This is a genomic window from Bacillus ectoiniformans, from assembly GCF_016908875.1.
Taxonomy (GTDB): Bacteria; Bacillota; Bacilli; order Bacillales; family Domibacillaceae; genus Bacillus_BX; species Bacillus_BX ectoiniformans.
Window position 1 is genome coordinate 57,672 of sequence record NZ_JAFBES010000010.1, and the last position, 57,671, is coordinate 115,342.

53 protein-coding genes, 1 riboswitch and 1 other annotated feature (1 of these 55 only partly in view) are annotated in these 57,671 nt (G+C 41.4%); of the genes, 16 read left to right on the forward strand and 37 right to left on the reverse strand.

Features of this window, described 5'->3' with window-relative positions; genetic code table 11:
- Window positions 1-133: 133 nt before the first annotated feature.
- Complete coding sequence (locus JOC78_RS12965; RefSeq protein WP_204556572.1) at window positions 134-1,762, reverse strand: putative polysaccharide biosynthesis protein; 1,629 nt, start codon at window positions 1,760-1,762, stop codon at window positions 134-136.
- Window positions 1,763-1,953: 191 nt separating this feature from the next.
- Here JOC78_RS12965 and JOC78_RS12970 point away from each other — a divergent pair, with 191 nt between their 5' ends.
- Together JOC78_RS12970 and JOC78_RS12975 are read left to right on the forward strand one after the other, a co-directional pair.
- Entirely contained in the window at window positions 1,954-2,268 is a 315-nt protein-coding gene (locus JOC78_RS12970) for a hypothetical protein (protein ID WP_204556574.1), read from the forward strand.
- 90 nt (window positions 2,269-2,358) lie between these two features.
- Complete coding sequence (locus JOC78_RS12975; RefSeq protein WP_204556576.1) at window positions 2,359-3,612, forward strand: BaiN/RdsA family NAD(P)/FAD-dependent oxidoreductase; 1,254 nt, start codon at window positions 2,359-2,361, stop codon at window positions 3,610-3,612.
- 125 nt (window positions 3,613-3,737) lie between these two features.
- Here JOC78_RS12975 and JOC78_RS12980 read toward each other — a convergent pair whose 3' ends face one another.
- The 10 genes from JOC78_RS12980 to JOC78_RS13025 form a co-directional block, all read right to left on the reverse strand.
- Window positions 3,738-4,904: a glycerate kinase family protein gene (locus tag JOC78_RS12980; protein WP_204556578.1), complete on the reverse strand. Its 1,167-nt coding sequence runs from the start codon at window positions 4,902-4,904 to the stop codon at window positions 3,738-3,740.
- Between the two features lie 458 nt (window positions 4,905-5,362).
- On the reverse strand, window positions 5,363-6,340 hold the full coding sequence (locus tag JOC78_RS12985) for a 2-hydroxyacid dehydrogenase (RefSeq protein ID WP_204556580.1): 978 nt from the start codon (window positions 6,338-6,340) through the stop codon (window positions 5,363-5,365).
- On the reverse strand, window positions 6,337-7,047 hold the full coding sequence (locus JOC78_RS12990) for an RraA family protein (RefSeq protein ID WP_204556582.1): 711 nt from the start codon (window positions 7,045-7,047) through the stop codon (window positions 6,337-6,339). Before JOC78_RS12990 ends, JOC78_RS12985 begins: the two co-directional genes overlap by 4 nt.
- Before the next feature lie 17 nt (window positions 7,048-7,064).
- Complete coding sequence (locus JOC78_RS12995; RefSeq protein ID WP_204556583.1) at window positions 7,065-7,829, reverse strand: enoyl-CoA hydratase/isomerase family protein; 765 nt, start codon at window positions 7,827-7,829, stop codon at window positions 7,065-7,067.
- Window positions 7,826-9,568: an FAD-binding protein gene (locus JOC78_RS17485; protein WP_204556584.1), complete on the reverse strand. Its 1,743-nt coding sequence runs from the start codon at window positions 9,566-9,568 to the stop codon at window positions 7,826-7,828. Before JOC78_RS17485 ends, JOC78_RS12995 begins: the two co-directional genes overlap by 4 nt.
- Before the next feature lie 4 nt (window positions 9,569-9,572).
- The gene (locus JOC78_RS13005) at window positions 9,573-11,168 is read right to left on the reverse strand and encodes an acyl CoA:acetate/3-ketoacid CoA transferase (protein ID WP_204556585.1); all 1,596 of its coding nucleotides are present in this window, start codon (window positions 11,166-11,168) and stop codon (window positions 9,573-9,575) included.
- Between the two features lie 40 nt (window positions 11,169-11,208).
- Entirely contained in the window at window positions 11,209-12,348 is a 1,140-nt protein-coding gene (locus JOC78_RS13010; protein WP_204556593.1) for an acyl-CoA dehydrogenase family protein, read from the reverse strand.
- A gap of 48 nt (window positions 12,349-12,396) precedes the next feature.
- Window positions 12,397-13,857 carry an aldehyde dehydrogenase family protein gene (locus tag JOC78_RS13015; RefSeq protein ID WP_204556594.1) on the reverse strand — a complete coding sequence of 487 codons (1,461 nt, stop codon included), beginning with the start codon at window positions 13,855-13,857 and terminating at the stop codon, window positions 12,397-12,399.
- 11 nt (window positions 13,858-13,868) lie between these two features.
- Window positions 13,869-15,038 carry an iron-containing alcohol dehydrogenase gene (locus tag JOC78_RS13020; RefSeq protein ID WP_204556595.1) on the reverse strand — a complete coding sequence of 390 codons (1,170 nt, stop codon included), beginning with the start codon at window positions 15,036-15,038 and terminating at the stop codon, window positions 13,869-13,871.
- A gap of 100 nt (window positions 15,039-15,138) precedes the next feature.
- Entirely contained in the window at window positions 15,139-16,209 is a 1,071-nt protein-coding gene (locus JOC78_RS13025; protein WP_204556596.1) for a DctP family TRAP transporter solute-binding subunit, read from the reverse strand.
- 238 nt (window positions 16,210-16,447) lie between these two features.
- Here JOC78_RS13025 and JOC78_RS13030 point away from each other — a divergent pair, with 238 nt between their 5' ends.
- Window positions 16,448-17,032 (forward strand): TRAP transporter small permease, encoded by a 585-nt coding sequence (locus JOC78_RS13030; RefSeq protein WP_204556598.1) that lies wholly within the window; start codon window positions 16,448-16,450, stop codon window positions 17,030-17,032.
- Window positions 17,029-18,309, forward strand: coding sequence for a TRAP transporter large permease (locus JOC78_RS13035; RefSeq protein WP_204556599.1), 1,281 nt, complete (start codon window positions 17,029-17,031; stop codon window positions 18,307-18,309). Before JOC78_RS13030 ends, JOC78_RS13035 begins: the two co-directional genes overlap by 4 nt.
- Window positions 18,310-18,441: 132 nt before the next feature.
- On the opposite strand, the gene JOC78_RS13040 is transcribed toward JOC78_RS13035, so the two are convergent.
- The 3 genes from JOC78_RS13040 to JOC78_RS13050 are packed head-to-tail and all read right to left on the reverse strand — an operon-like array spanning window position 18,442 to window position 22,317.
- Complete coding sequence (locus tag JOC78_RS13040; protein ID WP_204556600.1) at window positions 18,442-20,514, reverse strand: (Fe-S)-binding protein; 2,073 nt, start codon at window positions 20,512-20,514, stop codon at window positions 18,442-18,444.
- Between the two features lie 35 nt (window positions 20,515-20,549).
- Complete coding sequence (locus tag JOC78_RS13045) at window positions 20,550-21,527, reverse strand: electron transfer flavoprotein subunit alpha/FixB family protein (protein ID WP_204556601.1); 978 nt, start codon at window positions 21,525-21,527, stop codon at window positions 20,550-20,552.
- Between the two features lie 16 nt (window positions 21,528-21,543).
- Window positions 21,544-22,317 (reverse strand): electron transfer flavoprotein subunit beta/FixA family protein, encoded by a 774-nt coding sequence (locus JOC78_RS13050; protein WP_204556602.1) that lies wholly within the window; start codon window positions 22,315-22,317, stop codon window positions 21,544-21,546.
- Between the two features lie 162 nt (window positions 22,318-22,479).
- Between JOC78_RS13050 and JOC78_RS13055 the strand changes: the two genes are divergently transcribed.
- The gene (locus tag JOC78_RS13055; protein ID WP_204556603.1) at window positions 22,480-23,139 is read left to right on the forward strand and encodes a GntR family transcriptional regulator; all 660 of its coding nucleotides are present in this window, start codon (window positions 22,480-22,482) and stop codon (window positions 23,137-23,139) included.
- 110 nt (window positions 23,140-23,249) lie between these two features.
- Here the strand turns inward: JOC78_RS13055 and JOC78_RS13060 are convergent, their stop codons facing one another.
- The 4 genes from JOC78_RS13060 to JOC78_RS13075 all read right to left on the reverse strand — a co-directional run bounded on the left by JOC78_RS13060 (window position 23,250) and on the right by JOC78_RS13075 (window position 27,847).
- Window positions 23,250-23,405 (reverse strand): YpzG family protein, encoded by a 156-nt coding sequence (locus JOC78_RS13060; RefSeq protein WP_204556604.1) that lies wholly within the window; start codon window positions 23,403-23,405, stop codon window positions 23,250-23,252.
- Window positions 23,406-23,542: 137 nt separating this feature from the next.
- Complete coding sequence (locus tag JOC78_RS13065; RefSeq protein WP_204556606.1) at window positions 23,543-23,845, reverse strand: rhodanese-like domain-containing protein; 303 nt, start codon at window positions 23,843-23,845, stop codon at window positions 23,543-23,545.
- Between the two features lie 74 nt (window positions 23,846-23,919).
- The gene (gene leuS / locus JOC78_RS13070; protein ID WP_204556608.1) at window positions 23,920-26,331 is read right to left on the reverse strand and encodes a leucine--tRNA ligase; all 2,412 of its coding nucleotides are present in this window, start codon (window positions 26,329-26,331) and stop codon (window positions 23,920-23,922) included.
- 57 nt (window positions 26,332-26,388) lie between these two features.
- Window positions 26,389-26,604: a binding site (T-box leader), on the reverse strand.
- Between the two features lie 46 nt (window positions 26,605-26,650).
- Window positions 26,651-27,847: an MDR family MFS transporter gene (locus JOC78_RS13075; protein ID WP_204556610.1), complete on the reverse strand. Its 1,197-nt coding sequence runs from the start codon at window positions 27,845-27,847 to the stop codon at window positions 26,651-26,653.
- Between the two features lie 200 nt (window positions 27,848-28,047).
- Here JOC78_RS13075 and mnmL point away from each other — a divergent pair, with 200 nt between their 5' ends.
- From mnmL to JOC78_RS17490, 4 genes are all read left to right on the forward strand, one after another.
- Window positions 28,048-29,001: a tRNA modification radical SAM protein MnmL/YtqA gene (mnmL, locus tag JOC78_RS13080; protein WP_204556611.1), complete on the forward strand. Its 954-nt coding sequence runs from the start codon at window positions 28,048-28,050 to the stop codon at window positions 28,999-29,001.
- The gene (gene mnmM, locus JOC78_RS13085) at window positions 28,998-29,570 is read left to right on the forward strand and encodes a tRNA 5-(aminomethyl)-2-thiouridylate-methyltransferase MnmM (RefSeq protein ID WP_204556612.1); all 573 of its coding nucleotides are present in this window, start codon (window positions 28,998-29,000) and stop codon (window positions 29,568-29,570) included. Before mnmL ends, mnmM begins: the two co-directional genes overlap by 4 nt.
- Window positions 29,571-30,426: 856 nt before the next feature.
- Window positions 30,427-30,600, forward strand: coding sequence for a DUF3951 domain-containing protein (locus JOC78_RS13090; RefSeq protein ID WP_204556613.1), 174 nt, complete (start codon window positions 30,427-30,429; stop codon window positions 30,598-30,600).
- Window positions 30,601-31,266: 666 nt separating this feature from the next.
- On the forward strand, window positions 31,267-31,563 hold the full coding sequence (locus JOC78_RS17490; protein ID WP_239587160.1) for a hypothetical protein: 297 nt from the start codon (window positions 31,267-31,269) through the stop codon (window positions 31,561-31,563).
- A 513-nt stretch (window positions 31,564-32,076) separates the two neighbouring features.
- On the opposite strand, the gene JOC78_RS13100 is transcribed toward JOC78_RS17490, so the two are convergent.
- The 3 genes from JOC78_RS13100 to JOC78_RS13110 form a co-directional block, all read right to left on the reverse strand.
- Window positions 32,077-33,075 carry an LLM class flavin-dependent oxidoreductase gene (locus JOC78_RS13100; RefSeq protein WP_204556614.1) on the reverse strand — a complete coding sequence of 333 codons (999 nt, stop codon included), beginning with the start codon at window positions 33,073-33,075 and terminating at the stop codon, window positions 32,077-32,079.
- 177 nt (window positions 33,076-33,252) lie between these two features.
- Complete coding sequence (locus JOC78_RS13105) at window positions 33,253-34,350, reverse strand: tetraprenyl-beta-curcumene synthase family protein (protein WP_204556615.1); 1,098 nt, start codon at window positions 34,348-34,350, stop codon at window positions 33,253-33,255.
- A 12-nt stretch (window positions 34,351-34,362) separates the two neighbouring features.
- Window positions 34,363-35,169, reverse strand: coding sequence for an alpha/beta hydrolase (locus JOC78_RS13110; RefSeq protein ID WP_204556616.1), 807 nt, complete (start codon window positions 35,167-35,169; stop codon window positions 34,363-34,365).
- A gap of 291 nt (window positions 35,170-35,460) precedes the next feature.
- Between JOC78_RS13110 and JOC78_RS13115 the strand changes: the two genes are divergently transcribed.
- Window positions 35,461-35,982 carry a gamma carbonic anhydrase gene (locus tag JOC78_RS13115; RefSeq protein ID WP_204556617.1) on the forward strand — a complete coding sequence of 174 codons (522 nt, stop codon included), beginning with the start codon at window positions 35,461-35,463 and terminating at the stop codon, window positions 35,980-35,982.
- Window positions 35,983-36,106: 124 nt separating this feature from the next.
- Here the strand turns inward: JOC78_RS13115 and metK are convergent, their stop codons facing one another.
- Window positions 36,107-37,306, reverse strand: coding sequence for a methionine adenosyltransferase (gene metK / locus JOC78_RS13120; protein ID WP_204556619.1), 1,200 nt, complete (start codon window positions 37,304-37,306; stop codon window positions 36,107-36,109).
- Between the two features lie 158 nt (window positions 37,307-37,464).
- Window positions 37,465-37,570: riboswitch (SAM riboswitch) on the reverse strand.
- A 285-nt stretch (window positions 37,571-37,855) separates the two neighbouring features.
- Here metK and pckA point away from each other — a divergent pair.
- Window positions 37,856-39,442 (forward strand): phosphoenolpyruvate carboxykinase (ATP), encoded by a 1,587-nt coding sequence (pckA, locus tag JOC78_RS13125; RefSeq protein WP_204556620.1) that lies wholly within the window; start codon window positions 37,856-37,858, stop codon window positions 39,440-39,442.
- Between the two features lie 78 nt (window positions 39,443-39,520).
- Here pckA and JOC78_RS13130 read toward each other — a convergent pair whose 3' ends face one another.
- Genes JOC78_RS13130 through JOC78_RS13145 form a run of 4 tightly spaced genes read right to left on the reverse strand, consistent with a single transcriptional unit; the run spans window position 39,521 to window position 41,465 of the window.
- Window positions 39,521-39,763, reverse strand: a complete 243-nt coding sequence (locus JOC78_RS13130) for a DUF2584 domain-containing protein (RefSeq protein WP_204556621.1) — start codon at window positions 39,761-39,763, stop codon at window positions 39,521-39,523.
- Between the two features lie 33 nt (window positions 39,764-39,796).
- Complete coding sequence (locus JOC78_RS13135) at window positions 39,797-40,603, reverse strand: alpha/beta hydrolase family protein (RefSeq protein WP_204556622.1); 807 nt, start codon at window positions 40,601-40,603, stop codon at window positions 39,797-39,799.
- Window positions 40,604-40,633: 30 nt separating this feature from the next.
- Window positions 40,634-41,107, reverse strand: coding sequence for an RNA deprotection pyrophosphohydrolase (ytkD, locus tag JOC78_RS13140; RefSeq protein ID WP_204556623.1), 474 nt, complete (start codon window positions 41,105-41,107; stop codon window positions 40,634-40,636).
- 46 nt (window positions 41,108-41,153) lie between these two features.
- Window positions 41,154-41,465, reverse strand: coding sequence for a hydrolase (locus JOC78_RS13145; RefSeq protein ID WP_204556624.1), 312 nt, complete (start codon window positions 41,463-41,465; stop codon window positions 41,154-41,156).
- A gap of 177 nt (window positions 41,466-41,642) precedes the next feature.
- Between JOC78_RS13145 and JOC78_RS13150 the strand changes: the two genes are divergently transcribed.
- A complete protein-coding gene (locus tag JOC78_RS13150) occupies window positions 41,643-41,891 on the forward strand; it encodes a DUF6154 family protein (protein ID WP_204556625.1) in 249 nt (82 codons plus the stop codon).
- 59 nt (window positions 41,892-41,950) lie between these two features.
- Here the strand turns inward: JOC78_RS13150 and JOC78_RS13155 are convergent, their stop codons facing one another.
- Both JOC78_RS13155 and JOC78_RS13160 read right to left on the reverse strand, forming a co-directional pair.
- Window positions 41,951-42,133 (reverse strand): putative motility protein, encoded by a 183-nt coding sequence (locus JOC78_RS13155; protein WP_204556627.1) that lies wholly within the window; start codon window positions 42,131-42,133, stop codon window positions 41,951-41,953.
- An 86-nt stretch (window positions 42,134-42,219) separates the two neighbouring features.
- Complete coding sequence (locus tag JOC78_RS13160) at window positions 42,220-42,660, reverse strand: Dps family protein (RefSeq protein WP_204556628.1); 441 nt, start codon at window positions 42,658-42,660, stop codon at window positions 42,220-42,222.
- Window positions 42,661-42,806: 146 nt separating this feature from the next.
- On the opposite strand from JOC78_RS13160, the gene ytzI reads away from it, so the two are divergent.
- Together ytzI and yidD are read left to right on the forward strand one after the other, a co-directional pair.
- Complete coding sequence (gene ytzI / locus JOC78_RS13165) at window positions 42,807-42,968, forward strand: YtzI protein (RefSeq protein WP_204556629.1); 162 nt, start codon at window positions 42,807-42,809, stop codon at window positions 42,966-42,968.
- 83 nt (window positions 42,969-43,051) lie between these two features.
- Window positions 43,052-43,309, forward strand: coding sequence for a membrane protein insertion efficiency factor YidD (gene yidD, locus JOC78_RS13170; RefSeq protein ID WP_204556630.1), 258 nt, complete (start codon window positions 43,052-43,054; stop codon window positions 43,307-43,309).
- On the opposite strand, the gene menC is transcribed toward yidD, so the two are convergent.
- The 6 genes from menC to JOC78_RS13200 form a co-directional block, all read right to left on the reverse strand.
- Entirely contained in the window at window positions 43,306-44,415 is a 1,110-nt protein-coding gene (gene menC / locus JOC78_RS13175; RefSeq protein ID WP_204556631.1) for an o-succinylbenzoate synthase, read from the reverse strand. The genes yidD and menC overlap by 4 nt on opposite strands.
- Window positions 44,412-45,887, reverse strand: coding sequence for an o-succinylbenzoate--CoA ligase (locus JOC78_RS13180; RefSeq protein ID WP_204556636.1), 1,476 nt, complete (start codon window positions 45,885-45,887; stop codon window positions 44,412-44,414). Before JOC78_RS13180 ends, menC begins: the two co-directional genes overlap by 4 nt.
- A 103-nt stretch (window positions 45,888-45,990) precedes the next feature.
- Entirely contained in the window at window positions 45,991-46,809 is an 819-nt protein-coding gene (gene menB / locus JOC78_RS13185; protein WP_204556638.1) for a 1,4-dihydroxy-2-naphthoyl-CoA synthase, read from the reverse strand.
- Window positions 46,809-47,633: a 2-succinyl-6-hydroxy-2,4-cyclohexadiene-1-carboxylate synthase gene (gene menH, locus JOC78_RS13190; RefSeq protein ID WP_420829939.1), complete on the reverse strand. Its 825-nt coding sequence runs from the start codon at window positions 47,631-47,633 to the stop codon at window positions 46,809-46,811. The genes menB and menH overlap by 1 nt, the downstream gene beginning before the upstream one ends.
- Complete coding sequence (gene menD / locus JOC78_RS13195) at window positions 47,624-49,387, reverse strand: 2-succinyl-5-enolpyruvyl-6-hydroxy-3-cyclohexene-1-carboxylic-acid synthase (RefSeq protein ID WP_338023208.1); 1,764 nt, start codon at window positions 49,385-49,387, stop codon at window positions 47,624-47,626. The genes menH and menD overlap by 10 nt, the downstream gene beginning before the upstream one ends.
- Window positions 49,380-50,801: an isochorismate synthase gene (locus tag JOC78_RS13200; RefSeq protein ID WP_204556640.1), complete on the reverse strand. Its 1,422-nt coding sequence runs from the start codon at window positions 50,799-50,801 to the stop codon at window positions 49,380-49,382. The genes menD and JOC78_RS13200 overlap by 8 nt, the downstream gene beginning before the upstream one ends.
- A gap of 293 nt (window positions 50,802-51,094) precedes the next feature.
- Between JOC78_RS13200 and JOC78_RS13205 the strand changes: the two genes are divergently transcribed.
- Together JOC78_RS13205 and JOC78_RS13210 are read left to right on the forward strand one after the other, a co-directional pair.
- Window positions 51,095-52,018, forward strand: coding sequence for a 1,4-dihydroxy-2-naphthoate polyprenyltransferase (locus JOC78_RS13205; RefSeq protein ID WP_204556660.1), 924 nt, complete (start codon window positions 51,095-51,097; stop codon window positions 52,016-52,018).
- Window positions 52,019-52,137: 119 nt separating this feature from the next.
- Window positions 52,138-52,878, forward strand: coding sequence for a TraR/DksA C4-type zinc finger protein (locus JOC78_RS13210; protein ID WP_204556641.1), 741 nt, complete (start codon window positions 52,138-52,140; stop codon window positions 52,876-52,878).
- 33 nt (window positions 52,879-52,911) lie between these two features.
- Here JOC78_RS13210 and JOC78_RS13215 read toward each other — a convergent pair whose 3' ends face one another.
- The 3 genes in view from JOC78_RS13215 to JOC78_RS13225 are tightly spaced (each overlapping or abutting the next) and all read right to left on the reverse strand, a layout consistent with a single transcriptional unit that may run on beyond the window.
- Window positions 52,912-55,329: a glycogen/starch/alpha-glucan phosphorylase gene (locus JOC78_RS13215; RefSeq protein ID WP_204556642.1), complete on the reverse strand. Its 2,418-nt coding sequence runs from the start codon at window positions 55,327-55,329 to the stop codon at window positions 52,912-52,914.
- Complete coding sequence (glgA, locus tag JOC78_RS13220; protein ID WP_204556643.1) at window positions 55,319-56,761, reverse strand: glycogen synthase GlgA; 1,443 nt, start codon at window positions 56,759-56,761, stop codon at window positions 55,319-55,321. Before glgA ends, JOC78_RS13215 begins: the two co-directional genes overlap by 11 nt.
- Window positions 56,758-57,671, reverse strand: partial view of a GlgC family sugar phosphate nucleotidyltransferase gene (locus tag JOC78_RS13225; protein WP_204556645.1) — the 3' portion only. The gene runs 115 nt beyond the window's last position; only the last 914 of its 1,029 coding nucleotides appear in the window; its start codon lies off the right edge, out of view; it ends in the stop codon at window positions 56,758-56,760. The genes glgA and JOC78_RS13225 overlap by 4 nt, the downstream gene beginning before the upstream one ends.

The window sequence follows — 57,671 nt, forward strand, 5'->3', positions numbered from 1 at the left end:
AAAGTCGAAGCTCTATCTTTAATGTATAAGTAGGCTATCACGAAACGGATGAAAAGGAAATATTTTAGCCGTGGAAGCCCATTAAAAAAGACAGAACCTCTTATGAGAAGTTCTGCCTTGAAATTATTCACATTTATCCTTGTCCCTTGACTGGGATCTTTAACTTGCGCTTAATTTTATCCAGCCGACTGCCAAGCAATAGATCTAATAATCCTGCACGCAGACTTAAGAAGAAGTAGATGCCGGCTCCGACTGCTGCACATATGGCAATCATCATGATCGCTTGAATCTTACTGTCTGCATTTAACAGCGGAGTAAGCAGGGTGTATAGTCCGTACACCGCCACGGCCATAATGAAATTAAACAAGGTGATCTGCAGAATTCTTTTCATGACCGATCTCAAGGAATAATCAGCATAGTGTCTGATCACCAGCAGATTAATGATAATCGAGGCCCCATAACCTATGGCTGTGGCATAAATGGCTCCTTCTGTCTGAAACAATTTAATCAGCGGAATATTTAAGACTAGCTTTAAAAGGATCCCGACCAGCAAACTGAAAACAGTAAAACGCTGTTCGTTAATCCCTTGCAGAATCGCAGCTGTTACCGAGAATAAAGCAAACAGAATGGCCACTGGCGCATACGTTCTTAATACATCTGTTCCAAGAGCGCTGTGCTCATAAAACACCGTGTAAAACGGTTCTGCAAGCAGCGCAATGCCAACCACTGCCGGCACAGTTAAAAAGAGCAGGACTTGAAAGGTTTGATCTAATTGTTTTCTCACTCTCCCAGGCTCTCCAGAAACAAACGAACTGGTCACCATCGGCACAAGTGTCATGGCAAAAGCAGTCGCTAAAGAAACTGGAATAATGACAAGCTTTTGCGTATTAAAATTTAATACACCAAATGCGGTATCTGCGATTTTCGCTTGGCCAATCTCACTCATTGCCCGGTTAAATGTCGTCATATCTACAAATTGATAAAGAGGAATCGCAATTCCAACAAATATAAATGGAATAGCATAGACAATAATTTCTTTATAAATATCAACTAAGGATATTTTCACAGTCCCTTTATCTTCTTTAAGCAATGCATCAAAATGTTTCTTACGTTTGATCCAATACCAGAATAGCACCAATAAGCCGAAGATCGCTCCAATAAATGCAGCGAATGTAGCTACGCCAATCGCATGAACAACCGTACCTTCTAGTACATAGATGACAACGTAGGCCCCGCCGAGCAGGAAGATAATGCGGGCAATCTGCTCGACCACTTGTGAAACAGCCGAAGGCCCCATTGACTGATGCCCTTGAAAAAATCCGCGCGTCAGGCTCATGAACGGTACAATGATTAAGGCAAAGCTGACCGCTCGAATCACACTTGCTACTTGGTCTACTGTATAAATTTGTTCGTCACTGCTGATCACTAATCGTGCCAGGTTTTCGGAAAAGAGATACATAATAAGGAATGCGAAGAATCCGGTCAGTGTCATCATCACAAGACCCGACCTAAAGAGCCTTCTCCCTACCTCATACTCTTCAATCGCGTTATACTTCGCGATGAACTTTGAAACGGCCAGCGGGACACCGGCAGTCGCGATACTAATGAAAATCGTGTACGGAACATAGCCGTACGAATACAGCGAGGTCGCTTCCTTGCCGACAATCGCGTAAAATGGAATGACATAAAATAGGCCTAAAAATTTTGAAATAAATGTACCTAACGTTAATATAAATGTGCCTCTAATAAGCTTTGAAGACATAGTAATCCCTTTCTTCATGGAGCTGTTTTCTTTTTCAAACGCTAAAAAACAGTTTACCTCTTTCTACGGTTTCTGACAACGAAAACCGCCGCTCGTCATTCTCTATCATTTATTTTAGTTTTCTTTTTTAGATCGATTTGAAGAAGTAAAGCATGCAGGTATTCCATTTCATTTTAGGAGGATCGAGGCCTATGCCAACATTGATCATTAGCAGAACTTCTCAATATGTGAATAAGTTAAGGTCAATGGATATTTATTTAAATGGACAGAAAATGGATACGATTCAAAATGGGGGGCAAAAATCTTTCACACTAGAACCCGGAGACTATCAAATCTATGTGAAGATTGACTGGTGCAAAAGTAAAGTGATTTCTGTCACCTTAGCAGATAGCGAATGCCTAAAGCTTCAGTGCGGAAGCAGAATTAAAGGCTTATTGGCTTTGCTCCCGGGCGTTGAAATAGACACAGACGATCACTTTGTCTGTCTTGATCTTGTGGACGAATGACTCCTTCTCCTGTTATTCTGATAAATGATCAATCGAGTTCCCTTTCCATTAGAGGGCAAACTTTACTAGAGGAAAGAAGTTGGTAAATAAATGGATTATGATGTAATTATTATTGGCGGCGGTCCTTCTGGCTTAATGGCTTCCATTGCAGCCGGCGAACAGGGTGCACGCGTGCTGCTTATAGATAAAGGGGACAAACTCGGCCGTAAGCTTGCGATTTCTGGGGGCGGCCGCTGCAATGTCACCAACCGGCTTCCTGTCGATGAAATAATAAAGCATATACCGGGTAACGGCCGCTTTTTATACAGTGCCTTTTCTATCTTCAACAACGAAGATATTATTCAATTCTTTGAAAACCTGGGCATTCAATTGAAAGAGGAAGATCACGGAAGAATGTTTCCTGTTACAGATAAAGCACAATCGGTCGTTGATGCTCTTCTTACAAGAATTGCGGAGTTGAAGGTGACGATTCGGGTGAATACGGCGGTAGCCAAGGTGTTATATGAAAACGGCAGAACCTCTGGCGTGAAGCTGAGAGACGGAAAAACACTTTCCTGCCGGTCGGTCATCATTGCAGCCGGCGGAAGTTCGGTTCCTCATACTGGTTCAACCGGAGATGCCTATCCTTGGGCCGAACAAGCCGGCCATACCATCACAGAACTGTACCCGACCGAAGTGCCGATCACTTCAAAAGAAGCGTTTATTAAAGATAAGAAGCTGCAAGGTCTTTCGTTGCGAGATATTGGCTTAAGTGTCCTGAATCCAAAGGGCAAAACTATTATTACACATCAAATGGACATGATCTTTACCCACTTTGGCATCTCAGGACCAGCTGTGCTTCGCTGTAGCCAGTACGTGGTGAAGGCGATGAAAAAGTGGAAGCTTGACGAAGTCGTGATGACTATAGACAGCCTTCCGGATACAAAAGAAGAAGCATTGTTTCAAAAGCTGAATCAAATCATGAAAGAACACCCTAAGAAGACAGTGAAAAATTCGCTGAAAGGCTTGCTGCCGGAACGTTATTTATTATTTCTATTAGAGCAGGCAAATATTGACGAAGAAACCGTCGGCGCTCAGCTTTCGTCCGAGAAAATTCGCTTATTTGCAAAGCTTTGCAAGGACTTCCGTTTTCATGTCAACGGCACACTCCCGCTTGAGAAAGCATTTGTCACAGGCGGCGGCGTCTCTATTAAGGAAGTGGAGCCAAAAACGATGGCATCTAAAAAAATGCCCGGCCTTTATTTCTGCGGAGAAGTGTTAGATATTCATGGTTACACCGGGGGCTACAACATTACCTCCGCTTTAGTCACCGGAAGATTGGCTGGGGTAAATGCTGCGAGATAGAAAAGCAAAAGCCGTTCGTCTAGGTGTGAAATTGATGGTTATCTAATCCTCTTTAGGTAGTCAATGCAATGAGAATATAATGTTCCTAATTGTCTACCTAAAGGGAATTTGTCGTGAATAGAACACTAAACAGACTGCTTTTGATTATCAAATTCCTTCACAGCTTCAATACATCTAAATAACTGATTAATAGTTACCCTGGCATTTCTTTTAGCAATATCTGAATTCATTGCCTCATCCAGATTCATAGGTTGATTTAAAATGGAAAAATAAGCTGTAATCCCAGAATTGTTTAAACCTTTTGTCTCTTCAGTTACGGATCCTGCAAGGGCTATCACCGGAACACCGAATTTTTTTGCTAGTTTTGCGACACCAAGCGGGGCTTTTCCCATTGAAGTTTGCCCGTCTAACTTTCCTTCGCCAGTTATAACATAATTCGCCCCCTTTATTTTTTCTTCCATATTAATGTACATTAAAACCAGGTCAATGCCTGACTGTAATTCTGCATGTAAAAATCCATAAAAAGCTGCTCCTAATCCTCCAGCAGCCCCGGCACCTGCTTGTTGAGTAATATCCATCCCTAATTGACTCTTAACAATACCAGAGAAATGTTTAATGGCATTGTCAAGCTGATCAGCTATTTTTATTGTAGCTCCTTTTTGAGGACCGAAAACATATGTAGCTCCGTTTGGTCCATGAAGAGGATTGTTCACATCACAAGCAACCCTAAATGTACATTGCTTCAGTTGAGGGCTCACTTTAGCAGAATCAATAAAGCAAATATCACTTAACCCCTGGCCTCCCAATTCAATTTCTTTATTATTTATATTTAGAAAACGGTATCCCAAAGCCATAAGCATCCCCACTCCCGCATCATTTGTGGCGCTGCCCCCAAGACCAATAACGAATTCACGGCAGCCATTTTTAACTGCATCTAAAATAAGCTCGCCCACCCCATATGACGTTGTAAACAATGGATTCCTTTGTGTAACTGGCACAAGAGGCAGACCACAAGCAGCGGCGACTTCAATAACAGCTGTTTTTTTATCACCAAGAATGCCATATACAGATTCTACCTTCTTTTGTAAAGGTCCGGTTACTTCTTTTTTTATTACCCTTCCATTTGTTGCATGAACTAATGCTTCAACCATTCCCTCTCCACCATCCGCTAAAGGCAATTGTATAATTTCTGCTACCGGGCATACATCTTGTATACCCAAAGAGACGGCCTCGTTTGCTTCAATAGAAGATATGCTTCCTTTAAATGAATCCATAGCAATTACTACTTTCATTGACTCTTCCTCCTTAACTGCTCTTGTGACTTTCAAAACATCAGCGTGCATAACAAATTAGAAAAAAATTCATACAAGAGCTTCCCATGTTAATTTCATTACAGCAGCTCTTAGGCTAAGAAAATATATCAGATACAAATCCAAACCTTATACTATATCTGAAAAGACAGATCTTTGCGTGAATTATTCTCAGGTATGAATAAAATAGACTTCACTAATTGCTTTTCTGCTGTTCAACAAATGTTTTTTTACTTCAAAAAATTAGAAAATATGCAAAAGCGGCACTTGCCAATTGGCAGCACCAGCCTATGCTTACTTAATATTATTGTCAGATCGGTTATTAAGGCTCCTAATCAATAAAGCGGGATAATATCTGTTAATGGAGATTCGTATATTTTTTCATTACTGCCCGAGTTATTTTTCATGAAAAGAAACGGTCTTTCTACATTTTTTAAGAATTATTTTACTTCTAATTTATTAAGCAGGTTTTCAGGTGTGGAATTCGTTACTCCTTGAAGAAGATTCATCACTGCAAGCTCTGCCATCTTTGTTCTTGTTGCAATACTTGCACTTCCAATATGCGGGAGGGTTACTACGTTCGGTAATTTAATTAATGGATGATCCACACAAACTGGCTCCTGTTCGAATACATCAAGCCCTGCTCCCCAAATTTGTTTATCAATCAATGCTCGATACAACGCTTCTTCATCCACTATTCCTCCTCTGGCTGTATTAATCAGAACGGCACTCTCTTTCATTAACCCTAATTGTTCTGCGCCAATGAGGTGATGGGTTTCCTTTGTGTATGGTGTCATAACGCATACAAAATCAGATGAAGCAAGAAGAGATTCTAATGATGAAAACTCAATTCCGAGATCCTTTTCTTTTTCAGGCTTTCGACTTCTGTTGTAATACAAAACATTCATATCAAAGCCCTTAGCTCTTTTTACCAGAGCTTCACCGATTCTTCCCAGCCCAACAATTCCTAATGTTGCTCCATATATATCTTGACCTGTTAATTGCATTGGAGACCATGTTTGCCATTCGCCGTTCCGTAAATAATCGGATGATTCCACTAATCGCCGAGCTGTTGCCATTAATAGAGCAAATGTTAAATCCGCTGTAGTCTCAGTTAAAACTCCCGGTGTATTTGTAACCATAATGCCTCGTTTTGTTGCACTATCCAAATCGATGTTGTTATAACCCACAGCCATATTTGCAATGATTTTTAAATGTTTTGCTTTATTCATGATTGAATCATCGATGGCTTCAGTCAACAAACAAAGTAATCCGTCTGCTTCTTGAATTTCCTTTTCCAGTACTTCGCGGGGCACGGGAGTCTCCGCCTCATTCCACATTCGCATATCGCATATACTGCTTATTTTCTTTACAATCGCTTCAGGAAGTTTTCTCGTAATATATACTCTAGGCTTCATTTTCTTTCACCGCTGCCAATGAGTGAAGGCATATCAATCAGGTCACAGCCTTTTTCTTTTAAAGTGCGATCTACCCAAGTTCGATCGACTGTACCTTTTTCAATAGATTCAAATATTTTCTCTTCATTTCGAGCCATTTTTTGTGCTTTTTTCAGGACTTCTTCAGCCTCATCAATCGGTACCACAACCAGGCCATCTTCATCTCCGACAATCAAATCACCTGGATGAATAACCATGCCGCCAATTGAAATGGGGACATTTATTTCGCCCGGACCATCCTTGTAGGGGCCTCTGTGCGTCACGCCTTTTGCAAATACAGGAAATGTATCGTTTTTAAAAGCAAGAGAGTCCCGAATGGCACCATTAATAACGAAGCCGCCTATGCCTTTTTTCTTTGCGATTCTTTGCATAATTTCTCCTACAATCGCATTGGTTGTATCACCTCCTGCATCTACAATGATTACCTCACCCGGCTGCGCTAGATCAATGGCTTTATGCACTAGAAGGTTGTCTCCAGGTCTTGTCTTCACTGTAACAGCCGGGCCTACCAGCTTTCCTTCTTTATGATAAGGCCGCAGTTCCGCTCCTGCGGCATGAATGCGGTTCATATTATCGCTAATATGTGGTGTTACTACCTCTTTAAATTGGTCGACGATAGCTGGGTCAACCTTCTTCTCAACTGAAAATACTCTAAACCCCATATTCATGTTCTTCGCCTCCCACATTATTTATGCTGATAAGCAGGTGTTCTTTTCTCAAAAAAGGCTGTGATCGATTCTTTCACATCTTCTGTTTCGTGAAGAGCAGCAAAGTCAGTCATTCCTTTTTGGTAAAAGTCAGTCTTATTCTGGCTGTTTTGAATGACTCTTTTAATCGTTTGAATAGTGACATTTGAATAGGAAGCAAGAAGCTGTGCTGTTTGTTTTCCTTCAAGTTCTAGCAGCTCTGTCTTTACCACCTTGTTCGCTACACCCATTCTTAGTGCATCGTGAGCTGAGATTTTTTCACCTGTTAAAAACAAAAATGCGGCATGTGCTTCTCCCGCAAGCTTTATAAACCTTTCCAGTCCGCCATTTCCAGGAAAAACAGCACGGCTTACTTCGGGGTAGCCAAATAAAACATTATCGGCAAATAAACGGATATCAAATGCACTGGCCAGTTCAGCTCCGCCGCCGAGCACATTTCCTTTTATACAACCGATTGTCGGCTGTGGAGCATCCATAATGGCTTGGAGCATGTCATGCCCTTCTATCCATGCACCCTTGGCTTTTCTCTGTTCAATCCGCGCAGGAAATTCCTTTAAATCTGCCCCACAGCAAAAGTGCTTGCCGCTTGCTTCAAATACAATCACTCTAACGCGTTTATCGCCTGCAAGAGATTGAAATGTTTCTTTGATCTCACGCTTGACGGTGTTTGATAAAATATTTAGCGGCGGATTATGCAGCAAAACATTTGCAACCCCTTGGTTAATTGAAACGTTTACACTCATAGCTTCACCTCGCTTTTTCTATGAGGAGGCCATTGTCGCGTGTGTACTTCCATTTCCCCATTCTCCTCTGTTACATAAATGCTTTTAATCCAGTTCGCATCATCTTTTTCCGGATAGTCTTCACGATAATGGCAACTTCTGCTTTCTGTACGTGCCTGAGCGGACAAGACAATGGATTTGGCAACCGTCAGCATATGTTTAAAGTCAATGGCTTTAAAAATAGAGTCGTGATCGATGTAGAACTCTCCATTTCTAAATGCACGCTCAAGTTCTTGAATATTTGCTAAGGCAGCATTTAATCTTTCTTCATTTCGAATAATCAGAGAATTCCTGTACATGTTTTCTTTTAATAATAAGATCGCTTTATCTAAATCTCTCTCGCCTTTACTGTCCTTCACCCAGTCTCTGAGCTGTTCTATTGCTGATGTTGATTTTTCCATCATATTTTCACTATTCTCAGTATGCTGAGCATGTTTTGCAGCAGCTGTACCGGTGCGATGGCCAAACACCTGACCCTCCGCCAGTGAATTGCCCCCCGGTCTGTCCGGCCCGCGCAATCCTCCAGCTGTTTCTCCTGCAATAAATAGTCCTGTCACATTTGTTGCCCCGTCTGGCGTTTCGATCAATGCCCCGCCATTCATGCATTGTGCGACAAGCGCCACTTCAAAAGGATCGTTAAATACATCAATGCCTTTGGATTTTAAGACGCCGTTTGTTTTTGGTATTTTTTTGTCGACAATTTCTTCAGACCCGGGTGGCATGATCCCCCATACTCCCCCATTTGGGGTCGGATTTAATTCAAGCTCTTTTTGAATGGACGTATCCAAATAGTAAGCAGCCGTAGAGATCGTAAATGGGAATACTTTTTCATTGTATACCTCGTCTACTTCCACACCTTCCGGTACATGCTTTTCGAGAATATTTTCTCCTTTACTGTTCGTCAAAATCGGCTTTGTTTTCCAGACCGGCCCAGATAAAAGCGTCATAGATGGCTTGATAGCTGCCGGGCCAATTTGGATAAATTCCATATTAATAAGCGGAATACCCAGCTCATAAGCCATAGCATAGCCATTGCCCGTCATATCCGGCGTTCCAACGGCGTACTTATATAGATGCTGAGCACCGCCGCACGCCAAAATAACAGAAGGTGTATGATAAAGTGTGATTTCTTTCGTTTCACGATGTATGCCCAGTGCACCTGAAATGTTCTGCTGATTATCGGTGATCAGCTTAAACACCATAATATTTTCATCAATGGGAACGTCATGCTTTTTAATTTCTTTCGAGAGAGCCACTAATATGTGACGGGCTGTCACCCCATTTACTCTGCACGTTCTTGGATATGTAGCAAAATCACTCATTCCTTGCACAAGCTTGCCATTTTCCTGTTTATCAAAATTCAAACCAATATCAATTAAATCCTGAATGCGGTTTGGAACTTCTGAAGCCAGTGTCCAGACAAGCTCCGGATCAATAAACCCTCTCCCCGCATCTAGCGTATCTTCATAGTGTATTTCGGGATGGTCCCGTTCCTCCTGATGGCCAATAGCGGCCGCAATTGCCAATAATTCCGAAAACGCCGTAGCAGTGGAACCACCTTTTAGCCACTCTGCCTTAACAGCGATTCGCACATTTGCACCTTCCTGAGCGGCTGAAAGAGCTGCTCTTGCTGCAGCTCCACCGCCTCCAACTACAAGTACATCGGTCTCAATGATGTGGTCTACTTTTATATTCGTCACGCTTTCACACCCTCTCTATTACTTTTTCATTCTCATTTTCAATGAATAGATCCGTATCCATCAGCTTGACGTCATTAGCGACCTTAACCAGACAGTCTACATTAGACAAAATGTCTTTTTGTACATCAATACCCGGTGCATATTCAATAAGAAGCAACCCGTCATTTTCAAGCCGGAAAACACAGCGCTCTGTCACGTAAAGTACTTCCTGACCTTTTTCTAAAGCTTGCTTTGCATTGAAAGTCATATGTTCAATCGTTTGTATAAACTTTTTGTGACGCCCTTCCTGATCAATGTGCATTTTTCCATTGTCGATCGAGACTTTTAATCCCCCGCTCGTCAGTGTGCCGCAAAAAAGAATCTTCGGTGTTTTATGCGTAATATCAATAAAGCCTCCTGAACCCCGGAAGATACCGTTAAACTTGCTTACATTGACGTTTCCTGTTCCGTCAATCTGTGCAAAACCAAGCAACGTGGCGGATAGGCCACCAGATTGATAAAAATCAAAGATTTGAGGTGACGTGACAAACGCTTCGGGATTCGAATGAGCACCGAACACTTCCACTCCCATTGGGACACCGCCGATTGCTCCGTGCTCTAATGAAAATGTGACGTCATCAAAAAACTCTTCCTCCAATGCAAGCTGAGGTAAATCGACTGGGATGCCTACACCGAGATTGATGATCGATCCTTTTTCAACTTCTTTAGCCGCTCTGCGCAGAATGACTTTTTTAGCATCGAGCGGAAGGGTTTTCTTCAGCTGGGCAAGCGGTTTTTTCACTTCTCCTGTCCAACTCGGATCATAATCCGGCAATAAGCTTTGAGACTGCTCTTCATCAATGACAATGGCATCAACTAAAATGCCCGGAATTTCAACGGAACGCGGATGCAGCGTTTTATTTTCGGTCACCCGCTTCACTTGGGCAATCACATACCCGCCGCTTGCTTTAGCAGCCATTGCCATTTCAAGGCCACTTAATGTGGCCGGCTCTTTCTCCAGAGTAATATTGCCGTTTTCGTCTGCAGTCGTTCCTCTAATAATGGCGACGTCAATTGGAAAAGAAGGGTAAAATAAATGTTCTTTTCCGTCGATTTCAAGGAGCCGGACTACGTCTTCTTTCGTCAGTTCATTTAATTTGCCCCCATCCTGACGAGGATCAACGTAGGTGTGCAGGCCTGCCGTTGTTAAAAGGCCTGGATGCCCGCCGGCAATGGAACGAATTAATTGAAACAGAGTTCCCATTGAAAAATTGTAAGCTTCAATTTCATTTTGCTTAATCATATCTGTTAACTTAGGACTTTCTTTCACATTAAAACTGCCGCTTATGAGGCGCTTCAACATCCCTTTTTGAGCTACATGCTCAAGTCCCGTGCTTTCATTAGGATCCCATCCTACCCTTACAGGTGTAACAACCGTCAAGTTTTTGGGCTCCGCAGTAAGTGAAAAGCGGTCGCCAAGGGCAGCCATCACTTTTTCAGGGCAAAGAATTGAAATTAATCCCCCGATCGTAATCGTCGCATTATTCGGTATCATCTTAACAGCTTCTTCAGCAGAAATAATTTTCGAATCCTTTTTTTGAATACGAGATGCTGTTGCCATCCCCTCTCCCCCTTTGTTATGGTTTTAGGCTGTTCGTTTCTTACTTTCGCTGATTGAACTTTCTTTCCAGTACGCTTGAGGCAAGCATAGTTTTATGCACCTGCAGCGTACCTCCAGCAATCGAAGCGGATCGGACACAGCGGTAATACCATTCAAGAGGGTATTGCTTCGAGAAACCATAGCCTCCATGCAGCTGGATGCACGTGTCGGTAATTTTTTGCGACGCTTCTGCCACAAAAATTTTCGCGACACTTACTGCATTTTTATCGGGCTTATTATCTGAAGCAGCTTCCGCTGCGCGGTATAAAAGGGTTCTAGCCGCTTCTAGCTGTACATACATATCTGAAATCATCCATTGCAGTCCTTGAAATTCGCAAATTTCTTTTCCGAACTGCTTCCGCTGTTTCACATGCTCCATCGTTCGGTCAAACGCTGCTTGTGTAATGCCCATCGTTTGCGCCAAGTAGCCTAAACGCACTCCATTGTACACTCCCATTAATTTTTTGAAGGCATCTTTTGTGACGAGTACATTTTCTTTTGGTACCATTGCGTCTTCAAAATAAAGTGCACACTGAATTTCTCCGCTCATATTCTCTTCATTTGGCCCTACAGTGAAACCTGGTGTGCCCCGCTCTACAAGAATTGCACCAATGTCTGACGTACGTCCTGAATTGCCAAAGCGGGCATACACGACGAATACATCTGAAAGATGCGCATCACTAATGAATACTTTCGATCCATTTAAACGGTAGTAATCGCCGTCCTCAACAGCTGCCGTCTTAATATCTGTTGCTGCACTTCCTGCTTCAGGCTCACTCATTCCAAGGCCAACAAACAACTTGCCGGATGTAATAAGCGGCAAATACTTTTTCTTCTGCTCTTCATTGCCAAGTGTATTAATAAAAGAAGCAATCCCCATGCTTGCGTGATAAGCATGGCGTCCGCTAGTCGGGCATACTCTGCACAATTCTTCAATCATCAGAACCGCATCAAATAAGTTCAAGCCCATCCCACCGTATTCCTCCGGTAGAGTTAATCCTAAAAATCCGTGATCGGCCAGCTTTTTCGCATTGTTCCAAAAAACATCGCCTTCGAGCCATTCTGTAGCCGGCTCTAACTTTCGATTAGCAAAATCATGTGCAACTTCTTTCCAGTCTTGTTGTGTTTCAGTCAGCTGCATATAAATCCTCCTCTTAATCTACTGATATATATAGCGCCGTTCACCCACTTAATAGGCATCGTAAATAACTTTTAATTCCGTAAAGAAATCTTTGGCTGTGCTTCCAATTGAATATGGACCGATAGCTGAATGTTTCAGCCCTCCAAATGGCGCGTGAGATTCGCTAATCGTTCCGTTGTTTAAATGAAGCATGCCTGCCTGGGCTCCGTTTACAAATGTCGTCTGATATGATTTGTTGTCGGTGAAGCAGGAAGCGGCAAGACCATATTCATTGTCGTTGCAAATTTGAAGGGCTTCGTCAAAGCTGGATGCTGTCAGCACGACCAGAACCGGGCCGAAAATTTCTTCTTTCGCAATTTTATGCTCTGGTTTTACACCCGCAAACAGCGTCGGCTGGTAATAATATCCCTCCGTTTTCAATGTGACCGCTTGACCGCCTGTCACTAGTTGTGCACCTTCCTTCTGTCCGATCTCAACATAGGAATGTGTCGTTGCAAGCTGATCCTCCGAGACTAAAGGTCCCATGGTAATTCCCGCTTCTATGCCATTTCCAATTACATATTCTTCTATTTTTTTCTTTAAAGCTTTTACAGTCTTTTCTTCCTCTGCCTCGCTTACGATGACCCGGCTGATGGATGTGCATCTTTGTCCGGCATTCGCAAATGCTGCAGGAACAATTTGGTTGACCGCACCTTCAATATCGGAATAGTCATAAATGATCGCCGCATTTTTTCCGCCCATCTCCAGCTGAACCTGGACTAAGCGCTTGGCCGCCTGTTCATAGATGCTGGAACCGACACTCGTTGAACCGGTAAAAGTAATGCCTCGCACTTTCGGGTGATTGACAAGCTGGTTGCCTACACGACGCCCCGAACCAATCACTAAATTTAATACACCTTCCGGCAGTCCGGATTTTTTAAACAATTCAATGATTTTAGCGCCCATTGCAGCCGTTATGCTTGCCGGCTTAAAGACAACTGTATTCCCTGCTGCCAATGCCGGAGCTATTTTCCTAAGCGGAGTAACTAAAGGAAAGTTCCATGGAGAGATGGCTAAAATAACTCCTTTAGGTACGCGAATGGTCCGAATGTCGACATTTGGCCGTTCACTCGGAAGTGTTTCACCGGATAACCTTGACGCTTCACCGGCTGTATAGCGAATTTCATTGATTGTTTTATTAATTTCACCAAGTGATTCAGCTAGAGGTTTGCCCTGCTCCATTGTTAATAATTCCGCTACTTCTTCTTTATGCATTTCTAACACTTCTGCAAATTGATAAAGGTATTTTCCACGTGTAATCGCAGGTACCTTTGACCACGATTGAAAAGCTTCATGAGCTGCTTCTACTGCATGATCCGCATCTTCTTCTGTTGAGTTTGGTGCGATGACAATTGTTTCTTCAATATTTGCTGGATTTTCCCTTTTGTATGTTTCATTGTTTGAAGATGGCACCCATTTTCCGCCAATATAATTGTTTACTGTAATAGTAGATTTTTGAACAATAACCATTATCCCACCCCTTATTTAATTGTTTTGATAATTGATGCTAAATCCTTTACGGTTACTTGTTTAGGATTGGCATTGGCGATGCCGCTCTTAAAAGCTTCCTCTGCAACGACTTGAATTTCGTCATCTGACAATTCAACATTGATGCCTGTCAAAGTCTTTGGAATATCTAGATCTGCTGTTAAATTCTGTACCGCTTTAACAGCTAATTCAGCTGCGCTCCGATCACTTAAACCATGGGTGTTTTCACCAAGCTGATCCGCAATTCGCTTGAATTTTTGGAAATTGGAGCTCAAATTGTATTCCATTACAACAGGCAGTAAAAGGGCATTTGCCAATCCGTGTGCAATTTTATATCGTCCGCCAAGTGGATGAGATAATGCGTGAACTGCTGCCACCCTTCCCCAAATAAATGCTGCGCCGGCAATGGTACTCGCCATCATCATATGAGATGCTGCTTCAATGTTTGTTCGGTCAGCCACAAATGGACGAAGCCATTTTCCAATCAATTCAATGGCATGTAAGCCAAGTGCTTCTGTAATTGGCTGTGCTTGGTTGGATGTGTACGATTCAACTGCATGACTTAATGCATCCATTCCTGTAACCGCCGCCAGCCCCCTTGGCAAAGTGGTCAGCAATTCAGGATCTAATATTGCTGCTTTCGGGTGCAAATGTTCACTGAGGATACCCATTTTGTATTTTCGTTCTTCATCTTTTAATACGGTTGCATGTGTGACTTCTGATCCTGTACCGGCTGTGGTCGGAATAGCAATTACATCCGGCCCTTTGTTCGGCACTTGATTTTTCCCTTCAAATTGAGTTAAATCGCCAGGGTTTGCTGCTGCAATCGAGACTCCTTTGGCAGTATCAATCGAACTGCCGCCGCCAAAACCGATAATGGCTTCACACTGTGAATCGGTAAAGATTTTCTCAACTTTTTTCACGACTCTGATTGTCGGATCTGGCTCCACTTCATCAAAGACTTCATATTGAATTTCACCATTTTTCAAAATCCTCTCCAACCGTTCAAGTGCTCCTGAGTTCGCAATTCCTTTATCTGTACAAATAAGTACTCTCGCATAGTTGCTTTTCTTAATAATGTCAGCCAGTTCCTGAAGACGTCCGACGCCGAAATGAATTTGCGTATGTAAGCCAAATTCAAAAGAATCTTTTAATAAGTTCATATATATCCTCCTGATCAATGTCATTAGTAACTGATCAGTGCTCTATGTAACTCTCTCTATCACAAAGAGCACTGCAAAACGCAACTGCTTCACATTACTTTTATTTGTTTTTTTCAACCTCGGCTAAAAACTCGTCCATGTACTCTTTTCCGATCTCTTTACTAAAGTCGTCATATACACTTTGAGTGACTTTTGAAAATTCTTCTTTTGCTTTAGGCGTCAGCTCAGTAATTTTCATGCCATTATCAATAAGCGTCTGTTTATATCCTTCATTCTCTTTCTGATTTAGGTCACGCTGGTAAGCCGCCGCTTCAACTGCTGCCTCTTTTACAACTTTTTGATTTTCTTCGCTTAGGGCGTCAAAGAATTTTTTTGAAATAACAAGGCCCATCGGATTGTATACATGATTTGTTTCTGTTAAATACTTCTGCACTTCATAAAACTTATCCATCGCCATGTTTCCGTAGGGATTTTCCTGTCCATCAATTACACCCTGCTGCATCGCTGTAAATAATTCTGTGTAAGCCATAGGGGTCGGTGATGCACCAAGTTTTTTCCATGTTTCAAGATGTACTGGGGTTTGCATTGTCCTAATTTTTAGACCCTTTAAGTCATCTGCTGTTTTAACTTCCTTTTTGCTTGTCGTTAATTGACGGAAGCCATTTTCCATATAAGAGAGAAGAACTAAGTCTTCTTTTTCAAGAAGCTTTCCAACTTTTTCTCCAAAAGCACCATCAAGGACCTTGTACGCGGTTTCATTATCAGGGAAAGCGAATGGCAAATCGTATGCAAGCATCGGCGGCGCCCAGTTGGCCAGCATAGATGTAGAAACCCCTACTGCTTCCAGCGTTCCAAATTGAAGGCCTTCAATCATCGTTCGGTCATCACCTAACTGACCATTTGGATAGATCTTGACTTTAATCTTTCCCCCAGTCTCCTCTTCAACAAGTTCCTTAAATTTTTCATACCCTTTGAAAAGCGTATGTTTTTCATTATTGACAGAACCAATTTTTATGACGACTTCTCCACCGCTCTCTGAACCTCCACTATTAGAAGACTGAGAACTTTTGGTCTCTTCTCCTGAACAAGCTGCCAACACGATTGACATAAGGATCAATACAAATACGATTAAACTTTTTTGCTTTTTAATAGTAATCTCCCCCTCACTCATAATGTTCGTCCTTTTAGCAATGGTTTAAATGATGTTAAATACGCTTTTATCCACCTCCATTAAAAAGAAAAAAATATATTATCGATAATCTATAATAAAACCATATCAACATTTTTTATAATTGTCAAAATAATTTTAAAATTAAATTTTTTCCTTTACTTTGTATTATCGATAAAATATAATACAGTGTAAGATTTGGAATAGTCTAATTAATTCGAAAGAGGGGGAGTTTTTAATAATGAAGGATATCGTAAAAAGGATTGATCGTAACTTTGAAGAATATGTTTGCATCTCTTTGTTTTCTCTAATGGTTCTTTTAGTAAGCTTGCAGGTTTTCTCACGATTTATTTTTAATCTTCCATTAGAATGGTCTGAAGAACTTGCTCGTTTCGTTTTTATCTGGCTTGTCTATATCTCTATTTCACTTGCGGCCAAGCATAACCAACATTTAAAAATGGAAATGGGGCAAAAAATCCTTTCCAAGAAACTTGGGAACAAAATCTTTTACTTTTCAGACCTTTGCTGGCTGGCCTTCAATATATATATGATTTTTTATGGAGCGAGCATGGCAAGAGAGATGATGGGTTCTATTCAAACGTCTGCTGTTACTAGAATCAACATGGGTTACATTTATACGATTATCCCAATTGGGTTCATGCTCATGTCTATCCGCATTATCCAAAACATGCTAAGAAGAGCAGCTGGAGAGAAGATTGATGAAGAAACTCTTGAAAATGTCCTTACCCTGGAACAGCCGTCAAAACTCAATGAATATAACAAGCATATTAATAGTGCTTTACTTAAGGAGGGAATCCAAAAATGACCGCAAGTATTGCGTTAGGTTCCGTTTTATTAGCTTCCCTGTTTATTGGAATACCGATTGCCATTGCCATTGGCATCGCTGTTACAGTTGCATTAACTATTTCCGACATTCCAGCAGCTTTCTTGACACAAAGCGCATTTACAGCACTTGACTCTTTTCCCCTTATGGCCATTCCGTTTTTTATTTTAGCAGGTTCTTTAATGGAAACAGGCGGTCTATCAGGCCGGCTGATTAGTTTTGCTAACTCATTCATGAAACCGTTTACAGGGGGATTAGCCCTTGTGACGATGCTAGCCTGCCTTTTCTTTGCGGCATTATCAGGCTCTTCTCCTGCCACCGTGGCGGCTATTGGAACTATTATGTATCCAGCAATGGTTAAGAAAGGATATGACCCGGGATTTTCTGCTGCTGTTTCTGCTTCAGGCGGTGGACTGGGAATTTTAATTCCACCTTCTATCCCTTTAATCATTTTCGGGATTTTAGCTAATGTTTCAATCAGTGATATGTTTTTAGCTGGGTTCGGTCCAGGCTTTGTTGCTGTAATCTTTTTAATCGGTTCGGTTATGATTATCTCTAAAAGAAAAGGATATAAAGGCAGCGGGGAAAAGATTAATTGGTCGGAAGTTAGAAGTACTTTTTGGGAAGCCAAATGGGCTCTTCTTACTCCTGTTATTATCTTAGGCGGTGTTTACGGAGGAATTTTTACGCCTACTGAATCAGCTGTTATTGCTGTTTTATATGCTCTACTTATTGGTATCTTTATTTATAAAGAACTTAATATGCAAAGAATTAAACAGTCGTTAATTTCATCATCTATGATGACTGGAGCCATATTAATTATTCTAAGTACGGCCGCAGCTTTTTCAAAGCTTATCTCGATCTATCAAATTCCAACCATTATTGGAAATCAAATTATGATTATATCAACTAATCCATTAGTCGTTCTATTACTAATAGCGCTACTTGTTTTATTCATTGGTACGTTTATGGAAACTCTTTCTATACTTATTATTCTCACACCGCTTTTTCTTCCTGTTGTGACACAGCTAGGTATCGATCCGATTCATTTTGGAATTGTTTTAGTTTTAGCAGCTGAAATTGGCTTATTAACGCCGCCCGTTGGTTTAAACTTGTTTGTTGCATCCGGTATATCCAAGCTGTCAATTGAGCGCATATCCATCGCGGTCATACCGTTTATTTTGTCGATGCTGCTCGCACTCCTTGTGATCATTTTATTTCCACAAGTTTCTACGTTTCTTCCCAATTTATTTGAATAAAGAAAAAGCAATGCCTCTGCTGAGCTGTTAACACCAGCCGGGGCATTGCTTTTTGAATTGATTTCTCATTATTCGGTTAAACCAATTAAGGGTGTCTCAAATGACTTTGAGACACCCTATTATTTTAACGCCTTATGCATTGACAGGGACCTTCACAATTGATTTCTCCAAGATTTCTGCCACATCCATTGTTTGAACCGTTTCTTCCAATTCAATTGCTTTTGTTCCGTCACTTAACATTGTTAAGCAGTATGGACAGCCTGATCCAATCACACTTGGACTGACAGCCATTGCCTGTTCCGTTCTTGCCACGTTAATTCGGCTCCCAGTGGTTTCTTCCACCCACATTAAGCCTCCGCCAGCCCCGCAGCACATTCCCGTTTCTCGATGCCGATCCATTTCTACTAGCTTGATGCCTGGAATCGAATTTAAAATTTCTCGTGGCGGGTCATAAACATCATTATAACGGCCAAGATAACAAGAATCGTGAAAGGTGATTGTTTCGTTTACTCTATATTTTGGGTTTAAATGACCCTCTTTTATTAATCGGTCAAGCACTTCTGTATGGTGATACACTTCCACTGTAAAACCAAAGTCTGGATATTCATTTTTGAATATATTATATGCATGGGGATCAATCGTAACAATTTTCTTCACATCATTTTTTTCAAATTCCGCAATGTTTGCTGCTGTCAGCTCCTGAAATAAAAACTCATTGCCGAGCCGGCGGGCTGTGTCCCCTGAATTCTTTTCTTTGTTGCCTAGAATGGCGAAAGAAATGTTAGCTTCATTCAGCAGCTTTGCAAAGGATAATGCAATTTTTTGGCTGCGGCTATCGAATGCGCCCATTGACCCAACCCAGAACAGAAATTCTGGGTCTTCACCCGATTTCTTTACCTCTTTCATCGTCGGAATATGAATATCATCACGAAGCGTCCGCCATTTCTCTTTATCTTTCCGGTTTAATCCCCACGGATTTCCCTGGCGCTCAATATTGGTCATCGCACGCTGGGCCTCTGGATTCATTTTCCCTTCCGTCAAGACTAAATATCGGCGCATATCAATAATTTTATCGACATGCTCATTCATGACCGGGCATTGGTCTTCACAGTTTCGGCATGTTGTACAGGCCCATATTTCTTCTTCTGTAATGACCTCTCCTATCATTAACGGACTGTATGATTCAATTCCTTTAGCAATGTGATTCCCTTGAGTATTGGAGAATGCAAATGATGGTACCCACGGCTGCTGTGAAGTAACAGCGGCACCAGTTAAGGTAAGGTGATTGCGTAGTTTTACAATCAAATCCATCGGTGAAAGCATTTTGCCGGTGCCAGTAGCAGGACACATATTTGTGCAGCGGCCGCATTCTACACAGGCATATAAATCGATTAGCTGATGCTGTGTAAAATCCTCCACTATTCCAACTCCAAATGTTTCTTTCGTTTCGTCTTCAAAATCTATCTTTTCCAGTTTTCCTTGAGAAGATAGACGACTGAAAAACACATTGGCCGGTCCTGCAATTAAGTGTGCATGTTTTGATTGTGGAACATAAACAAGAAATGCCAGCAGGAATAATAAATGAACCCACCATGCCATGTAAAATAACCCAATTGCCATCGCTTCGCCTATACCGCCTAAAATAAATGCAATAAAAGATGCGACCGGTTCATAAATCGATAATTCATGCTGATGCCAAATCAGCGACATGCCATTTCCAATCAGAACGGATACCATTAACCCGCCAATAAAAATGAGAACAAGTCCTGATTTAAACCCTCTTTTTAAGCGAACAAGCTTCTCAATGTAGCGGCGATGGAACGCCCAGACAACTGCTGTTAAAATAAGCAGCGTCACTATTTCCTGAAAAAGAGTAAATATGGGATATAGTGGGCCAAGTGGCAAGTGCGCCCTCGGGACCAACCCTTTTATAATAAAATCGATTGCTCCTAATTGAACGAGAAGAAAGCCGTAAAAAAAGAGAATGTGTATGATCCCGCTTTTTTTATCTTTCAAAAGCTTTCTCTGGCCAAAAACGTTTACTTTCACCCGCGCCCAGCGTTCTTTTAGTTTATTATCAAATTCAACTTTCTTTCCTTGCTTAATATATTGATAGCGCGTTTTAATTAAATAGATAAATAAATAAACAGCATAGCCTGTCACAATAAGAAATGCGATGAGGTTAATCGTTAATAAGGTATTCAATGGCGCAGTTCCCCTTAACTTAACATTTTGGACACTTAGACATTCACAATTTCTTTCTTCAGTTCTTTAATCAGCAATGGAACGACTTCAAAAAGGTCGCCGACAATACCGTAGTCAGCCGCATCAAATATAGGGGCTTCAGCATCTTTGTTAATAGCAACAGTGACTTTGGAATTCGACATGCCGGCTAAATGCTGGATCGCACCGGAAATTCCACAGGCAATATACAAGTCAGGAGTCACGACTTTACCTGTCTGCCCGATTTGCAAAGAATAATCACAGTAGTCTGCATCACATGCACCTCGTGATGCACCGACAGCACCGCTAAACAGATCAGCCAGCTCCTCAAGTAATTTAAAGCCTTCTGCACTTTTTACTCCCCGTCCTCCAGCAACTATAACCTGTGCTTCTGAAAGATCAACACCCTCAGACGTTTTGCGAACAATTTCTTTAATGACCGTACGTAAACTTTTGATTTCAACAGCAACAGATTCTACACTTCCTGCACGAGATTCATCTTTCTCAAGTAATGTAATATTGTTTGGACGGATGGTACTGCATATAATACCTTCCGTAATGGATTTTTTCTCAAATGCTTTACCGGAATAAATAGGACGTGTAAAGATAACATCACCGCCGTTAACTTCGACAGCTATGGCATCTGAAACAAGACCGGCCTGAAGTTTTGTGGCAATGCGCGGCGAAAGATCCTTCCCTCGCGCTGTATGGCCCATAACGATTCCCTCCGGCTGCTCCCGTTCAATGACTGTCATGACCGCTTGTGTAAATCCATCCGTTGTATACGATTTTAGCTGTATGTTTTCTGCTGTTACAACACGGTCTGCCCCGTACATAATCAATTCATCCGCAAGATGACCGACACTTTCTCCGCAGAGAAGGGCAACCACTTCCCCGCCTTCTGCGATTGTTTTCCCAGCAGCAACTGCTTCCAAAGACACTTTCCGCAGTAAATTATCACGAATTTCACCGACCACTAATACTTTACGCGCCATGGATATCTCCCCTTTATTAAATAACTTTAGCTTCGTTGTGCAGTAAATTTACTAATTCTATTACTTGATCTTCTAACTCGCCGTTCAATATTTTTCCTGCTTCTTTTTTCGGTGGTAAATACATATCTATTGTTATTGTTTTTGTTTTAACATCTTCTTTCTCAAGAGCCAGATCATCAAATTCAAGTTCTTCAAGCGGCTTTTTCTTCGCTTTCATAATACCCGGAAGCGACGGATAGCGAGGCTCATTTAAACCTTGCTGCGCTGTGACCAAAAGCGGCAGTGAAACTTCAACGGTTTCTATATCTCCTTCAATATCATGTTCAATAACTGCTGTTTTTTCATGTATACCAAGTTTTGTAATCATTGTTACACACGGTACATCGAGTAATTCCGCTAAGCGGGGACCGACCTGACCCGATCCCCCGTCGATAGCCACGTTACCGCCAAGAATAATATCGAATGCATTTTTCTTAAAAAATTCGGCTAAAATGACAGCCGTTGTATATTCATCCCCTTCTTCAAGGTCTTCTTGTGTATTGATCAATACCGCTTTATCAGCCCCCATTGCCAGAGCTGTCCGGAGCTCCTTCTCCGATTCTTGATCACCCACAGTTACAACTGTTACCTGACCCCCGTGGTGTTCCTTTAGCTGAATCGCTTCTTCAATGGCATACTCATCATATGGATTAATAATAAACGCAGCGCCTGACTCGTTTATGGCACCATTTTCAATTACAATTTTTTCTTCTGTGTCAAATGTTCTTTTCATAATTACATGAATGTTCATTTTACTAACCTCCTACCTTTCACTTTATATATTATCGATAATGTATAAACAATATCAATTATTTTTAGAATTGTCAAAAAACAATAATGTTGATTATTCTGGAATTTTGAGTTAAAGTTATATTAATTATCGATAAAATATAATATAAAGGAGCATAGATTTATGCCGAAACTTGTCAAAAGCTATACCCTTTCTGATCAAGTTTGTGATCTTCTCAAAGACTCTATTATTAGGGGGGATTTAAAACCCGGAGATCGACTATTAGAATTAGATATCGCCAAAAATTACAATGTAAGTCAAGCACCTGTAAGAGAAGCACTATCCAGGTTAAAAAACGAAGGGTTTGTCATTCATTATCCGCATAAAGGAACTTTTGTTTCCAATTTTTCAAAGAAGAATATTGAAGAAGTTTATAGCTTTAGGGAAGCTGTAGAACCTTTAGCCATTAAGCGGGCGATTAGTAATATTACGGATGACGATTTAGAAAAATTAAAATCTATATATGAAGATATGCTTCAAGCTGGAAAAGAAAATGATCTTGAAATGCTGAACAAGCATGATATTGCTTTCCACACTTATATTTACAAATTAGCAGACCATGAATTTATGTTTAACGTATGGGAAAATTTAAGTTCTGCTTCTAATCGCATTTGGTATTTGACCAATCAAATTTATTTTAAAAATCTAAACGAGGTAGCAAAACTTCATGAGCCTATCCTTAATGCTTTATATAAAAGAGATGCTGAAGAATGTATAGCCGCTTTTAAAGCACATATGAAGTTTGTCTGGGATAAAATTAGGGATGAAGAAAAAATAAAGTAAAAAATGACACCCTTAATAATACTGGGTATTCTACAGTAAATAACTCCCACAACATCACCGAAAGCCAACCAAAAAAGAACATCCCGCCAAAGGATGTTCTTTTTTGGTTTTTAAGAAAAACGGTGAGCTTTTGTTGATCTTTTTAAAATAATATTTTTTTGAGACATTTCCGTATGTCCGTTTACTTGCGACTTCTGGCGTTTCGGTCTCGTCCAATTATGGTGAAAGAGCTCTGAATGTGGATCTAATTGATCTTTATAACTCATTTCCTCACCTCATTTTATATAATCAACGTGAGTTCTCAAAAGAGAAATCTTTTATAGACTGTGCAGATCTATAAACTTTATTCGATGATAAGAAAACCCGTCGGACAAATGTCTGTCTGACGGGTTTTCCTTCGTTCTTATTTCGTGTTTCCTGTCCATTCAAGCATGCCGCCAACCATGTTGCGCACTTTAAATCCTTGGTCTTGCATGTAATGGCAGACATTTTCGCTGCGGCGTCCAGAACGGCAAACGAAAATATATTCCGTTTCTTTGTCAAATTGATCTAAATGCTCAGGAATCGTTCCCATCACAATATGTTTCGCTTCTGGGATCATGCCTTCTGCTACTTCTTCATGTTCACGAACATCAACGATCGCGAGGTTTTCGCCATTTGCCAATTTTTCCTTTAATTCATTTGGCGTAATTGTTGGTATTGACATACTTAACACCCTTCCTTTGTTTAATTGAATGTCACAAGTTGAAAGAATATCACACAGTCTTACTATACCAGGTATTAGTTGGCAACGATATTGACAAGCTTGCCAGGTACAGCAATCACTTTGCGGATCGTTTTGCCTTCAATTTGTTCTTGCACCTTTTCATCGGATTTAGCGATTTCTTCCATCTCTTCACGTGTCGCTTCTTTAGAAATCATCAGCTTCGCTTTCAGCTTGCCATTGACTTGAACAACGATTTCTACTTCATCATCAACAAGCTTCGTTTCATCAAATGCCGGCCAAGACTGATAGCTGATTGTTTCATTATATCCTAATTTCTCCCATAATTCCTCTGCCAAGTGCGGTGCAATCGGTGCAAGAAGTTTTACAAATCCTTCAGCAAACTCTTGTGGAATGCGTTCTGATTTATTCGCTTCGTTGATAAACACCATCATTTGTGAAATAGCTGTGTTAAAACGAAGGCCTTCATAATCCTCTGACACTTTTTTCACGGTTTGGTGATACACTTTTTCTAATTCTGTTCCAGATGAAACGACTTTGTCCGTAATTTGACCATTTTCTTGGACGAATAAACGCCAAATGCGGTCTAAGAAACGTCTCGCTCCATCTAGCCCAGTTGTGGACCAGGCAATGGACGCATCCAACGGCCCCATGAACATTTCGTATAGGCGAAGTGTATCTGCCCCGTGGCTCTCCACGATTTGGTCAGGGTTTACTACATTCCCTTTTGATTTACTCATTTTTTCATTGTTTTCTCCAAGGATCATTCCTTGGTTAAATAATTTTTGGAACGGCTCTTTCGTATGAACCACGCCTAGATCGTATAAAACTTTATGCCAGAAGCGCGCATATAAAAGATGAAGAACGGCATGCTCTGCTCCGCCGATGTAAATATCAACCGGAAGCCATTCTTTCAATTTTTCAGCGTCCGCTAATGCTTCACTGTTTTTCGGATCGATAAAACGTAAATAGTACCAGCAGCTGCCTGCCCATTGCGGCATGGTGTTTGTTTCACGGCGGCCTTTTTTGCCTGTTACTGGATCTACTACATTTACCCAATCATCAATGTTAGCCAGCGGGGATTCACCCGTGCCACTTGGTTTGATTTCGGTTGTTTTCGGCAATGTTAACGGAAGTTCTTCATCAGGCACAGCACTCATCGTGCCATCTTCCCAATGAATGATTGGAATCGGCTCACCCCAGTAACGCTGACGGCTGAACAGCCAGTCACGAAGGCGGTAAGTCGTCTTCTTCGTTCCTACTTCTTTTTCTTCAAGCCAGCTAATCATTTGAGCAATTCCGTCTTCTTTATTCAAACCATTTAAGAAGTCTGAATTGATATGATCACCATCACCTGTGTACGCCTCTTCTTCGATATTACCACCGGCTACTACCGCTTTGATCGGAAGCTCGAATTTTTTCGCAAACTCATAATCACGCTCATCGTGAGCAGGCACGGCCATAATAGCTCCTGTACCGTAGCTCATTAGGACATAATCAGCGATCCAGATTGGCATTTTTTCGCCATTCACGGGGTTGATCGCATAAGCTCCTGTAAACACACCGCTCTTATCTTTTGCTAAATCGGTTCTTTCTAAATCACTTTTTGATTTAATTTGATCGATGTACGTTTGAACCGCAGCTTTTTGATTCTCTGCTGTAATTTTCTCTACAAACGGATGCTCAGGTGCCAATACCGCATAAGTCGCTCCGAAAAGTGTATCCGGACGAGTCGTGAATACCGTGAAGTTTTCATCAAACCCATCAATCGCAAAAGTAACTTCTGCTCCTTCTGAACGCCCGATCCAGTTGCGCTGCATTTCTTTAATGCTTTCCGGCCAATCCAGTTCCTCTAAATCTTCAAGCAAGCGGTCCGCATATTCTGTGATTTTTAAGATCCATTGCTTCATTGGACGACGCTCGACAGGATGATCGCCGCGCTCACTTTTTCCATCAATGACTTCTTCATTGGCAAGAACAGTACCAAGTGCCGGACACCAGTTCACAGCCACTTCGTCTACATAAGCCAAACCTTTTTTATACAGCTGCAAGAAGATCCACTGCGTCCATTTATAGTACTCGGGATCTGTTGTATTAATTTCGCGCTCCCAATCATAAGAAAATCCTAATGATTTAATCTGGCGGCGGAAGTTATTAATATTCTGCTCCGTAAATTGCGCCGGATCATTTCCTGTATCCAGTGCATATTGCTCTGCCGGCAAACCGAACGCATCCCATCCCATTGGGTGCAGGACATTGTATCCCTGCATCCGTTTTAGGCGTGATAAAATATCCGTCGCTGTATAGCCTTCTGGATGCCCAACATGAAGACCCGCTCCTGAAGGATAAGGGAACATGTCCAATGCATAAAACTTTGGCTTCCCTGCTTCTTCAGTTGTTTTAAATGTTTGGTTTTCTTCCCAATGCTTTTGCCACTTCTTTTCAATCTGCTGATGATTAAAACTCATATGTAACACCCTTTCTCTTGCTTGCAAATTCATAATAATAAAAAACTCCCGCCCCAAAATTGGGACGAGAGTATATTTCCCGCGGTACCACCCAGATTAGCGCCGAATCGACACTCTGCTTTATGTCCTTAACGCGGATCCACGGCAGACGCTACTGATGTTCACACCTGCAACTCAAAAGGCGAGTTCACGGATCTCCTGACTGGCTTTCACCAACCGCCAGCTCTCTACAAACAGAAGATATCCACTACTACTCCTTATCATCGTCTTTACAGTCATTCTAGGACTATTTTAGACAAAATTCCCCACCGTTGCAAGCTTAATAAGATGCGGTTTGAACAGATGGTGCATTTTCTGCTTTTTTTAGCGGTCTGTCATAGGTGAATGCAAGTAGCAATCCAATCATGAGCAGACCGATCAGTGCCATAAACAGTGCTGTCATGCCGTATAGGTCCACCATCATTCCACCAAGAAGCGGGCCAAACATCCGCCCTCCTGTCGCTGTGCTGTTTACAATGCCTTGATAAAAGCCTTCGCGTCCCTTTGGAGACAGCTGATTGGCAATTGTCGGCACCGCTGGCCACACGAGCATTTCTCCGACCGTAATAATTACCATCGCAGCGACGAACCCCTTGAAGTCACCGGCAATCGCAGTCACACCGAAAGAAATGATAAAAATAAACATGCCGACAATCATTTGTTTTTTCAAATTGTCCTTAAACGGACGAACCAATAATTGGATAAGCGGCTGCCCCAGCACAATGAGGGCACCGTTGATCGTCCACAGCAAACTGTATTGTTTCAAACTAATATTAATTTCCTGCGTATAGCTTGCGATGGTGGACTGCCACTGCACATAACCGACCCAGCACAGCATATAAGCGATACAAAGAATGAACAAAGCCGTAAGCTTGCTTTTATTTTTAACCGGCTTGCTTTCATTGATCACACTGGACGCTCTTCCCCCTACCGTACTCATTTGACGGTAGCCAAACACTGCTAAGATAAAAAATAATATAAACATGCCGAGATTTGCTGTGAAAATATAATCAAACGAATAGGAGGCGACAAAACCGCCTAATGCTGACCCTATGGCAATTCCTGCATTTTGAGAAACATAGATCGCGTTGAATGATCTTCTTCCGCCTTCTGGCCAAACAGCACCTGCTAGCGCATAGACCACCGGAAAAATGATACCTGCCCCAAATCCCATCATCGTCAAGAAAATGACATAATGCACAAAGTCATGCCAAAATGTCATACCAACTAACGCAGACAGGTTAATAACCGTTCCTAATAAAATCGACCGGTAGCCGCCAATTTTATCAAATAAGGCACCGCCGAGCAGATTGCCGACGACACTTCCTGCTGCATTCAGCATGAGGACAATTCCCGCTACCGATAAAGATTTCCCTAAATGTTCATGTATGTAAATCGTATTCAGCGGCCATAGAAAAGACGCACCTGTCACGTTAATCACCATGCCGATCACTAAAAGCCAAATTGCTTTTGGCATACTTTCCCCTTCTCTCTTTTCCTTAACTATTTCGAGTACCAAAATAATATTGTAGTGGTTTTCTTTCATCCCGGCAATAGACTTTTGCATCTTACAATTCTGACTAATCTAAAGCCTCTTAGCACTAGTCTGAAAGAAGTCTTCATGATAAAATTTTTCCTATGCTGACAAGATGAACGTACGCAAAAGGAGGAAAAGCTTTGGGTTCACCATTTCCATATGCGAGTGACGACAAAAGATATCATACATGGAATTACCATTTACGAAAGCAGTTCGGACATAAAGTATTTAAGGTTGCGTTAGACGGAGGGTTTGATTGTCCAAATCGGGACGGCACAGTTGCTTTTGGCGGCTGTACCTTCTGCAGCGCTGCGGGTTCAGGGGATTTCGCTGGAAACCGGGCAGACGAGTTAGAAAAGCAGTTCAGCGACATTAAAGGCCGGATGCATGAAAAGTGGAAAAATGGAAAGTACATGGCTTATTTTCAGGCATTCACGAACACCCATGCACCTGTTTCAGAGCTGAGAGAAAAATATGAATCAGTGTTAAAGCAAGATGGTGTAGTCGGTTTATCGATTGCGACCCGGCCTGACTGTCTCCCGGATGACGTCGTGGAATATTTAGCTGAATTAAATGAACGGACCTATTTATGGGTAGAGCTAGGATTGCAAACCGTTCATGAAAAAACAGCCAATATCATCAACCGTGCCCACGACTTCCCTTCCTACGTCGAAGGAGTCAATAAGCTGAGAAAGCACGGGATTCGAGTGTGTTCCCATATTATTAACGGACTTCCTTTAGAAACGCCCGACATGATGATGGAAACCGCACAAGCTGTTGCGAAGCTCGATGTGCAAGGAATCAAAATCCACTTGCTGCATTTGCTAAAGGGAACACCAATGGTTAAGCAGTATGAGAAAGGATTATTGGAGTTTCTGCCTTTTGAAGACTATGTAAATCTTGTGTGCGACCAGCTAGAGATTTTGCCTCCTGAGATGGTCATTCACCGTATTACCGGTGACGGTCCGATTGACTTAATGATCGGACCGATGTGGAGTGTGAATAAGTGGGCTGTGTTAAACGCGATTGACGCGGAACTCAAACGCCGGGACAGCTATCAAGGAAAGTATCATCAGACAGAGGTGGTTAAATGAAGTTAGATGGAATTTTGCCCTATGCCCGCCTGCTTCTTGAAAAAGCCGTAGCTGAAGGCAGTGCCGCGATCGATGCAACGATGGGAAACGGCAACGACACCGCCTTCCTTGCCAAACTTGTTGGCGAAAACGGACGCGTGTTTGGCTTTGATATTCAGCAGCAGGCGCTTGATGCGACAGCGAAGCGTCTGTCTGAACAAGAGTTGACTGAGCGCGCCACGCTGTTTCTTGCCGGTCACGAACAAGCTGCTGCACTCATTCCCAAGCAGTGGCATGGAAACATTAGCGGTGCCGTTTTCAATCTCGGCTACTTACCGAAGGGCGACAAGTCTATCGTGACGAAACCTGAGACAACGATCGCTGCGATTGAACAAATTTTCTCTATGCTAAAGCCAGGCGGCATGATTGTTTTAGTGATCTATCACGGTCATGAGGAAGGAGCTGCGGAAAAAAATCACGTGCTGGATTATGTAATGGAAATAGACCAAACAATAGCTCATGTTTTGCGCTATGAATTTATTAATCAGAAGAATCACCCACCGTTTATTGTGGCGGTTGAAAAGCGCTGATGTTGAACGGATCGGCTGAATGTAAAAAAGACCTTCAGCTAAATTCAAGTAGTTGAGGTAACAAAAAATCGAGTATCAAATCGCAAAGGATTTGTACTCGATTTTTGCTTTGTAAGGGCTACCTTTGCTTTTGTTGCTAAATTAACAAGTGAAATTACATGCCACAATAGCCATTGTCACTTCGATATTTAGGGAGCCATTCAGATTGTTATCCAGCTGTTAACAATTTAAAAAGAGGAATAGGGAATTACTGCTAGAATATTTTAACAAAAAAGTACGTTTTATTCTGTTAATTGGCAGTTTAATTCATCAACGCAAAGAGCAAAATTACCATTCAGGGAGCAGGAGTGATACCGATGTACCCTCAGAAACAAGATAAAAATCAGAAGTTAAGAAAAGTACAAGGCTTGTACAGAAAGAAGAAACAAAAATATAAAACAAAAGATAACGTTAATAAATATGGAAGGATAGTTGTAAGCATTTGTGTTATTTTATTCTTCTTCTTTCTAATAATCGACGTATTGTTTGATATTGGAGTGCCATTACCAGAGATATTCGGGAGGTAGTATTTATTGAAGCTTGGACTTTCACACCATTCAATATGAAAAAATTAGGCAGATAGAAGGGATAGAATCATTCTGCAACAATGCTACCTTATGGAATTAAGATTCAGGTTTTAAATTAACGATGCTTTAATTAATATTACGCTATTATTTTTATCCTATTATTTTATAATAGCATTTTCATAATAAGGCTGTTTTAATAAACTTCGTCGCTTAAAAAAGGAATTTTATAGGATGTAATTGAATTAGAGTTTAGAGTATTGAGAAAAATTTCTGAAAGGAGTGAACAATGAATGGAATACCTCTTTCCCCTTCTCATTGTATTTCTTGTTGGCTTTGTTTGTTATCGGATGTTTAAAAAGAAATCTCTTCCTTCAAACGAGTTCACACCATATGATGACCTAACAATGCAAAACACGAAATCTAAAATAACAGAAGAAGAAAACGAAAAAGATAAGACCGTTTAATAACCGGAAGAAAAAAAACTAAAAATCTACTGATCTTAGAAAGTTTGCAATGGATTATCATGATATAAGAAAAAATAAAAAAATAATATATCGTAAAGTTATACATGTGCAATGGAATTACCAAAGAAGTAAACATTACTTTATTTATCCTTCTAAAAAACAAATAGGATGTGTGAATCTAAGGACCTTCACTTTCACTTTTTGACCATTGCAGCTTGCCATTATCTAACTGTTTATAAAGCATAGTAAAGCCGATCTTTCCTTATGCAAATCTTTGCATTTCAACATTACATAAATAGGGTTATGTATAAGGATATTTACCATTTCATAGCCATACTTCCAAAAATAAACTTTTAGGTGAATTTCATCGTTCTAAAAAGGAAATTAAATCCCAGTTACTGAAACATATGATAGATTATATAAATTTACCAAATAACCACATTTTTTCGAGGAGGAACAACCCTGAAGAACATCGTATTTCTATTAAGTCTGCTATTATTATTTGCTTGCTCGAATGATGAAACTAAATATGATGGAGCACCTTTAAATATCGCTGTTATTGGTGATGTTCCTGAATTAAATAATGAAAAAATTCATTTTAAAACAATTTCATTAAACGATCTAAAAGAGAAAACATCGGATATTTCAACAAACTATGATGCTGTAATGATAACCCCAACCAAATTTGAGAAAGCTTCAGAAGATCATCTTGCTAAAGTATATGGAGAATTAAAATTACCTATTATATTTTTTGATTCAAAAAAACGCCACCTTCCCTTTGTAAGAGAAGATTTTACCTATGAAACGGCTAATTGGGAATCTTTAGACAATGGTTCTCATACAACCATTTATTTGGCGGGTTTAAATAAAGATAGCGAAGATGCTTGGTATTTCTATTTAAGCGATCAAAAAAATATAAATAAGCTTTACAATGATATTTTCAAAAAGATTGGAGAACTGTAAAGATTATATTACAGTTCAATCGTTTTTCGTTATGAATATTTTCTTATTCAATTAAAGCACCCGTTAGCTCAATAAAAATTTCAATTACTCACCCATTTTTTTGATTATAAAAAATGTACAAACAGACATGATACTTGCTAAGTAAAGTATGGAAAATCCAATAAAACCTAAGTAAGAGCTTCCAACATCTGGTGCACCAGAACTGAATATTGAGGTTAATATAATACAAATTATAAACCCGACAATTAATGTTCCAACACCTATACCTAGTATTTTCAATTAAACACCTCTTTTAAGTATTTCTTCAACTACTTTACTGTTCCGTTAGGTGAAGAGCAACTCTTCACAAACACTACAGTCATTTTAACATAAAATAACAATTACTCTTTAGGTTCATCAAAATCAATTATATATGGAATAAAAAATAAACTGACCAAATCATTTACGATTTGGCCAGTTTATTTTTTCCACTAAAATTGAACGGATTAAGTCAATTCTCAAAGGTTTTAACCATCATCGAACCGCTTCTTTTAACAGTTCAAACGACTTTAATTTATCATTGAAATCATAAATAATAGAGACTGCCATAAACTCATCGGTTTCGTACTCTTCACTCAATTTCTCCAGTTGCTCTCTCACTTGCTTAGGATCTCCAACTACCATCCGTTTTCGGTTCTCTCGGACGCGTGCCAATTCAAATGGGCTGTATTGATAAGCTGCGGCTTTTTCCGGACTAGGTGTGCCGTTTGAGCGCATGCCCTGTTCAATCATTATAATCGATAAGTCGAGACTTGAAGCTACCCGTTCCGCTTCTTCCTCTGTCTCAGCACATACGACAAATACCGCCACCATGCTTTTTGGTTCCTTTAACAGCATAGAAGGCTTAAAGCGTTTCCGGTATCTTTCCATATACTGCGGACCGCCGTCTCCATTAATAAACTGCGCAAATGTATAAGGCAGTCCTTTTTCAGCGGCAAGGAGTGCGCTTGATGGACTGGACCCAAGCATCCATACTTCCGGCATTGTATCAATCAAAGGTGTTGCTTTTAGCCCTGGGAATGAACTGTTCTCTTGATCATCGGTTAAATAGCCAAGCAGCTCATCAATCTGTTGCGGGTAACGATCCACATCACGCGGGCGGCCATCATGAAGAGCCATCGTCGCGATCGGCATCCCCCCTGGTGCTCGTCCTAATCCTAAATCGATTCGGTTAGGTGCAAGACCTTCTAACACACGAAAGTTTTCTGCGACTTTATATGAACTGTAATGGGGAAGCATGACACCGCCTGAACCTACTCTGATTTTATTTGTCTTAGCTGCAAGATATGGGATCAGCGCTTCTGGCGAAGAACCGGCAAGGCTCATCGTATCGTGATGCTCTGACACCCAGAAGCGTTCATAGCCCAGCTTTTCTACGTGTTGAGCAAGTTCAACAGTATTTCTTAACCCCTCCGCTGCGGTCATCCCTTCTGAAATAGGCGATTGATCTAACACACTTAATTTTATACCCAATCGAGACATCTCCTTTAATTTCTTGTGGTCCTATTTTATTTCGGAACCCGAAAAATGTCCATTAAGTTGCTTACTCCCTCGATTTGAATTGTCCGCGATGCTCATCACGTTAATCTTAAGCTGGGATTCAACTAAAAAAAATGGACTTCAGCGAAACGAGTCGCCAAAGTCCATTTGTTACTGTGCAGCACTCTTTTTAATAAAGAGTTTAGGAAACACTTGCTGCATCCGCCTGTAGGTACGGCCATTCCAATAAAAAAAGTAACTAGTCGTGCCGCCTTTACGAATGACTTGTTTAGAAATTTTACGAATATCTTTTTGCCGAAATGCCTTTTCATCCGATAGATATACGCCTAACAATCCCCGGTTAACAAGCTTATGAAATCTTGAGTGAGGAAGGTTGGCCGTATAATGGTCGGCTTGCTGAATAAAATGATGTATTCTTTCAAGCAACTGCTGATCTCCTGGGTAATAGAAACAAAAATTCAGATCTCCGCCTTCTCGGTCTTCAGCTTGGTCAATTAAATAATCAAGCAGAATGTGAAGTCCTTGAATATAGGGAAAATAGCTGTCTCGAATCAGTTTGGCATAGTGCGGCTGAAAATCGTCTCGTAAACTGTAGGAAATCATACAAAAGATGCCGAGCGTAGAACCTGCACATGCGGAAAACTCGTACCATTCCATCTCTGGAAGGTTTTTCTGATGATCCGCAAACCATCCGATCAGTCTTGTTTCCCGTTCATCCGGCTTCACATGTTTATGTATTTGCAAATCACAGTAGTATCTGCAGAGTTCTTGAAGATACGGTGCGGCCTGTGAGTATGGAGCAATAGACTGGAGAACGGATTGACAAGTTCGCACAAGCTGATTTAAATAACCGCCATCCTCTTGATCTTCTCTAAAACGATAGTATGAACGAATCGGTGCGTCAGGCACGATCGAGTCTTCCATCGCTTCATGAAGGGCGGCAAAATCTGCAGGATCAAGGGAGGTGCTTCGATCACATAGGTTATCCAAGTAATCACTAATGGTTTGATAGGCAACAATGAAACGGATCGCCTCTTCTATTTTCGCTCCAGCGAGCAAGGCCAGCACTGCTCCGCCTTCGCAATGAAAGGTCTTATGTTCAATACTCGCTAAAGCTTGGCGGCGCAGTTCTTCATTGGGAATTTGCTCAGCTTTTATTTTCCAATGCTGAAGCTGGCTGTGAACTAACGGAAATACTTGCTTGTAAATCGCGTGCATTAAATGAAACGGAGTAACAGGCACTGACATCTCATCACCTCATTATTCAATCACATATCCCAAATGGCGCAGCTGATTTTCGACAAAGGTTTTTGCATATAAAAAGACTTCTTCTCTCTCAGGTTCATTAAAAATTTCATGATATAAATGCGGCCATTCTTTATAATGCATTTCCGATAAATCCAGCTGGTGAAACCACTTGCGTACAGCACGTTTATCAACGACTTTATCTTCACCCGCCTGCATAATCAGCAACGGGATATCCGGTATGTCATCCGCCTTCAATCCTGCCGCCTTGATCGCAAGCAGTAATTCACGGTACCAGCGGACAGATACTTTATTAATATACAGACTGTCCGCCCGGTCGATTTCTAATACCTCTTCATTTCTTGTCACCATATCTACTGTTAATCCCGTAGAAAACTTAAATGATGGCGCCAGCGTATTTAATCCATGAGACACGGCATTGACCATTTTTTTAGGCGTGTGAAGCATGCGCAGACACGGAGAAGATAAAATAACTCCCGCCGGCTCTAAGTCCATCTCCTGTAAAAGGCGGATAGTAATGAGCCCTCCCATGCTGTGTCCCAGCAGAAATACTGGCAGGTCAAACTGATAGGCTGCTTGCACCCAGTCTTTTACCTCTTGTATATATTCATTAAAAGAAGAGATATGTCCTCTTTTTGCTCGCGAAGTCATTCCTTGGCCTGGCAGATCTCCCATCACGACATGGAATCCTGCCTTACGCCACATCTCTATCAGCCATCCATATCGTCCGTGATGCTCCATGGCTCCGTGAACCATGACGATGACTCCTTTTGCTTGTTTGTCTGTTTCCCACTTCCACATTTGCCATTCCTCCTCCGGCATCGTTCGTCTATTAGCCGATTGTTAAACGGCTGTTTCCGCTTTTCTTTGTCCAGCTCCATCAGCCAGACTCTCTGGTATAAGCCATCTCGCCTGTGTGGCTAAAAACGCCACCCTGCCGATCTGTCTTATCCCTCCCGAGTCTAAACGGCTGTTTCCGCTTTTCTTTTATTATACAAATGTTTCTCGGCAAGTTAAAATGATATGGAAGCTAATGATTTATTTAGGTATTTTGCCTGCTTTTATAAAATGTTGAAGGGAGCGTTTTTTTGTATGATTTATCCTTTTAAAGACCACTTTCCACAAATCGCTGATTCTGCCTATGTCGCAGATTATGTAACGATTACAGGTGATGTGAAGATTGGCGAAGAGTCGAGCGTCTGGTTTAATTCTGTGATTCGCGGAGATGTGGCACCCACGATCATAGGCAACAAGGTGAATATTCAAGACAATTCAGTGCTGCACCAAAGCCCCAACAATCCGTTAATTATTGAAGACGAGGTAACCGTTGGGCATCAAGTCATTCTACATAGCTGCAAAATTAGAAAGAAAGCCTTAATCGGCATGGGCTCGATCATTCTTGATAATGCCGAAATTGGTGAAGGTGCTTTTATTGGGGCCGGCAGTCTAGTGCCTCAAGGAAAAATCATCCCACCAAACACCATGGCGTTTGGTCGTCCAGCTAAAGTGATCCGTCCCATTAACGAAGAGGATCGCCAAGACATGGAGCGCATCGCACGCGAATATGCTGAAAAAGCTCAATACTACAAGTCTCTCCAAAAAGAGAATAACTGACATACTCTACTTTTTCCCAAATTTCTCCGGAGTAGTCACAAAAGCAGAATTTCTTCTTTGAAACTCTGCTTTTTTGGTGCCACAAAAAAAACATCCCGGCTCATTGACCGGGATGTTTCATTTATTATTGGTTAGCTTGTTCTTTCAGTTTCGCAGCGATGTCTGTTCTTTCCCAAGGAAGATCGACATCTGTACGTCCGAAATGGCCATAAGCCGCTGTTTGTTTGTAAATTGGACGGCGAAGGTCAAGCATTTTGATGATGCCTGCAGGACGAAGGTCGAAGTTTGTGCGGATTAATTCCACTAGAACTTCTTCCGATACCGTTCCTGTGCCAAATGTATCAACGGCGATTGATACTGGCTGCGCTACACCAATGGCATAAGCAAGCTGCACTTCACATTTGTCAGCTAGTCCTGCTGCAACGATGTTTTTCGCTACATAGCGAGCTGCATAGGCTGCTGAACGGTCAACTTTTGTTGGATCCTTACCGGAGAATGCGCCTCCGCCATGACGTGCATAGCCGCCATACGTATCAACAATAATTTTACGGCCAGTTAAACCGGCATCTCCTTGAGGTCCGCCAATAACGAAACGGCCTGTTGGATTAATAAAGAATTTAGTATCACCGTCAATTAATTCCTTAGGAACAACTGGATCGATGACGTATTCGCGAACATTACGCTGAATTTGCTCCAGCGTAGCTTCTGGGTGATGCTGAGTAGAAATAACGATCGTATCCACTCGAACTGGTTTATTGTCTTCATCATATTCAATCGTAACCTGAGTTTTACCGTCTGGACGCAAGTAAGGAAGGATTTCTTCTTTACGAACTTCAGTTAAACGGCGAGAAAGCTTGTGCGCCAATGAAATCGGAAGCGGCATAAGCTCTTTCGTTTCATTACAAGCAAATCCGAACATAAGACCTTGGTCTCCTGCGCCGATCGCTTCAATTTCTTCATCACTCATTTTGCCTTCACGCGCTTCAAGAGCCACGTTTACACCGGCAGCGATATCCGCTGATTGTTCATCAATGGATGTTAACACACCGCAAGTTTCAGAATCGAATCCGTATTTCGCGCGTGTATAACCAATTTCTTTAACTGTTTCGCGGACAATCTTAGAAATATCTACATAAGAAGATGTAGTAATTTCTCCAGCGACTAGCACTAAGCCCGTTGTTACGGATGTCTCAGCTGCCACACGGGCATTGGCATCCTTTGCAAGAATTGCATCAAGTATTGCATCGGAAATCTGATCACAGATTTTATCCGGATGTCCTTCAGTTACTGACTCTGAAGTAAAAAGGCGACGTTGTTTTGTCATTTAACTTCCTCCTTAATAATTGATCAACTAATTGAACAATTGTCCATTTCAAACAATTTGCAACGGTACTCATTTCCCTAGGTCACTTCATAAAAAAAATAAAAACCCCTCCTGTTAAAAAGAGAGGAAAGGTTTGTGTGTTCTACATAGGCCTTTCACTCTTATCGTTCAAGGTTGTCCCTTGCTCCAGGTTAGCACCGTTGCTTATGCAAGCAGGTTGCTGGGTTTCATAGGGCCTGTCCCTCCACCAACTCAGGATAAGAGTATCCGTTCAAGGTATCATCATACGGAATTCGTCGAATGATGTCAACCTATAAATATAGTTTTCATTAATTTCCTTTTTGCTCTATGGTCAGTAAAACACCATATAATTAGAAGAAACTCACTCTGGCACTTGTAACCGTTCACAGAAAATGAAAGAATGAAAAAAAACAAAAGAAAAAACGATGAATAGTATAGACTAATCATCCAAATGTGTTATACTAATTCTTGAGTAAATGAGATCATATAAAAACAATCTAAATTTTAATAAAGGATGGTTACTAAATTATGAATTCTGTAAGCGTTTCTACTGAAATTATGGAACTTTTAAACGGTTCTAATGTAAATATGCAGCCTTCAGTACCAACATTGGTAGAAAAGGTGTTAAATCGCAACGAAGGGATCCTGACTGCATCTGGAGCCGTTCGTGCGGAAACAGGCAAATATACAGGACGTTCCCCTAAAGACAAATTCATTGTTGAAGAATCATCTGTTAAAGATAAAATTGACTGGGGTCCGGTAAACCAGCCGATTTCTGAGCAGGCTTTTGATCAATTATACACTAAAGTGATTAGCTATTTAAAAGAAAAAGAAGAACTTTTTGTATTTAAAGGATTTGCAGGGGCAGATAAGAGCCACCAATTGCCAATTCAAGTGATTAATGAATACGCATGGCATAACCTTTTTGCCCACCAGCTGTTCATTCGCCCTACAGAAGAAGAGCTAAAAGATCATCAAGCAGGATTTACGATTATTTCTGCACCAAACTTTAAAGCAGACCCGGCAGTTGACGGAACGAATTCTGAAACATTTATCATTGTTTCATTTGAGCGCCGCATCGTTCTTATCGGGGGTACAGAATATGCTGGTGAAATGAAGAAATCGATCTTCTCAGTGATGAACTTCCTTCTTCCTGAAAACGATATTTTATCTATGCACTGTTCAGCAAACGTTGGCTATGAAGGAGATGTTGCTTTATTCTTCGGTCTTTCCGGAACTGGTAAAACAACGCTTTCTGCTGATGCAAACCGCCGCTTGATCGGTGATGACGAGCACGGCTGGTCTTCTAACGGTGTATTTAATATTGAAGGCGGCTGCTATGCTAAATGTATCGGACTTTCTTATGAAAAAGAGCCGCAAATTTTCGATGCCATCCGCTTCGGTTCTGTACTTGAAAACGTGGTAGTTGACGAAGATTCACGCCTTCCTGATTACAATAGCAATGAATTGACGGAAAATACACGTGCGGCATACCCGCTTCAAGCGATCGACAATATCGTAGATCCTAGCGTAGCTGGACATCCAAATACAATCATCTTCCTTACAGCTGATGCATTTGGCGTCTTGCCTCCAATCAGCAAATTAACAAAAGAACAAGCTATGTACCATTTCTTAAGCGGCTATACGTCTAAATTAGCTGGTACTGAGCGTGGAATCACTTCCCCTCAAGCGACATTCTCTACTTGCTTCGGCTCTCCATTCCTTCCGTTAGCAGCTACTCGTTATGCTGAAATGCTAGGAAAGAAAATCGATGAGCACAATGTTCAAGTATTCCTTGTGAATACTGGCTGGACTGGCGGAGAGTATGGAGTTGGAAACCGTATGAAGCTTGCCTACACTCGCGCAATGGTACAAGCAGCGCTTGAAGGTGAATTAAATAATGTTGAAACGTACACGACGAAAACATTCGGTTTAAAGATTCCAGTTCACGTTCCTGGTGTTCCTGATGAAGTCTTAATCCCTCGCAAGGCTTGGGCGGACGAAGATGAATTTATGGAAAAAGCAAATGAACTGGCAAGTAAATTCCGTGAAAACTTCAAAAAGTTCTCTGATGTTCCATCTGAAATCGTTGAACTTGGCGGACCGATTGGTTAATAGGCAGCACAACACAAAAAAGAAGCAGCGATTTCATTCGTTTGCTTCTTTTTTGTGTTTAATTTAATAGCTTGTCCTTTAGTTCGTCGAATTTAATGAAATAAGCTTATATGTAATCACTGTGCTGTCTTTTTCCCAGACAATCTTTTCAATGACAGCTGTACCGCTTACATCGCTGTCTTTTGTTTTATAGACACCAATCGGAATATCAATCGGATATAGACGATAACCGGTCTTAGTGAGAGCAAACACATTCTCTTCTTTACGTTCTTCCTTCCCTTTTGTCACGATCATTGTATTTAATTCTAGTGGCATACCCATGCCATCCCCTCCTTCATTTGCCTTTCTTTTATCCTACCATGAGTTGTGCTGGTTTTTCATCCACTTACATAGGTCAGAAACAATTTTTCTATTAATTGCAGGCGGGAAATAGTGAGTATATTGATCAAAATACCAAGTATCCACTGGATGATTCAGTTGGTTTAACCGCTTTTCTAACCGGTAAGCGTGTTCAGCCGATACATTCGTATCTTTCACCCCGTGAATGATCAAGACAGGCGCTTTTAACTCCTCTAAAAAGAACAAAGGCGTCCGCCATTGATATTGCTCTGCCACCTTATTAGGGCTGCCTCCAATGACCCGTTTCATCATCCTTCTAAGATCCACTCTTTCTTCATAAGTGAGAAACATATCAGACACACCGCCCCAGGTTACAATAGAAGCGGCCTCCGGTTTTTCAATAGCGGTCAGCAAGGCCATTACCCCGCCTCTTGAAAAGCCAAAAATATGGATCATCTGGCTGTTGCTGCGCGGATGAGCCTTCAATAGTTCATAGGCTGAAAAGGCGTCTTCCCTATCGTCACCGGCAAAATCTTCATTTCCTTCTCCACCTTGATTTCCTCTGTAAAATGGCGCAAATACTATAAATCCTTCTGAAGCAAATTGGGCAATTCTTGCTGGACGCACCATTCCCACATTTTTTATACCGCCCCTTAAGTAGAGAAAGCCGGCATAACAATCTCCCTCAATAGGTTCTGCTAACAATCCCTTTACTTTTAACCCCCCTGAATCATATGTAACAAGATGCATCCGGACCTCGGGATGAGGCGACGGAAATCGAATGGATTGTATAATCGAAGAATGCCACTTGATCGTTCTCATTCAATCACCACGCTTCAAAAAAGTGTTGGATTAAATCCAATGATGCTGCTGAAGAAAAGATAAAGTTCTTTCTACTACTTCATCTTTCATCAAGAAACTGAATTCTTTTCCTTTTCGTTTTTCCAGCAAGTTTTCTTTAAACAAAACGGGGCCATTGGTTTCCAAATAATGTTCTTTTCTTTCTATATTCCCCGCTTCTGCAAAAAAAATCGCTTTGACAAAAGGTTTTTCGGGACGATCAACGTAATATTCTCCTATAAAATCTATTTTCGTAAGAATGGCGCCGGTTTCTTCATATACTTCTCGCACAGCTGCCTCTTCAAGAGATTCTCCTGCTTCTACTTTTCCTCCAGGAAATTCAAGTCCCCGAATCGGATGATGCGTCAGCAGCCATTGATCAGAGAATCGGCAAAACACCAACACATGTTTTGCCGATTCAGAAAAAGCTTGGCGATGAAAGGCCAGCTTCACTGTAAGATTGTTTTCATCTTTAAATTCAAACATAGGCTCTCCCTGATTCATTAATTTTTATCTCTATTATACCCTTGTCTTAAAGGCCCCACATACCTTTTATATGCTCTTTTGCTTCATCATCCCCAAGTTCATAAATCATTTCATAAATCTGTTTCATATTCCCATCATACCCATCGTTTTGCCGATCGTAATGATATTGGACATACGGAACATGAGCGCGAAAGAAGTTTTGCCATTCGACGGAATAATTCGCATCAAATAATTCTCTCAAAGCCGTAATTTCTTCATCATTCGCATAAATTTTGAAATTCCAAGGAGAATCAGTCGCTCTTCTCATGATTTCACCATTGCCAACCTGGATATAATAGGCATTTTTTTCCTCATTCATTCCTTTCACCTCCTGCTCTTGATTGATTTTAGGTTGCCCTCCGAAGATGAAAATTAATGAATGACAGCTGCATTATTTTAAATATTATAAATAAAGTTATGGTTTATCTATCACTTTTAGGGTATAAATTGTATATAGGGTCTCGGGAGAAATTTCATTAACAAAGGAGTGAGTTGCATGAAATTAGTTGATGAGCTGTTTGAGATTTACCGGGGGAGGCTTCAAGGAACGGAAGAAGACCTTGACATGATTACACTAGCCGTTCTAGAGCAGCTGTCGCATGAGGATATCTTAGGGGTAATAAAAGAACTGAGTGAAGAAGAGCTGCATTATTTTTTCCGGGTGTATTTATTCGAAGCTTTAAAAGAAAAGTTTGACACAGAAGAAACCAAGCAAAATCGCCCTTCGAAAAATCTTTTTCATTAATCATACATACAGACTAACTGAAAACAGGATGCTCTTAAACTTAGGGCATCCTGTTTAGCTTATCCTTTTAAATCAATTCCAGCACCTTTATAGGGATGTGGAGCCGGAGGAGATTTAGGCAAAGAATCCATCATTGTGATCGCTTGAGCCGTTTGTGTAGCCATTTGGCTTTTGAGCAAATTCATACTTAGCGTTTGCTGAAGTTCCGCTACTTGCTTACCCATCATTGCAGAAAGTTCCATGATTATTCCCCCTTTTCTATATTTTATCAAACTTAAACATAAATGACATTAAAACAAGGACTGAGTTCGCCAGCCCTTGTTTCTTCTTATTTTCCTAAGAAAGATTTAAGCATCCATACATGCTTTTCAAGTCCTTGGTGAATAGATAATAGCATATCGCCAGTTGTTTCATCGCTGACTTCTGCTGCTAAATCCATCGCTTCTTTTAACTCTTTAATCAATACAGTAAAGTCATCGACAAGAGACTGAACCATTTCTTCAGCAGATTCCTTGCCCTCTGCTTCTTTAATGGAAGCCAAGTCCAGTGATTCTTTCAGCGTGGCCACAGGCTCTCCTTCAAGGGCTAATAACCGTTCAGCCAGTTCATCTATATGAACGCCAGCTTCCGTGTAAAATTCTTCAAACTTCACATGGAGTGCAAAGAATTGAGGTCCTTTCACAAACCAATGATAATTATGTAATTTCGTATATAGTACGGTCCAGTTTGCAATTTGCTTATTGACACTGTTAATTAATTTTTTAGACATTTACTTTTCTCCTCCTGCAACAATTTGTTGATAGTATATTGTTCCCATAAAAAACTATCTTTAAACGAAGGTTACATATTTGACACAATTTTGCCATCATATTTTCGCGGAAAATGATAATATTTAAAACATAGGAGGGATGCCAGTTGACACTTGTATTAATAATCTCCATCATAGTAGTCATTGGAGTGTTGATTTTCACCTTAATATCGATTAATAAAGGCTACAAATATAAACATACGGTGGACCCGCTCGATAATAACCCACATTTGCCTGCTGCTACTCAGCCGGAAGAAGATAACAAATAATCTGTATCTGCCATTCGTCTAACATTTGAGCAAGCCGCCATGCGTCTTGCTTTTTACAATTTGTCCTTTTAAGGAGTTCTGACATGCTTAAGCAATTATTTATATTTATCATTCGATTTTATCAAAAGATTATCTCCCCTCTAAAGCCGCCTACTTGCCGATTCTACCCCACTTGTTCTCATTATGGACTGGATGCTGTTAAGCGCTTCGGAGCCATCAAAGGAGGCTTCTTGGCCATCGTGCGCATTTTAAAATGTCATCCATTTCATCCAGGCGGAGTCGACCTAGTTCCTGAAGAATGGCCGCCGAAAAAGAAGACGAAAAAAAGAACTGAAGACTAAGACAGCTTCAGTTCTTCTTTGTATATAGTCACCTCATTCAAACGCCGCTCGTTTATGCTATAGCCTATTCCAGCATATTCAGAAAGCTGTATCTTTCCATTAGCCACCTGAACTTCAGGCGTGATGATATCTTCCTCCCAGTATTTGTTTGAAGCAGATAAATCACCTGGAATATCAAAGCCTTTTAAGGACGCAAGCGCGAGATTATGGGCACGAGAGATGCCGAATTCAATCATTCCTCCCACCCAAAGTCTTATTCCATTTACTATGCATAAATCATGGATCCATTTCGCCTCCTGCAATCCTCCCACACGGCCGATTTTAATATTCATGACCTGACAGCTCCCCAGTTCAATCGCATTTTTGGCATCGCGAATGGAACAGATGCTTTCATCTAAGCAAATCGGAGTTTTCATTTCACGCTGCAGATTCGCGTGCTGCACAATGTCATCAGGAGCCAGAGGCTGTTCAATCATCATTAAATCAAATGAATCCAATTGCTTTAAATGCTCCATACTTGATTCTTGGTAAGCTGAATTGGCATCTGCCATCAAATCAATTTCCGGGAATTGGCGGCGTATTTCTGTCAATAATTGAATGTCATTCTCAGGGGAGATTTTTACTTTTATTCGTTCGTACCCACTCATAAGCAGCTGTTCAATTTGTTCAACCGTTTGAGTAATAGTGGAACCTGCGGCAACCGCTCCCGCTGGTACTTCGCTTCTTTCGCCCCCAAGGATGAATGAAAGAGGCTGTTCTTTATGCTTGCTGTAGAGATCCCAAACAGCTGTTTCCACTGCAGCCTTAGCCATTCGATTTCCTCGAATAGGTTCCAATAACGAATGAACATCTGAAGGGTGGCTGATTTCCTTTCCTGCTACTAGTGGAAAGGAAATATCCTTAATCATATGGTAATTGGTCTGAACCGTCTCTTCCGTATACCACGGCGTGCTGAACGCTACGGCCTCTCCATATCCTTTTACACCTTCATCGTCGGTGATTTCTACGATGATTCCCCTGCGCTTCTTCACTGTTTCTAAATGCGTGACAAATGATGTTTTCAAGTCCATCTCGATGACTCGGAGCTGCATCTGGATAATTTTCATTGGTTAAGCCTCCGATCATACTCTTCCTTCAGCTCTCTTCTAAGCAGTTTATTAGATGCGTTTCTAGGCAATTGATTGACAGTATAGTACTGTTTCGGCACTTTGTATTTAGCCAAATACTGCAGACAAAATTCATGTAATTGGCCTTCATCAAGAGGTTGTGCAGCGACAATAAAAGCGACAGGGACTTGTCCCCACTGGTCATCCGCCACGCCAATCACACCTGCTTCTTTAATGTCTTTATGAGCGAGCAAAGCAGATTCAATTTCTGCGGGATAAATATTTTCCCCTCCAGAAATAATTAAATCTGACCGGCGATCAAGCACATATAAAAAACCTTCTTCATCCAAGCGTCCGATGTCACCTGTATGAAACCAGCCTTCAGTGAAGGATTCATTATTGGCTTCTTCTCTATGCAAATATCCCGGTGTCACATTCGGGCCCTTTACGACAATTTCTCCTTCCGCATCTCTATCCTTGGCTTTTCCATTTTTCACTACTTTTATCTGACAAGGATATAACGGCTTTCCTGCTGACCCAATTTTCGTTAAACTGTATTCCGGCGCTAAAGTGACAATCTGTGAGGAAGTTTCTGTCATTCCATACGTTTGAAAGATAGGAATGCTTCTCTTTGTACATTGCTCTAGCAGCGGTTTAGGAGCCGGACCTCCCCCCAGCAGCATGCAGCGAAAACTGTCATGGTATGGCAATTCTGATTGTTCGAGCAGCCTGCTTAACATTGAAGACACGACAGACATCATCGTTGCCTTCCCATTTATAAGGTCTTGATTAATGAGCTGTTCATCGAATTGCTTGTAGAGCCTGACCGTCATTCCATAGATTACACTTTTCATTAGAATGGAATATCCGCTGATATGAAATAACGGCATAGCACACAGCCATGTATCTTCTTCCCGCAGACCCAGATTTAAGGCCGAACCTACCGCACTCCACCAGTGGTTTCCATATGTTTGCAAAACCCCTTTAGGCTTGCCTGTCGTACCCGATGTGTACATAATCGAACACACAGCTTGAAGGTCGACGGTTTCCTGCTCCGCCATTAATGCTGAATTCAATTTAGACAACTCGTTCATGCTATAGGAAATCCAACTTTTCTGTCCAATTTGCGCACTGATCTCTTCAAATTCGTCATCATAAAATAAATAGGATGCCTCGGCATCTTGCAGCTGCCAGGAAAGCTCTTGAGAAGTGAGACGGTGATTAAGCATAACGGTCACCGCTCCTGCTTGCTGCAGTGCATAAATCAAAAACACCGCTTTCTCAGAATTTTTCACTAGCAATCCCACATAATCCCCTGTTTTGACGCCTGCTGCTTTCAATTTGCTGGCGTAGTTTTTTACTTCTTCATGAACGTCTTTAAACGACCAGGTTTTTTCTCCAAAGATCAGCCCGGTGCGAGCTGGTGTTAAAAACGCTCGCTGCCGCAGAAAATCGGGCACATACTCTCCCATATCTATGGCCTCCTCTAAATAGAATTAACTACTTGATCTATGTACAACTTTGAAAAAAAGCATGATGGGGTGCCATCATGCTTTCCTTTATGAGCTGATTTAATTAAGGGAAACGAGGGAATTGACCAAAGTCTGGCTTGCGCTTTTCTTTAAATGCGTCTCTTCCTTCTTTCGCTTCGTCTGTTGTGTAGTAAAGAAGTGTAGCATCTCCAGCAAATTGCTGTAAGCCTGCTAGACCATCTGTATCGGCATTCATTGCCGCTTTAATGAAGCGCAGCGCAGTTGGGCTCTTCTCAAGCATTTCTTCTGCCCATTGAACGGTTTCTGCTTCAAGCTGATCCAATGGAACAACCGTATTAACTAGCCCCATATCCAATGCTTCTTGTGCATCGTATTGACGGCATAAGTACCAGATTTCTCTCGCTTTCTTATGGCCAATAATACGCGCTAAGTAACCTGATCCATAGCCAGCATCGAAGCTTCCGACAGTCGGACCAGTTTGTCCAAAACGAGCATTGTCTGCTGCAATCGTTAAGTCACACACAACGTGAAGAACATGACCGCCGCCAATTGCATAACCGGCAACCATCGCAATAACTGGTTTAGGAATCACACGAATTAAACGCTGAAGGTCTAATACATTTAAACGTGGAATTTGGTCGTCGCCTACATATCCGCCGTGGCCTCGTACGCTTTGATCTCCTCCTGAGCAGAAAGCCAAATCGCCGGCACCAGTCAGAATGATCACGCCTACCTTCTCATTATCACGCGCGCGCGCAAATGCATCAATTAATTCCATGACCGTTTTCGGACGAAAAGCATTTCGCACTTCCGGACGGTTAATCGTAATTTTAGCGATTCCGTTATATGTTTCATATAAGATATCTTCGTATTGACGTTCACTTACCCAATTAAAAGCCATTATGTTTCCTCCCTAATATGTAATAATCCGAACTCTTTTATTATTGTACCAAATTTCTCTTCATCTTCCACATGAATTGCATGACCTGCGCTAAATACTTCTTTTCTCACAGCATTCGGTAGCTTTCGAGACATTTCTTCTGCTATTGCAGTGAATTTTTCGTCGAGCGTTCCCGTTATTAGAAGAACAGGCATCTTTAAATCAGACAAGTGATCCCACCAAGAAGGCTGAATGCCAGTTCCCATCCCTTCAAGTGATAGAGCAAGACCTGAAACGGAATTCTCCAACCGCTGCATTCTTACCTCATCCCTCCGTTTCTTTGGAAGCTTCTTCTGACTTTCAAACATCGGAATGTCTTCCCAATAATCTACAAAGGATTCAACACCATCGCGTCTAATCCTTTCTGCCAAACGGGCATCCGCTTGTCTGCGGTTCATTCTTTCTTCCGTTGTTTTTAACCCTGGTGACGCACTTTCAAGCATCAACGATTTGACTGATTCAGGAAAAAGCACAGCAAGCGTTAATGCAAGACGTCCTCCCATCGAGTAGCCCAACACATGAAAAGCTGGGTGGCCAAGCTGATTCATTAACTTCTTCATATCATGAGCCACAGCTTCGACTTGATACCTTTTAGCAGAAAAATTTTTATCTGTTTTACCATGACCAATAAGATCGACTGCCACACATGTATAGGTAGATTGAAGCTGGTCAATTACCCCATTCCACGTCGAATGATCTCCTGTAAATCCATGCAGCAATAAAAGCGGTTCTCCTTCACCGGACAAGTGATAATGATAGTTACAGCCATTGACCATTATTTCCAAAAATCATCACCAGCCGTCAAATCATCTATTTCCCGGGAAACTTTCTTCCACAAACCCCGATGGTTCATCACGTTCTGCGTGCGGTCTGTGATTGCTTCTATGATAAATAAACGATCTTCTGAGTGAATAGACTCGGCCAGTGCAGATTCTAATTGACCCATGCTTTCCACCTTGCAATATTCCCCGCCATACAACTTAGCTGCATGCTTGAAATCCAGATCAGCAGGAGTGCCAAACAGAGATTCGAAATGTTTCGGATGGCCGGATTGCGGAAGGTAGGAGAAAATGCCGCCTCCATTGTTATTCACCACAATAACTGTCATTTTTATCCCATTTAATTTAGCAGCCAGCAGCCCATTAAAATCATGGAAGAAAGATAGATCGCCAATGACTAAATACAGCTGTTCATCATAAGCCGCCGCTCCTAATGCACTTGATACTAACCCATCAATTCCATTTGCTCCGCGATTCGCATAAACTTTTATGCATTTATCTGTAGAGAAAAAGAAGGAGTCTAAGTCTCTGATCGGCATACTGTTTCCGACAAATAATGAAGAGCGATCCGGAATTTGCTGAATGATCTGATATAACACTCGTCCTTCATCCATTTCCGGTAAAAGGCTTACCTCTTTCATAGTGACACTTGCTTTCTCATTAAGCTCCTGCCATCTTCTAAGCCACTCACTGTTCTTTAGGTCATTGCCTAAATAGTCAGCCATATCTTTGCAAAAAGCTGTTTCACAGCAAGCAACCATTTGCGTTGCAGCACCGAGCGGATCACGCCAGCCTCCGCTTTCATCGATAATCAGATGTTCTTTGCCAATATGCTGTTTTAAATATAAAGTTAAAGGCTTCGATACCGGAATCGCGCCAAATCGCAGCACAACGTCAAAAGCGGCTTCTTGTTTCACTGAGTCATTTTTTAACAGGGCATCATAACTGTCAATCACCATGCCCAAGTCGCTCATACCACTCCTCAGCTGCGAAAGCGGATCAGCTAAGATTGGAAATCCAAGCGCACGCGACAGCCGAATAACTTCTTCAGGAAAACCATCAGCCCCGACCTCACCGCATACTATAAGTCCCTTTTCTATTTGATTCAAATGATCCGCTATTCTATTTATTTCTTCTTGCGGCAGCTTTCGTTTGCCGGAAGTCAGCTGAATAGATGGACTAGAGTCTTCTAAACGCTCAAATATTCCATCGTAATCAGGAATTAGAGGCTCGCGAAACGGAAAGTTCAGATGAACTGCACCGCTTGGCGACTGCATCGAAGTAAAGACTGCGCGGGCGGCTGACGAACGGACATATCTAAGCATACTATTCTCAGAATCTGGCAGTGCCATTTCTGAAAACCACTTCACAGCGTTTCCGTACATTTGAATCTGATCAATGGCCTGCGGAGCTCCTACTTCTCTTAATTCATGGGGCCGGTCAGAAGTCAGGACGATTAAAGGTACACGGGCATTCTTGGCTTCAGTAATGGCAGGAAAATAATTCGCTGCAGCTGTTCCGGAAGTACAAAGCAGGGCAACCGGTTTTTTCGATGCTTTAGCCAAACCCAGTGCAAAAAATCCAGCGGACCGCTCATCAATTTGTAAATAAGTCGTTAGACGAGGATGTTCCGCCATTAAAAGCGCCATAGGAGTAGAACGCGACCCTGGGCTGATGACGGCGCATTCTACTCCTGATTGAATTAGCTCATCAATAAAATGAGCTGTATATAGAGTTAAATCTTTCTGATGTTCATTCACGTTCTGCTCCCCCAATCGCCCGCAGCATCGGACGGAACTTGATACGAGTTTCTGTAAATTCGCTCTCTGCATCCGAATCCTCTACGACACCGCAGCCGGCATATAAAAATGCTTGTTTCTTTTTCAGCAAGCCCGATCGAATAGCTACGGCAAATTCACCATTTTTACGATAATCCATCCACCCAACAGGAGCTGCATATAACCCGCGATCCATCTTTTCGAGCTTGCGGATTTCTTCTAGCGCCTTTTCTGTAGGCAATCCGCCGAGTGCAGGTGTTGGATGCAGTTTTTCAACAAAGTTCAAGATGGATAAATTCTTGTCTGCATGGCCGACCACAGGAGTATACAGATGCTGAATGTCACGAATCTTCATTAAAACCGGCTTTTCTGGAATGTTTATTTTTTCACATAAACCAGACATTTCTTCCCCAATCATTTGCACGACATAGTCATGCTCCACTAGGTTTTTGTGATCTCCAAGCAGCTCTTCTCCAAGTGCCTGATCCTCTTCCTCAGTTGAACCCCGTCTAATAGATCCTGCCAGACATGTAGACAAGGCTACTTGATCACGCTTTCTGACAAGACGTTCAGGTGATGCTCCTAAAAAGCAGCTGTCCATCGCTTCAAATGAAAAAATAAAGCTGTCCGGCTGCTGCTCAAGCAGGCTTTCAAGAACCGCTTCAGGCAGCAGATCCTCTTTAAAGTCAGCTGTAATTTTTCTAGCCAGCACCACTTTTTTCAATTCTTCATCACGCTGGATATGGCTGACGACTTGTGAAACTGACTGCTTCCACTCGTGTGTATTGCCTTCATTAATCTGCAGGAGCGGCTGAGCTTCATTCGTATTTGATACCAAATACTTCGACGAACGCAAAAGCTGATTTTTTCGGCTTTCCGCTTTATCAAACAGAATGGATGAATCATCAGGCGTGCAAATAATGTTAGTAGTCAAGTACATTTTCCCGTTATAAGAGGTGAGCATAAACTCAGGAACATAAAAAAAGGCAGGGGAAAAATTCGACCATTCCTTTTCTTGCATCTGTTCAGGATCAAATGAAAATCCTCCAAAAACACAAGGACCTGTGCCATAAGCCTCAAAAGAATTGTGAATGGACGCTTGTTTCATCAGCAGTTCCCATTTGTCTTCGATCTCTTTATATCGGCCGTTATCTGTCGCTTCACTTCTTAGGGTGTGAATATTTCCAAGACCAGCAAGAGTTAGTTCCCCGTCACGATCCTTCCAGAAGAATCTTTCTCCAGCATAAATAGATTGTCCATTATGATAAAAGGTTAACGGATCAATCCATTCCACTTCTTCTACATAACTGAACAAGGTCGATTGCTTTGTATTCTGTTTTTCTTTAATTAAATGTATAAAGGCTTTTTTCATAGGATGGCCTTTTATAGTAGACAATGAAATCTCCTCCATTGCACTTTAAGCAGTAATTAATCGTTTACAAACTTATTTAAAGATACACCTCATTAACAGGTACTGTCAACGATTGAGAACGAAGTACAGCCGCTGGTATCCTTATTATATAAGATTTTACTCATTGCATCTAACAAGAATCGGCTTCATTGGAAAACACAGGTTCCCCTTTAATTGTGAAAAGTAATTGACACTTATCTTTTCCTTTTCTAAACTTAATCTAGAAGTAATGATTAAATCGATTCATTGCCATTTAAATATAGGGAGAGAAACGAATGATGGAAGTCAACACACCTACTGCTATTGAGCCAGATAAAGGCTTTAAAATATGGTGGCAGCTAATGAGGCCCCATACGCTTACCGCCGCTTTTGTTCCCGTCTTTTTAGGAACTGTATTGGCTTTGGATTATGCACCGCTTCGCATGGATTTGTTTTTCGCTATGCTGATTGCCTGTTTGCTGATTCAAGCGGCAACAAACATGTTTAACGAATACTTTGATTATGCGCGCGGTCTTGATAATGAAAATTCTGTCGGGATCGGCGGAGCCATTGTCCGAAACGGAGTTCGTCCTCGCACCGTCCTTACCATCGCTTTTTCTTTCTTTGCGATTGCTTTATTGCTAGGCGTTTATATTTGTATTCATACCACCTGGTGGATCGCTTTAATCGGAATCATCTGCATGGCGGCCGGATATTTTTATACGGGCGGACCGCTGCCAATTGCTTATACTCCATTTGGAGAATTAACAGCTGGCTTCTTTATGGGCGTCGTGATTATATTATTGTCATTTTATATTCAAACAGGGATCGTCACCGCGTCTAGCTTCATTATTTCCATACCAATTTCTATCTTAGTCGGCGCCATTCTACTCGCCAATAATATTCGAGATTTAGTTGGAGATAAAGAAAATGGAAGAAAAACACTGGCCATTATTTTCGGGCGAAAAAGAGCGATTCAGCTTTTAGCGTCCATGTTTATTGTTTCATATGCCTGGGTTGCCATTATGGTCTTTGCAGGTTCGAGTTCTCCTTGGCTCCTGCTGACTTTCTTAAGTATTCCCAAAGCGATTAAAGCTACTAAAGGATTTATTAACAATACGCAGCCGTTGCAAATGATGCCGGCTATGAAAGCAACAGCACAAACAAATACAATCTTTGGATTCCTTTTATCCATCGGTTTATTTCTGGGATATTTTTTCTAACCTGTTCAGCACTTGGACAGGTTTTTTCATGTTTAAAAACAGAGATAGAGGTTATAACAATAACAACCATCATCAAATAAATAAAAATCGTATTTGAAAATATAAAAGGATGTGTAGTCATGTTAACAACCGAACAATTGGCCTCTTTAAAGAAACAATTATTAGATCATAAAGAGCAGATATTAAACAAAAACGGAGAAGTCGGCGAAGACATGAACAAGGTTTCCGAAAGAGATGCAACCGGCGAACTTTCCCTTGTCGACAACCATCCGGCTGATGCGGGAACAGAATTATACGAACGTGAAAAAGACTTGGCGTTAGAAGCTCATGATAAACAAGAATTGAAAAAGATCGACTTAGCCCTTCAAGCCATGGAAGATGGCAGCTATGGTGTTTGCAAGGCGAGCGGAGAAGAAATTCCTTATGAACGTTTAGAAGCCGTTCCTACTGCCCTGTATTCGGTCGATCATTCGCCCGATCAAGATCTTCATGAGAACCGCCCTGTAGAAGAGGACATTTTGCAGCCCGGAGATCATGACCGCTTCCGACACAAGGACAGAGAAGTGAAGGATTATGAAGACAGCTTTCAAGAAGTAGCAAGCTTTGGAACATCCGAAACGCCATCAGATTTTGAAGGCGACCACGAAAACTTTAGTGACTTATACGAAGAACCGGAAGAAGAAGGATTTACAGAGGAATATGAAAGCTTTACAGCTACAGATATCAATGGTGAAAACAAAGGGTTTTACCGCTCAGAAAAAGAAAGAGAGTACACGGAGGATCTTGAAGATGAGGGGATGGAAACTCCATTAGGTGACCTGCCTTACAAGAAATCTGATGGATACGTAGAAGATAAATAATAAAGTCTGCCGGGGATGCCGGCAGACTTTATTTTATTTCCTTGCAAGCAGCTTGCTGCCTCGCGGCTGAATTCCCCAAATGTCTTTGGCATATTCACTGATCGTCCGGTCACTTGAGAAATATCCTGACTGGCTGATATTTTGCACCGCCATTTTAAGCCAGCGCTTATGGTCGCTCGCATAGATCTGTCCTGCTTGCTGCTGTATATCGCGGTAGGCCGCAAAGTCTTTCAGCACAAAATACTGATCATTTTCCATCAGAAGAGAATCATAGATCATGCCAAACTGGCCATTATCATTTAAAAACCCGTCTACTAACTGATCGAGCGTTTGCTGAATTTGTTTATCATGATGGTAATAATCCATCGAACGATAGCCGCCTTCTCTTTCAAACTTCATGACTTCTTCCGCTTTCAAACCAAAAATAAAGATGTTTTCTTTGCCTACTTGCTCTAGAATTTCAATGTTCGCCCCGTCGAGTGTTCCTACTGTCAAAGCGCCATTCATCATAAATTTCATGTTTCCTGTTCCAGATGCCTCTTTACTCGCTGTAGAAATTTGCTCACTGATATCCGCAGCCGGAATGATCTCTTCCGCTAAAGATACTCTGTAGTTTTCTAGAAAGACAATCTGAATTCTGCCTTTCACTGCCGGATCATGATTGACTCTTTCTGCCACTGAATGAATCAGTTTAATAATCCGCTTTGCGTAATAATACCCTGGAGACGCTTTTGCTCCGAATATAAATGTGCGCGGCGGCATATCAAATGAAGGATCGTCACAAATTCGATTATACAAATATAAAATATGCAAAATATTTAATAGCTGGCGCTTATAAGCATGGAGTCTCTTCACCTGTACATCAAAAATGGAAGACGTATCTACTTTGATTCCATTTTGCTCATAAATCCGTTTCGCCAAAATATCTTTACGCTTCTTCTTCACTTCATCAAGCTGCTTTAAGAAGCTGGCGTCATCTTTAAACTTAGCAAGCTTCGACAATTGCTCCGGCTCTTTCATCCAGCTGTCTCCGATTGATTCCTTAAGTAAATTCGTTAATTCCGGGTTAGCTTTAATGAGCCAGCGTCGGTGAGTCATTCCGTTCGTTTTATTATTAAATTTTTCTGGCTGGTATTGATAAAATAAGTTCATTTCCCTATTTTTCAATATTTCCGTATGCAGTTTCGCTACACCGTTCACGCTATAGCTTCCGGCAATAGCCAAGTGAGCCATCTTCACTTCTCCATGTGCCAAAATGGCCATCTGCTCAATTCGATCCCAGTCCCCAGGATAAGCTTCCCATAAGCCTTTGCAGAATCTTTCATTAATCTCTTGCACAATCATAAAGATCCTTGGCAAAAGCGGCTGGAAGATCCGAACAGGCCACCGCTCAAGCGCCTCTGACAGCGTTGTATGATTCGTATAGGCAAATGTATGCGTAGTGACATGCCAAGCCTCTTTCCATCCAAGATGATGGTCATCCATTAAAATCCGCATCATTTCAGGAATGGCTAACACAGGGTGCGTGTCGTTAATATGAATACTCACATGTTTATGAAGCTCTCCTACATCCTTGTGTTGTGTTAAATAACTTTGGATAATGGAACGTATACTGGCGGAAACAAGAAAATATTGCTGCTTTAAGCGCAAAATCTTCCCTTCATCCTGCGTATCATCCGGGTATAAAAATTCAGAGATTGCTTCTGTTTCTTTTTTGTACTTTAAGATATCCTGATTCGGCATATAGCGAGACGGTTCCGCACTCCATAGCCTTAAAGTATTCACTGTTTCTGTTTCATACCCTACAACCGGCATATCATATGGTACCGCGCTGACATATTCCGCGTCTACATGCCTGAACTTCAGCACGCCGCTTTCTTCATAGGACTCGACTTTCCCCCAGAATGGCACTTCAACGGCCAAATCAAGCTTTCTTACTTCCCATACGTGTCCATACTGCAGCCAATGCTCCGGAAGCTCAAGCTGAAAGCCATCGACCATTCTTTGTTCAAACAATCCATGCTTATAACGAATGCCGCAGCCATGGCCTGGCAAGTTTAAAGAAGCGAGTGAGTCGAGAAAACAAGCAGCCAAACGGCCAAGGCCGCCATTTCCAAGAGCGGCATCTGATTCAATTTCTTCTAAATCCCCAAGAGAAATATTTAATTCTTCAAGTCCCTCTTTAACGATCTGATCAATTCCTAAATTGATTAAATTCTGGCCAAGCAAACGCCCTAGCAAAAACTCAATAGATAAATAATAGACCTTCTTTTGCTTAGCGGCATTATATTGTTCATTCGTTTTAATCCAATCTGAACTAATATATTCCCGAACCATATGACCAAGCGTCTGAAATTGATCCGATGGAGTCGAATCCTCAAAATTCTTGCCGTACGCGCGCTCAAGCCGTTTCGTGAATGATTGTTTAAATGCCTCTTTATTAGAAAACATGGCTTTCCCTCCTGGATGATAAATCAGAATAAAGCTCATTGTATTTCCTTGCCGACTGAGCCCAGCTGTAATCCTTTTCCATGGCCTGCTTCACCAAGCTTTCAAAAACGTCTTTCTCTTTAAATATTCTTCTCGCACGCTCAATCGTATGGAGCATATCATGGGCATTAAAGTTAGAAAATGAAAAACCATTTCCTTGGCCTGTTTCCTCGTTATAAGAATGCACGGTATCATTTAACCCGCCGGTTTCCCGAACAACCGGCAGAGTGCCATATCTCATCGCAATTAACTGACCCAGCCCACACGGCTCAAAGCGAGACGGCATTAAAAACAAATCGGATCCAGCATAAATTTGTTTCGCCAAATCCTCATCAAAGCCAATAATGGTTCGAACACTTTGAGGATATTTCCATTCCATTTCTTTAAAGAACCATTCAAACTCTTGCTCTCCTGTCCCAAGAACAACCATTTGAAGATCCTGCTCCATGATTTCATGAAACACATGCTGCACAAGATCGAGTCCTTTTTGTTTAGTCAGCCGAGAAATGATTGAAATAATCGGCACATCTTTTCTTTCACCCAAGTTCAGTTTCTTTTGAAGCAGGCGTTTATTTTCCGCCTTCTTTGTTATGGTGCGGCTATTGAAAGGGACCATACTTTCTTCTGGTGTATAGACAGAATAATCAATGCCATTTAAAATCCCGGTTAGATCCTCTGCACGCTGATTAATCACTCCATCGAGCTTTTCTCCGTAGTACCACGTTCGGATTTCATCACAGTATGTAGGGCTTACAGTGGTAATGGCATCAGCAGATATAAGCGCGCCTTTCAAAAAGTTCAGATTCCCATAGAACTCCAGCTGATCACTCGTAAAATGACGGTCGTGAAGATTTAACAAATCAGTCAGTACACTCTTAGGGAAGATACCCTGGAACATTAAATTATGAATGGTAAACACAGTCCGAATCAGTTCATACCCCACGCGGTCTTGGTGTTCGGCTCTCAGCATAAATGGAATCATCGCCGTATGCCAATCATGGCAATGAATAATATCAGGATAGAAATCGAGATGAGGCAGACTGTCTAACACCGCTCTTGTATAAAACGAAAAACGCTCGCCATCATCATAAAACCCATATAAACGATCTCTGTTAAAATAATATTCATTATCTATGAAATAATAGATGACGCCATCTTTTTCCAGCTGTTCAATTCCGCAATATTGATTTCTCCAGCCGACTGGAACCGTGTATTCAGCCACTTTACTCATTTCACGTTTATACTTCTCTTCAATCATTCCGTATTTCGGCAGCATCACACGGATATCCGCCCCGAGCTTCTTTAGCTCTTTCGGAAGTGAGCCGGCCACGTCTGCAAGACCACCTGATTTAATGAAGGGCACGCACTCTGATACAACAAATAATAATTTCACGAATTCATCAACGCTCCTTGTATAGACCCTTTTCGGATCACTATTGGCTCATCTGGTGTCCCTCTTAACGTGACACCATCGCCAATTATGACATCTTTATCAATAATTACATGCTCTAGTAAGCAATTGCGGCCAACTTGACTCTTTTGCATAATAATACTGCGCTTAATTTCTGTATTTTCTCCGACACGAACGGCGCGTGAGATAATGCTGTCTGTAATTTCTCCTTCAATTCTTGCCCCATTGGCAATCATCGAATTGCGAACGGCTGAGCGGTTTGTGTACTTTGTTGGAGGCTCATCTTTCACTTTCGTATAAACCGGCTGAAACTTATTAAATAGCTGACTCCAATTTTCTTTTTTTAATAATTCCATACTGGTACGGTACAAGTCAGTTGTAGATTGAATTTGCTCACAATATCCGCTGCACTCATAACGGCATACATTGTACATATGACTATCATCATTGACGATATCACGCATGCTGGTATAGCCAGTTTCTTTGCGATTAGTAACAAAGTCAATTAACAGCGAGACAGGCACGACATACATATCAACAGGCTTGCCTTGATTGCAAATTTCTAATATATCGCACTCATGGCTCTCAAGCCTTTCTAGAATGGGGGAAAAGTCCATATTGAACACTGTATAGCAATTGCTGATCAGCGCATATGTTTGCTTGCTCCGATAAAAGTAATCTAAATGGTGGGCAAAATGGCTAAACGCTCCTATTTCCTCCTCTTCATGGTCTACATTAGGCGAAGGGAAGAAAAAGAGTCCATCCCGCTTTCGGTCAAGATCCCAATTTTTCCCTGATCCCAAATGATCCATTAAAGAACGGTATTGCGATTTAGGAAAGATAGCTACACTTTGAATTCCTGAATTGACCATATTAGACAAGATAAAATCAA

What these genes read in the sequence shown, in the direction of transcription:
- JOC78_RS12965 (WP_204556572.1), bottom strand. Translation starts at nt 1,762, where the DNA reads ATGTCTTCAAAGCTTATTAGAGGCACATTTATATTAACGTTAGGTACA.
- JOC78_RS12970 (WP_204556574.1), top strand. Translation starts at nt 1,954, where the DNA reads ATGCCAACATTGATCATTAGCAGAACTTCTCAATATGTGAATAAGTTA.
- JOC78_RS12975 (WP_204556576.1), top strand. Translation starts at nt 2,359, where the DNA reads ATGGATTATGATGTAATTATTATTGGCGGCGGTCCTTCTGGCTTAATG.
- JOC78_RS12980 (WP_204556578.1), bottom strand. Translation starts at nt 4,904, where the DNA reads ATGAAAGTAGTAATTGCTATGGATTCATTTAAAGGAAGCATATCTTCT.
- JOC78_RS12985 (WP_204556580.1), bottom strand. Translation starts at nt 6,340, where the DNA reads ATGAAGCCTAGAGTATATATTACGAGAAAACTTCCTGAAGCGATTGTA.
- JOC78_RS12990 (WP_204556582.1), bottom strand. Translation starts at nt 7,047, where the DNA reads ATGAATATGGGGTTTAGAGTATTTTCAGTTGAGAAGAAGGTTGACCCA.
- JOC78_RS12995 (WP_204556583.1), bottom strand. Translation starts at nt 7,829, where the DNA reads ATGAGTGTAAACGTTTCAATTAACCAAGGGGTTGCAAATGTTTTGCTG.
- JOC78_RS13005 (WP_204556585.1), bottom strand. Translation starts at nt 11,168, where the DNA reads ATGGCAACAGCATCTCGTATTCAAAAAAAGGATTCGAAAATTATTTCT.
- JOC78_RS13010 (WP_204556593.1), bottom strand. Translation starts at nt 12,348, where the DNA reads ATGCAGCTGACTGAAACACAACAAGACTGGAAAGAAGTTGCACATGAT.
- JOC78_RS13015 (WP_204556594.1), bottom strand. Translation starts at nt 13,857, where the DNA reads ATGGTTATTGTTCAAAAATCTACTATTACAGTAAACAATTATATTGGC.
- JOC78_RS13020 (WP_204556595.1), bottom strand. Translation starts at nt 15,038, where the DNA reads ATGAACTTATTAAAAGATTCTTTTGAATTTGGCTTACATACGCAAATT.
- JOC78_RS13025 (WP_204556596.1), bottom strand. Translation starts at nt 16,209, where the DNA reads ATGAGTGAGGGGGAGATTACTATTAAAAAGCAAAAAAGTTTAATCGTA.
- JOC78_RS13030 (WP_204556598.1), top strand. Translation starts at nt 16,448, where the DNA reads ATGAAGGATATCGTAAAAAGGATTGATCGTAACTTTGAAGAATATGTT.
- JOC78_RS13035 (WP_204556599.1), top strand. Translation starts at nt 17,029, where the DNA reads ATGACCGCAAGTATTGCGTTAGGTTCCGTTTTATTAGCTTCCCTGTTT.
- JOC78_RS13045 (WP_204556601.1), bottom strand. Translation starts at nt 21,527, where the DNA reads ATGGCGCGTAAAGTATTAGTGGTCGGTGAAATTCGTGATAATTTACTG.
- JOC78_RS13050 (WP_204556602.1), bottom strand. Translation starts at nt 22,317, where the DNA reads ATGAACATTCATGTAATTATGAAAAGAACATTTGACACAGAAGAAAAA.
- JOC78_RS13055 (WP_204556603.1), top strand. Translation starts at nt 22,480, where the DNA reads ATGCCGAAACTTGTCAAAAGCTATACCCTTTCTGATCAAGTTTGTGAT.
- JOC78_RS13060 (WP_204556604.1), bottom strand. Translation starts at nt 23,405, where the DNA reads ATGAGTTATAAAGATCAATTAGATCCACATTCAGAGCTCTTTCACCAT.
- JOC78_RS13065 (WP_204556606.1), bottom strand. Translation starts at nt 23,845, where the DNA reads ATGTCAATACCAACAATTACGCCAAATGAATTAAAGGAAAAATTGGCA.
- leuS (WP_204556608.1), bottom strand. Translation starts at nt 26,331, where the DNA reads ATGAGTTTTAATCATCAGCAGATTGAAAAGAAGTGGCAAAAGCATTGG.
- JOC78_RS13075 (WP_204556610.1), bottom strand. Translation starts at nt 27,847, where the DNA reads ATGCCAAAAGCAATTTGGCTTTTAGTGATCGGCATGGTGATTAACGTG.
- mnmM (WP_204556612.1), top strand. Translation starts at nt 28,998, where the DNA reads ATGAAGTTAGATGGAATTTTGCCCTATGCCCGCCTGCTTCTTGAAAAA.
- JOC78_RS13090 (WP_204556613.1), top strand. Translation starts at nt 30,427, where the DNA reads ATGGAATACCTCTTTCCCCTTCTCATTGTATTTCTTGTTGGCTTTGTT.
- JOC78_RS17490 (WP_239587160.1), top strand. Translation starts at nt 31,267, where the DNA reads ATGATAACCCCAACCAAATTTGAGAAAGCTTCAGAAGATCATCTTGCT.
- JOC78_RS13105 (WP_204556615.1), bottom strand. Translation starts at nt 34,350, where the DNA reads ATGTCAGTGCCTGTTACTCCGTTTCATTTAATGCACGCGATTTACAAG.
- JOC78_RS13110 (WP_204556616.1), bottom strand. Translation starts at nt 35,169, where the DNA reads ATGTGGAAGTGGGAAACAGACAAACAAGCAAAAGGAGTCATCGTCATG.
- JOC78_RS13115 (WP_204556617.1), top strand. Translation starts at nt 35,461, where the DNA reads ATGATTTATCCTTTTAAAGACCACTTTCCACAAATCGCTGATTCTGCC.
- metK (WP_204556619.1), bottom strand. Translation starts at nt 37,306, where the DNA reads ATGACAAAACAACGTCGCCTTTTTACTTCAGAGTCAGTAACTGAAGGA.
- pckA (WP_204556620.1), top strand. Translation starts at nt 37,856, where the DNA reads ATGAATTCTGTAAGCGTTTCTACTGAAATTATGGAACTTTTAAACGGT.
- JOC78_RS13130 (WP_204556621.1), bottom strand. Translation starts at nt 39,763, where the DNA reads ATGGGTATGCCACTAGAATTAAATACAATGATCGTGACAAAAGGGAAG.
- JOC78_RS13135 (WP_204556622.1), bottom strand. Translation starts at nt 40,603, where the DNA reads ATGAGAACGATCAAGTGGCATTCTTCGATTATACAATCCATTCGATTT.
- ytkD (WP_204556623.1), bottom strand. Translation starts at nt 41,107, where the DNA reads ATGTTTGAATTTAAAGATGAAAACAATCTTACAGTGAAGCTGGCCTTT.
- JOC78_RS13145 (WP_204556624.1), bottom strand. Translation starts at nt 41,465, where the DNA reads ATGAATGAGGAAAAAAATGCCTATTATATCCAGGTTGGCAATGGTGAA.
- JOC78_RS13150 (WP_204556625.1), top strand. Translation starts at nt 41,643, where the DNA reads ATGAAATTAGTTGATGAGCTGTTTGAGATTTACCGGGGGAGGCTTCAA.
- JOC78_RS13155 (WP_204556627.1), bottom strand. Translation starts at nt 42,133, where the DNA reads ATGGAACTTTCTGCAATGATGGGTAAGCAAGTAGCGGAACTTCAGCAA.
- JOC78_RS13160 (WP_204556628.1), bottom strand. Translation starts at nt 42,660, where the DNA reads ATGTCTAAAAAATTAATTAACAGTGTCAATAAGCAAATTGCAAACTGG.
- yidD (WP_204556630.1), top strand. Translation starts at nt 43,052, where the DNA reads ATGCTTAAGCAATTATTTATATTTATCATTCGATTTTATCAAAAGATT.
- menC (WP_204556631.1), bottom strand. Translation starts at nt 44,415, where the DNA reads ATGAAAATTATCCAGATGCAGCTCCGAGTCATCGAGATGGACTTGAAA.
- JOC78_RS13180 (WP_204556636.1), bottom strand. Translation starts at nt 45,887, where the DNA reads ATGGGAGAGTATGTGCCCGATTTTCTGCGGCAGCGAGCGTTTTTAACA.
- menB (WP_204556638.1), bottom strand. Translation starts at nt 46,809, where the DNA reads ATGGCTTTTAATTGGGTAAGTGAACGTCAATACGAAGATATCTTATAT.
- JOC78_RS13205 (WP_204556660.1), top strand. Translation starts at nt 51,095, where the DNA reads ATGGAAGTCAACACACCTACTGCTATTGAGCCAGATAAAGGCTTTAAA.
- JOC78_RS13210 (WP_204556641.1), top strand. Translation starts at nt 52,138, where the DNA reads ATGTTAACAACCGAACAATTGGCCTCTTTAAAGAAACAATTATTAGAT.
- JOC78_RS13215 (WP_204556642.1), bottom strand. Translation starts at nt 55,329, where the DNA reads ATGTTTTCTAATAAAGAGGCATTTAAACAATCATTCACGAAACGGCTT.